Here is a 52,479-nt window from a genome sequence, read left to right as displayed (position 1 = left end):
GCAGTGATGTGGTCAGGCCCCGTTGGCTTTGACCGCTATCCCAAAATCGTCGATCCGGCATCAGGCTTTGTCCAGAACGCCAATAATACGCCATTTCTGGCTGCCGGACCGGGATCGGAAATGGATCCGGCGGATTACTCGCCTTATCTCGGCATTGAATTGGGAATGACCAACCGCGGACTGCGCGCCACCGAGCTTCTGGCCGCCGATACATCCATCACGCCGGAAGAGCTGCTCGCGATCAAGATGGACATGATTTACAGCAAGCAAGGCTGGGTCGGCCCGTGGATGGCGTCCTTTGCAGCACTTGATCTCAAAGACGCGCCCCAGCTGGCCGCAGCGCAAAAGCTTTTGGCCGGCTGGGACTGGTCAAGTGATGGCAAGGGAAGCGCCGACGCTTTGGCCGAACGCATCATCCGTTTTGGCGCGCGGCCGCACTGGCGCGGGGACAAAATGCCTGATGCGCGCAACACGCTTCAGGAGGCGGTGACCGAGTTCAAAAAACGCTTTGGACGAATCGACCCACCGCTTGCCGACATTCAGCGTCTGCGCCGCGGGAAGGTTGATTTGCCAATGCTCGGCGGCACCGACACATTGCGCGCGACGACGATGTGGGATGCCGATCAGGCCGATGGCAAGATGCGCGTCCGGCATGGCGACAGTTTCATCATGCTGATGCGGTGGGACAAGGCCGGGAATGTCATATCGGAATCGATCCAGCCTTATGGCGCGGCGACTACCCGTCCCGAATCGCCACATTATACCGACCAGATGAAGCTGTTTGTGGCGGGTAAATATAAGCCCGTTTATTTCGAATGGGCAGATGCCGTGAAGCACGCAAAACGCCGTTATCGGCCCTGAACGGCGTTCGTCGAAAATATCATTTCACCAGATTGTGTTTACTGTGACGGCCGTTACCGGTGATGGCCATGATTTTTAGCTTTGGGAGCAGAATATGATCCGTAAATTGACCCTCGCGCTGCTTGGCGCAACGATGCTTGTGTCGCCAGCGCTCGCGGCTGACCCCGCGCCAGTCCCGGCGTTGGCCTTGGTCAAGGAAATCAACATCCCGCATCAGCAGTTCACGTTGAAAAATGGATTGCGCGTGATTGTCCATACCGACCGCAAGGCCCCAATAGTCGCTGTGTCGATCTGGTATGACATCGGTTCGAAACATGAACCCAAAGGAAAGACGGGCTTTGCCCATCTGTTCGAGCATTTGATGTTCAACGGGTCGGAAAACGCAGCTGGCGATTTCTTCCAGCCGCTGCAGAATATGGGTGCGACTGACTATAACGGCACTACATGGTTTGACCGTACCAATTATTTCCAGACTGTGCCTACAAGCGCACTCGACCGTATGCTGTATCTTGAATCTGACCGTATGGGCTTTCTGCTCGGCGCAGTTACGCAGGAAAATCTGACCAACCAGATCGGCGTTGTCCAGAATGAAAAACGGCAGGGCGATACGCAGCCTTTTGGCCTGGTTGAATATGCTCAGATCAAGGGGATGGTCCCTGAAAATCATCCATATGGCCATTCGACAATCGGCTCGATGGCCGATCTTGATAGCGCCAGCATGGAAGATGTCCGCGCCTGGTTCCGTCAACATTATGGCCCGAACAATGCGGTTCTGGTGCTGGCAGGCGATATCGACGTGCCGACCGCAAAAAAGCTGGTCGAGAAGAATTTCGGTGCAATCAAGGCTGGCCCGAAGCAAAAGCCGCTGAAGGTCGAAGTGCCGACGCTGGCCGCGCCCAAATCAGAAGTGATGAAGGACAAAGTCGCGACCACACGCATTTACCGCAACTGGACGGTTCCCGGTATCGACAGCGCTGACTCAGTGCCGCTCGAGGTTGGTGCATCCGTGCTTGGTGGCCTTGCCAGTTCGCGGCTTGACAACATTCTAGTTCGTCAGGAAAAGCTCGCGGTTAACGTATCTGCCGGATATCAGGGCTTTGCCCAACTGGGTGGCATCGAAATAACTGCGGACGTGAAGCCTGGCGTTGATCCGGCCGTCGTTGCCAAGCGACTCGACGAAATCATCGCTGACTTTGTCAAAACCGGCCCTACGGCTGACGAGGTACAGCGCGTGCAGATGCGCACGGTTTCGAGCCGGCTTGCCGGGCTGGAACAGGTCGGCGGTTTTGGGGGCAAAGCAGTGGCTTTGGCCGAGGGTGCACTTTACCGGGGCGACAGCAATTTCTACAAAAAGCAGCTTGATGAACTCGCTACGGTAACGCCCGCGCGCGTGACATCGGCGATGGGCCGCTGGCTTAACCGTCCTGTGTATGCGCTTACGGTCGAACCCGGTGAGCGCGCAGCTTATGAAGAAGCCAAGGCACCTGCGGCGCCGAAGGCCGCTGCACCGATTACCACGGTCAAGCGTTCGCCTGCGCCAGAGCTTGGCGTGATATCCGATCTCGCCTTTCCAAAGGTGGAACGCACCAAGCTGTCGAACGGCATCGAGATAGTCTACGCGCAGCGCAATGCAGTGCCTTTGACTCAGGTTTCACTCAGCTTCAATGCGGGCAACACTGCCGATCCGCGCGACAGGTCGGGGACTCAGTCATTGATGCTCGCTTTGCTTGACGAAGGCGCGGCGGGGATGACATCCACGCAGATCGCCGAGGCGCAAGAACGGCTGGGCGCAAGCATCGGCAGCAGCGCAAGCATGGACCGGACCAATGTCAGCGTGACATCATTGTCCGCCAATCTAGCCCCGTCGCTGAAACTGTTTTCGGACATCGTCCTTCGGCCCGATTTCGTGCCTGCGGAAGTGGAGCGGCTTCGTGGCCAGCAACTGGCACGTATCCAGTCCGAACTGACAAGCCCGCAAGGCGTCGCCTTCCGGACGCTGCCGCCAATCTTGTTCGGCAAGGATCACCCTTATGGCATTTCGTTCACCGGAACCGGCGATGTTGCAACGGTAAGCAAAGTGTCGCGCAGTGAAATACTCGATTTCCACCAGAAATGGTTCCGTCCGGAAAAGGCGACTTTCTTCGTCGTCAGCGACAAGCCACTCGCAGAAATCAAGAGCGCACTTGAAAGCAGTTTCGGCAGTTGGACGGCGACCGGTCCTGCCGGTGTCAAGGATATGTCAGCGACGCCTGCTTCAGCCAATCCGCGGATCATCTTGATCAACCGTCCGGGCTCGCCGCAATCGCTTATTCTGGGCGGGCAAGTGCTCGCGACAAAGGGCACGGCCGATCTTGAGACCGCGATCACCGCCAATGAAGCGTTAGGGGCAGGATTTCTGTCACGTATCAACATGGATCTGCGTGAAACCAAGGGTTGGTCCTATGGCGTACGTGGCAGCATCAACCGCGTCGAAGGCGATGTGCCCTATCTCATCTCCGCCCCCGTACAAGCGGACAAGACCGGTGAATCGATTGCTGCCTTGATCAGCAATTATAAGGCGTTTTTATCTGATAAGGGTATTACCAAGGAAGAACGTGACCGGATCGTCGGCGGTAATATCCGCGAGTTGCCCGGCAGTTTCGAAACTTCGGGCGATGTCCTGTCTGCAATGCAACGCAATGTCTTGTTCCAGCGGCCCGACGATTTTTACGCCACGGTGGCGAGCGAATATCGCGGCATGACACAGGAAAAGCTCGACGGCGCGGTACGTGTTCTGGTCAATCCCGACAAGTTTATGTGGGTAGTCGTAGGCGATGCTGCGAAGGTGAAGCCGCAACTGGAAGCACTTGGATTGCCAATTGAAATGGTAACGGATACTGCTAACACCAGTGCAAACAACACAGCGAAATAAGGAGCAGGATATGGCAGCAGTTGATGGCGACTGGGACGTAACAATCAAAAGCCCGATGGGGGACCAGAAAGCAGTGCTTACCGTCAATAGCGACGGCAGCAGCTTTTCGGGTCAAATGTCAGGTGGTCTTGGGTCAATGGATATCTCCAACGGCACCGTCGATGGCGACACGTTGAGCTGGGGCATGGACATTACCGTTCCGATGCCCATGCACCTTGACGCGACCGCTACAGTCGCTGGTGACGCCATGACCGGCGAAGTGAAGGCCGGCGCCTTTGGTTCGATGGGTCTGTCGGGCACACGCAAGTAAGAACGGCAATATCGGCACGGATTGTGCCCGATAACGAGACAAAAGGCCGTCTATCCAATCGGGTGGGCGGCCTTGTTCTATTATATGCGCATGCTAATATCTCAGGCGACCGCTTTTCTTTCCGAATCGCGCAGACCGTGTCCGGAGCCCACGCATGAACCAGCTTGCATCGCCATCGCAGTTGCGCATGTCCCTAGTGCGTTGGGCGTTGTTCGTTATTCCTGTCATTATGTTTCTTGGCTTCTTCTCAGGCACCGTTTCCGGTTCGACTGAGGAGAATATCTGGTACCAGACGCTGATCAAGCCCGACGCGCAACCGCCGGGCTGGGTGTTCGGCGTCGTGTGGCCAACGCTATATTTCCTCATTGGACTTGCTTTTGCGATGGTGCTTCACGCGCGCGGTGCACGACATCGCAATAGGGCAATTGGCCTCTTTTTGGCGCAGTTCATGATTAACCTGACATGGTCGCCGACATTTTTTGGCGCGCACAAAGTGACCACCGCATTTTTTATTATCCTTGCCATGCTTGGTGTCGCGATTGCCACGACCTTCGCATTTGCGCAGGTTCGCAAGGCTGCAGCATGGCTCATGGTGCCGTATCTGGTCTGGATCAGCTTCGCATCGATACTGAATTTTCAGATCGACCGAATGAATCCCGATGCGGAAAGCCTTTACGTTCCGGCTGCGACTTCCCAGATAGGCAGTGGCGGTTAATCCCCCGACCGCATTGGAGTGACTGACATGCAAAGCGAAAAGCACATTTTTGATGATTTGGCGAAAGTCTTGAACGGCGTGGCCGGGACCGTTGCCGGTATGGGCCGTGAGGCCGAAGCGAGCATGCGCGAACGCGCGCGCGAATGGGCAGGTGGCCTCGATCTTGTGTCACGCGAAGAGTTTGATGCGGTCAAAACGCTGGCTGCCAATGCCCGCGCCGAAGCAGATGCGCTCGGTAAGCGTGTCGCGGTGCTTGAAGCCGCCATGCAGGCAAAAATTAGCGCCACGCCAGCCAAGGCCAAGCCGGCGATCAAGCCGGCAGACGGCCCAGTCTGAACTTTTCCACAGTCGGCCCACAGGCTTGTGCTGCGCATTAGCGTAAGCCCCTTGCGTGCGAGTCACTCAAGGGGCAGGCTCGTTAAATCATTACAGGCGCTTTGAAATGCACGACGCAGACGAACAATATGAGCAATTTGAACGCGATGAATCCGCGCCAATGGACATGCTCGCGGCATTGTTCGAAGCGCGGGGTTGGTCGTTTGAGCTGGATGGTGAAGACGAAATCACCGCTGAGTATAAAGGCAGCTGGGCCAGCTATCAGATCCGCGCGATCTGGCGTGAGGAAGACAATGCGCTTCAACTGATTATTTTGCCCGACATCACAGTCCCAAGCGACAAGCGCGCGAGCGTCTACACCGCCTTGGGATTAATCAATGAACAATTGTGGCTTGGCCATTTCGACATGTGGTCCGCCAATGGTATATTGTTGTTCCGCCACGGCAGCCTGATGGCGTCCAACGGGTTGTTGGGTGTTGATCAGGCCCAGACAATCATTGATGTCGCCATTGACGAATGTGAGCGTTTCTATCCCGTGTTCCAGTTCATCATCTGGGGCGACAAAACACCCGAGGAAGCCATCGCCAGCGCCCTTATCGAAACGCATGGCGAGGCTTAAGCCACCTTTTTCGGCCTAATCAGATAATGCATATAACCCATGGCGATGGGTTTATCGCGGTCTTCCTGCCATGCGCGGGCCTCGACATTTGCCATCGTACGGCCGAGCCGGGTGACTTCACCCACGGCATAGGTCATTTGGCTGACGCCGCCGCGCATGAAATCGACGGTAACATTGACCTGCTTGATCGCAGAATCGCTGCCCTTGGCGCGTAAAGCGCGGTGAATGGCCGCAATGGCCGCAATCTCCAGTAATCCGGAAATGGCCCCGCCATGCAAAAAGCCGGGACGGCCCTGCACGCGGTCGGCAAAGGGCATCCCGATGACGGGCGCGCCGTCCAGTTCGTCAACGATCGCCATGTCGAGCGCACGGGCATAAGGGGGAAGTGTGGCGAGCCGCTCGGTCATGATATGCGGTCCCCGATACGGATGAATGTCCCGCTTGCATGCGCCAAAGGCTCATCTGGATTGCCATTATGGGCAAAGCCGCGGACAAAGCCGATGCTGTTGGTCAAATGGTAGCAAATACCGCGCCCGTAAACACGTTCGCCAGATGGAGAGGGCCGCAGATAGTCAATCCGCAGGTCCATTGTCACTTGTGGCCGGAATTCGCCGAGCTTGGTCCAGATCGACATGCTGGTGGCGTTATCCATGAGGCTGATGATGACCGCGGAGGCCAATATGCCCGTGTCGGGGTCAGCGACAAGATCCTCGCGCCAGTCAATGGCGAGTTCGACCCAGTCGTCGCCATGGCCGACATATTCCATATCGAGGAACCCGCCATGGCCGAATTTGCCCATCAACTTGTTGACCAACGCTGGGTCAAAGCTCGCGCCTTTGGGCACGATGCTGCCGAGATCAGGTTTGCCGAACGCCATTTATTTGTTTTCCAATGAAGCGGCGAATTTGGGCGCCACCCGCGCTTTTGAAAGCTGCTCATACGCATAGCCGGCCTTCAGAACATTGTGGTCATGCCATTTCGGCCCGATGAAGCTGAGGCCGACGGGCAGGCCCGAAGACAGGCCCATCGGCACCGTCAAATGGGGAAAGCCGGCGACGGCAGGCAATTGGCTGGCGCTTGGCCCTGAAAACGCATCGCCCTTGCCAAGCGTTGACAGCCACGCCGGGCCATTGGTCTGGGCAATGATGACGTCTACCTTGTTGTTGGCAAACATCTGGTTCAGCGCGTTGGAGGCAAGCCCGCGTGATGTTGCCAGCGCCTCAAGATAGGCAGGATCATCCAATCCCTTTTCCTTGTCGGCCATCTCGAATGTGTCCTGCCCGAAATGCTGCAGTTCCTTGTCGGCATTGGCTTTGTTGAAAGCGACGATATCGGCGAGCGTTTTGTGCGGTACAAGGCCCTGTGGCAGGCCTTGCAGATATCCTGCGAGATCAGCTTTTAGCTCTGCCAGTAGAACCTTGAATTCGCCTTGTCCGATTTTTTGACGGTCGATCTTGCTGGCATCAAGGATGACGATTTCGGCGCCTCCTGCGGTCAGCTTGGCGATGGCCGCATCGAAAAGTGCCGCGTCCGCCGTTGGCGCGCGGATGACACCAATGCGCATGCCTTTCAACGCGTCTAGCGCAAGGCCAGATGTATAATCGCCGCGCCAGTTGTCTGCCTCGGTGGTCGCTGCGTCTTGCGGGTCGCTTCCGGCCATCGCAGTCAGCATGATGGCTGCATCGCGCACTGATCGGGTCATGGGCCCAGCAGTGTCCTGACTGTGGCTGATCGGGACGACATAACGTCGCGACACCAAACCGACGGTTGGTTTGAAACCGACAACGCCATTTACGCCAGCAGGGCAGGTGATCGAACCATCGGTTTCTGTGCCAATGGTCCCTGCGGCAAGGCCCGCTGCTGCGGCCGAACCGCTGCCGCTGGACGAGCCACAAGCGTTGCGGTCAAGCGCATGCGGGTTTTTGGTCAAGCCGCCAACTGCGCTCCAACCGCTGGTTGAGTTGTCTGAACGGATGTTGGCCCATTCGCTCAGGTTTGTTTTGCCCAGGATAATTGCGCCCGCTTCGCGCAATCGTGCGATCAATGGCGCGTCGCGGTTCGTGATATTGCCTGCGAGTGCCAGTGATCCAGCCGTCGTTGGAATGGGCCCTGCAACCTCGACATTGTCCTTCACCAAAATGGGTATGCCGTGCATTGGCCCGCGAAATTTACCGGCGCGCAATTCGGCGTCCATCGCACGCGCTTGTTCGAGGGCATCAGGAAAAGTCGCAATGACGGCGCTAAGTGTTGGTCCACTGTCATCGACAGCGGCGATCCGGGCAAGGTAAGCGGCGGTTATGGCTTCACTGTTAAAGATGCCATCCTTTACGCCGTCGGCGAGCTCGGAGAGGTCAAAATTCTCAATCGGACCCGTTTTGGCTAGGTTGGCACTGGCTTGCTCGACCGAAGGCGGAGTTGCCGCCCACGCGGAAACTGGCTGCGCCAATGCACATGTTAAGGCGAGTGCGATCTTCAATTTCAATTTTCTTCTCCTGTTGCCAATTCTGTCCCACGGTCACGCGCGGCGCGCAATGTTTGCCCAATCAATGCATTCAAAGCGTCGTTTGAATCAAGCACGGCCAAGCCCGCTGCCGTGGTGCCCCCCGGGCTTGTGACGAGCGCTGCCAGCGCGTGCGGCGATTGCGCGGATGACGCCGCAAGCAAAGCTGCGCCTTCGGTCATTGAAATCGCCAACTGCGCGGCAATTTCGCGCGGCAATCCTGCGGCCTCACCGCCGCTGATCAATGCATCAACGAAGCGATACACAAAAGCCGGCCCTGATCCGGCAAGCGCCGTGACTGCGTCCATCTGGTCTTCGTCGTCGATCCAGATGACCGATCCCAAGGGGGCCAGAAAATCAGCTATTGCTGTGCGCGCTTCTTCGCCTGCATGCGGCGCGAAGACTGCGAGTGGCGACTTGCCAATCGCGGCTGCCAAATTGGGCATCAGCCGGATCACGCGCGCGGAGGGGAAGGCAGCGCAAAGCGTTTCGAATGTCGTGCCCGCGAGGATCGAAATTACCAATGCGTCGGGTGCCAGCAGTTGCGCAATGTGGGACGCCAGCGAAGCCAGCATTTGCGGCTTGATGCCAAGGACAACAATATCGAAGCGCCGCGCGACCTCCTGCGGCGAGCGGTAGACCGATACGCCCGCTGGCAGATTTTCGGCGACGGGATCAACAATGTGGAAATGTTCAGGCGAAATGCCATGCGCAAGCCAACCGCGCAACATTGCGCTGCCCATATTGCCGCAGCCATAGAAACATATTTCAGGTGGGAAAGCGGACAAAATACTACCCTGCGACTGTTGATGACCCAGTCATGCCCTATCCGTGCGACAACGGCAACCGCAGGAAAAGCGACAGCCCGCCGGGCGCAGGCAAAGGCGGCGCGCCTTCATGGCGGATCGCATCTGCGCGGGCGCGATTGAGGATGGCAGCGGGCACATCGGCATCGTGGAATATATGGTCAGCCTCGCCCAACAACCGCGCGGTGAGCAACGTGAGGTCGTCGGGATTTGCAGAAAGAAGCGCAATTTCGATTAGCCGGTCGCCGTTCGGTTCTTCGGCACGTTCAAGCCAGTTGGCGACAGTATCTGGCGTGTGCCTGCCAAAGGGGTCCAAATGCCCACCCGCGGCAAAGCCCTGATCCAGTGCCCGGCGGCGTTCGGCCCCCTCGGGCCAGCGTTCGCGAATGCGCGCGCGTGCGGCAGATATGGCGGTGGCAAGCGGCCCCAATGTTTCGGGCAACAATGTCTCAATCCGCTGGCGAATGGCCTTTGCCATCCCTGCCGACGCGCCGCCTGTGCCCACCGCAACCAGAACCGGCGTCCGGTCGACAATGGCTGGCGTGGTGAAGTCGCAGATTTCAGGACGGTCGACGACATTGACGAGCAACCCGCGCGCCTTCAAATCGTTGGCCGAGGACCGCGCTTCATCTTCGTCAGCGATTGCCACAAAAGCGATGCGTGCGTCGTGATTTCCGGCGTCCACACAGATCCCGCCAGCGCGTTCAATCAGCCGCCTTTTGGCATCCGCCATTTCACCATCGCCGACCAAAATGACATTTCGGCCTTTCAGGTTCACGAAGATGGGCAACTGATCCAAGATTAGTTCCTATTTCAGCCAGTCGGGGACATGTTCGGCGGCCAGTATGGTTTCCGGCGAAATGCGTTCGGCGACGACTGCGAACTTATCACCATCGACCAGCACTTCGGGGACGAGGCCTCGGCTGTTATACGTACTCGCCATCGTCGCGCCATATGCGCCTGCGGTGCGGAATATCGCCAAGTCGTTCGCCTGAACCGGGTCGATTTCGCGACCCATGGCAAATGTGTCACCCGTTTCGCATACTGGCCCGACGATATTCGCCAGCATCTTCTGCCCGTTCGGCGCGACGGCTTCAAAATCATGCCAGGCGTCGTACAAGGCAGGGCGTGCCAGATCATTCATCGCGGCATCGACAATCACAAAGGGCGCGTTTCCTGATCCCGGTTTGACGCGGATCACGCGCGTCAGCAATATGCCCGCATTGCCCGCAATCACGCGGCCCGGTTCGAACATCAACCGCACGCCCCAATCCTTGGTGACGCGCGCGACCATATCGCCATATTCGGCTGGCTCTGGCGGATTGTCATCGGCGCGATAGCGCACACCCAAGCCGCCGCCCAAGTCCACATGGGTAATGATATGTCCTTGGTCGCGTAACGCCTGCACCAAAACACCAACCTTATTGAATGCCGTTTCAAGCGGCTCAAGGCTGGTCAACTGGCTACCGATATGCAGGGCGACGCCGCGCATGTGCAGGTTCGGCAGCGCACTTAACCGCGCGTAGATTTCCGGTGCGCGGTCAATGCCCACGCCGAATTTATTGTCCGCCTTGCCGGTCGATATCTTGCCATGGGTGCCAGCATCGACATCGGGATTGATCCGCAACACGGCATAAGCCGTAAGACCAAGCGAGCCTGCAAGCATCGCCAATTCAGCGCCTTCTTCTTCGGATTCGATGTTAAACTGACCAATGCCAGCCTTCAGTGCGCGCAATATTTCTTCCGCCGTTTTGCCGACACCCGAAAAGACGATGTCCTGTGCGGCCATGCCCGCGGCAAGCGCGCGGTCCATCTCGCCACCCGACACAACGTCTGCGCCATAGCCTTGCTTTGCCAGCACTTTCAGCACCGCAAGATTGGGGTTCGACTTGACCGCAAAGGCCAGATGCGGGTTATCAAGCCCGGACAAGGCATTGCGGAACACCTGCGCATGGCGTTCAAGCGTTGCCCGCGAATAGACATAGACAGGGGTGCCAACGGCCGCGGCAATATCAGGCAAAGCCACGTCTTCGGCGTGCAAGACGCCATTGATGAGATCAAAATGGTTCATGAGGGTTTACTTATTTCGGGGCGCTTGTGGCGGGCTGTGGCGACTTTTCGGGGTTCAACGGTTTGGGCTCTTCACCTGGCGGTATGTCAAAAGGGTCGTCTTCACGCCGTTCGGAGCGTTTGAGCACTTCGTCGGTTCGGCCTGGACGCGCTTGCACCGAAGGCGTGGTTAAAACCTGCGCTGTTTGCTCGATGCTTTGGCCGTAGGCCTTGGGCGGCAGACTGTTGCCTGCGCGCGGCTCAAGATCGCCGACCTTGCCGCAAGCCGATGCAGCTAAGGTGGCACCAATGATGAACAAAGCGCGTTTCAACTTCATGCCTCAAGCTCCTTTTTCGCCGTAGCGATTGCTTCCCGTACGCGCTGCGGCGCCGTACCGCCAAAGCTTGTCCGGCTTGCCACTGACCCATGAACCGAAAGGTCAGGGAGGGTACAGCCCGCGAGGGTCGGGTTGATGGCCGCAAGGTCGTCTGGCGTGATCCCGGAAAGCCCGATCCCGCGCGCTTCGCACATCTTCACGACACTTCCCGTAACATGATGCGCCTCGCGAAAGGGCATGGCAAACGTGCGGACAAGCCAATCTGCCAGATCGGTCGCGGTCGAAAATCCGGTGGCGGCGACCTCTCGCATGCGTGGTGCGTTGAAAGTCACATTGGCCACCATGCCCGTCATGGCCGCAATCGACAAAGTCAGCAGGTCATAGGCTTCAAAGACGGGCGGTTTGTCGTCCTGCATGTCTTTTGAATATGCCAGCGGAAGCCCTTTCATGGTGATCATCAGGCTGTTCATGCAGCCAATGATGCGTCCGCTATGGCCGCGCACCAGCTCGGCGGCATCGGGATTTCGCTTTTGCGGCATGATTGAACTGCCAGTGGACCATGCATCGGGCAGATTGATGAAACCATAAGGCTGCGAAGCCCAGATGATCATCTCTTCAGCGAGTCGCGACAGATGCAAAGCGGTCTGCGCCGCTGCCGTCAGAAATTCGAGCGCGAAATCGCGGTCTGACACGGCATCAAGGCTGTTGGCCATCGGTCCGTCGAAACCAAGCGCAGATGCGGTTGCCGCACGGTCGATTGGAAAGCCTGTGCCAGCCAATGCAGCCGCTCCTAATGGCGACTGGTTAAGGCGCCTTCGGCAGTCGGCAAAGCGGCTGCGGTCGCGCTTCGCCATTTCATAATAAGCAAGCAAATGATGGCCGAGCGTGACGGGCTGTGCGACCTGCAAATGGGTGAACCCTGGCATGATGCTGTCGGCATGTTCGTCCGCGCGCGCAACAAGCGCAGTCTGAAAAGCGCGGAGGCCCGCGTCGATTTCATGCGTGGCCCTGCGCACCCAAAGACGAAAATCGGTCGCGACCTGATCATTGCGTGACCGGGCAGTATGCAGACGGGCAGCGGGCTCGCCAATCAATGCGCGCAGCCGCGTTTCGGTGACCATGTGAATGTCTTCAAGCGCGATGTCTTCGGGGACCCCATTGGCTTCATATTCGGCGGTGATGGAATCAAGGCCATTTTGAATTGCGACATTGTCAGCGTGTGAAATAATGTCTGCTGCGGCCAACATGTCAGCATGGGCTTTGCTCCCAGCAATATCTTCCTGCCAAAGTCGCTTGTCGAATGGGATGGAGGCATTTATCGCGCGCATGATATCGCCAGGGCCTTCGGCAAACCGTCCGCCCCACATGCTATTGGAATTCGACATGCGTTCTGTAATTGCCCTAATCCTTCTGGTCTTGGCCGGATGCGATAAAGAAAGCCAACCCAAGGGGCAAGCGCAACCCGCATCAACCGCAAAGTCGGGGGCCAGTCAAACAAGCGACATCAACCTTGAAAGCCCTAATGGGATGCGCGCAACGCTCAGCTACAAATTTGCAGGGCAAAAGGCACCGACAGCTGTTTTTGCAGATGCCGACGGTCAGGACGTTCGTCTGGCCGATTTTGCAGGAAAGCCTTTATTGTTGAATGTCTGGGCGACGTGGTGTGCGCCTTGCAAAGCCGAAATGCCGACGCTTGATGCGCTGGCCAAGCTTGAAAAGGACCGGATGAACGTCATTGTGGTGTCGCAAGACCTTGAAGGTCGGGCCCCTGTGCTTGCCTTTTTCGAAGAGACAGGTGTCAAAAATCTTGAACCTTTTACCGACGCCGACAATGCAATTTTGGCGGCATTCAATAATGCCATCGCACTGCCTACGACGATTTTATATAACAAAGACGGGCAGGAGGTCTGGCGAATCGCAGGTGGTGTCGAATGGGATGACGCCGAGTTAGCCAAGTTGCTGCGCAAGGCAGACTAGACGATCCATTACATCAGAATACGGCGCACTTTGAGTTTTTCGGATTTTCGAATCGGCAGTGATTCGGTCAATGGACGCACCACGACATGACGATGTTTTGGATCAACGCAGTTAGCCGATTCCGCTGGCTCTGTTTCACGTGCCATGGCGATATCGGGAAACGCGGCGCCGCCCAAGGCGAATAGGCCAAAGCTTAAAGTGACGAAACTTCCCCGCATGCCGCCAACCTGCCTTCCAAAGCCTGTCTCTACGATGAACGAAGCGCCCTTCAAACCTATTTTTTGCCCAGTTGTAAAATCACGGTCAAAAATGGTGGGCGCTAACGGGCTCGAACCGCTGACCCTCTCGGTGTAAACGAGATGCTCTACCAACTGAGCTAAGCGCCCCTCTCGGGAAGCGCGCCTTTGCCAAAGCCTTTTGCGTTTGGCAAGTGTTATCAGATAATCGGGGCAGAGCGGGCGGCCGCAGCGACAAAATAACCGTCCAGCTTTGCCGACGTCTCTGGCGAAAGTTCAATAAACACGCGGCGGGCATCGGCTGGGTCCTGACGTCGCATAAGCATGCCGCTGTCGGTCATGGCGGTAATCCAACGCAACGCCGTAGTGGGTGGCACGGCAGCGGCAATGCACAGGCTTGATACCGACACTTGCTGTCCTTCCTGCGCGGCTGCCTTTAAATCGAGCAGGATATCCCATGCGGGGTCCGCAAATAAGTCGGGCGGGAAAAATCTGTCGCGCAACCGGCGTAGCTTGATGAGTTCGCGCAAATTCAAGGGCCCAGCGCGCGCGCTGGTCTTTGGCGTGCTTAAGGGAAAGCCTTGAAAGCCCTCCATCGGCGCAGGGCGAAATGAAACCGGGCTGTCCGAGACCTTATCCTCGCGGTCGGGTTCGGCCATGCGCGCCAGCGTGCGAGCAAATTCGGCAAGCTCGTCGCTGATCCGGTGAAGCGATCCAAATTCCACATCACGGTCTTTGTCATGCAGTCGGTCCATGCTGCCCCGTCCATATGCTCCCGCCAAAATAGGCACTGCTGCGACGTCATCCGCATTGACCAGAAAATGGCATTGGCCGTGCGGAAGTGCCGCGTAAACTTCTTCGAGCGACTCCATCGTGGACCAGATTAATGCAGTGCTTCTATATCTTTGGAGATAGTGGGTAATGCGCGATAGGGTATCAGTGAGTCTCTCCGTTTCGGAGCAAAGATCCACCAGCAGATAGTCGGCATGCCGTTCATCATCCATCATGATCGCCGTGCAACCACTTAGTGTTGCGAGTTTGGTGAGCTGGGTATCCCGCTGCGTCGACCCGCCCGCGACCATGGCAAATCGTTCATTTCGGGATGCGACGGGCGAAATAAGGTAATCTGCCATATTGAACCTAGCAACTGTCTGATTATGTTATGCTTTCATAAGACCAGCAAATGACCTGCCAGTCCACCGGCAAAATTACGGTCCATATTGGAGGAAACAGTTTCGCCAGTCGGACTGTTTGCATAAGCCATCCGACGCGCTAACCCCATGTTCATGGATAACCGGCCAAGGTTCTGTACGACACAGAGGAGCAGATTTAGGTGAGAAGTCATAAAGTCATGTTGAGCGCAGCGGCGCTTTTATTATCAGGAGTTGCGATGACTGCGGTTGCACAAGCGAAAGAAATGAAATCCGGCCAATTGGCAAGCGAGCCAGCGATGCTGCAGGAATGGACTGGGCCCTATGATGGTGTTCCGCCCTGGGATAAGGTCGAAGTGAAGCAGTTTCCATCTGCATTTCAGGCCGCAATGCATGCGTCCGAGGCCGAGTTTGAAGCGATGCTAGAAAAGCCCGAGGCCATCACCTTTGAAAACACCATCACGGCAAACGAGCTTTCGGGCGAGAAAATTGGTCGGCTGTTTTCGATTTGGGGTGTGCATTCGTCCAACCTGTCGAGCCCCGAAGTGCGCAAGATTCAGGCGGAATGGGAGCCAAAAATCAGCGCGTTTTTCTCCGAACAGTCTTTGGATGCCCGGTATTTCCAGCGGGTGAAATATCTTTACGACCAACGCATGACTCTTGCCCTCGATGCCAAGCAAATGCGTCTGTTGGAGCGGACCTATGATGGCCTGGTGCGCAATGGAGCGCTGCTTGACGCGGCCAAGAAAGCACAGGTCATCGCCATCGAGACCGATCTGTCCAAGAAATTTTCAGCGTTCTCGGAAAAAGTCCTCGCGGATGAGGAAACCTATATTCTGTTTAGTCAGGAAACCGATCTGGCTGGATTGCCCGAAAGCTATGTCGCGTCGCTCCAAGCTGCGGCAAAAGCGAAAGGCAAAAGCGGATGGGCGGTCGTCAACACCCGCTCTGCTGTGCAGCCATTCCTTGAAAACTCCACGCGGCGCGACCTGCGCGAAAAGGTCTGGCAGGCGTTTACCCAACGCGGCGACAATAAAAACGTTAATGACACCAATGCGACCATCGCTGAGATCCTGAAATTGCGTCAGCAGCGCGCCGAAATACTGGGTTTCCCGACCCATGCCCATTACCGAATGGCCGACACCATGGCGAAGGACCCTGACAAGGCGATGGACCTGATGATGAAGGTCTGGCCAGCAGCGGTTGCGCGCGTCAAAGAAGAAGTTGCGGACATGCAGGCCATTGCCAACGCGGACAAGACCACCATCGAGCCGTGGGACTATCGTTTCTACGCCGAAAAGGTGCGCAAGGCGAAATATGACCTCGATCAAGAGGCGATCAAGCCCTATTTCCAACTGGATAATATGGTCGCCGCAATGTTCGATGCAGCTGGCAAGCTTTATGGCATGAGCTTTACGGAAAACACCGGCACGGTTCCTGTGTTCGAGCCAAAGGTGCGGACGTTTGAAGTCAAGCGCGATGGGCAGGTCATTGGTCTGTTCTATCTCGACAACTTCGCCCGTGCCGGCAAGCGTTCCGGCGCTTGGATGACCACCTATCGCAGCCAGCACAAGCTGGGCGGCAAGAATGACATCGTGCTCGCATCGAACAATAACAATTTCGTGCCCGGAGCCGACGGCGTGCCAACGTTGATCAGCATCGATGACGCCACGACATTATTCCATGAATTCGGTCATGCCATTCATTATCTCAACTATGACATTACCTGGCCCGGCCTTGGCGGAACGCCGCGCGATTTTGTGGAATATCCAAGCCAAGTAAACGAAAACTGGCTGCTGACGCCCTATATCCTCAACACCTACGCCAAGCATTATAAAACCGGCGAACCAATTCCCGCCGCTCTGGTGCAGAAAATCGAGGCGAGCGATACCTTTAACCAAGGCTTCTCCACGGTCGAATATTTGTCGAGTGCGATTCTCGATATGAAGCTGCACAACCGAAGCACACCCGTCGCCGACCCTGCTGCCTTCGAACGCGAAACCCTCGCGGAAATTGGCATGCCTAAGGAAATGGTGATGCGGCACCGCTTGCCGCAGTTCAATCACCTGTTTTCAAGCGATAGCTACTCGGCAGGCTATTATAGCTATCTATGGTCCGAAACGATGGATGCAGACACGTGGGCGGCGTTTACCGAAACTGGCGATGTGTGGGACAAGACCACCGCCGAGCGTTTCCGTTCGATGTTGCTGGCGACAGGCAATGAAACCGACCGGCTCGAAGCCTATCGCGCCTTCCGTGGCCGTGACCCGGACGTGAAATATATCATGAAAAAGCGCGGATTTCCGACGGGGGAATAAAGCGACCGCTAAATCAATTCAGGGGCTGTGCAGGCGACAATCTGCGCAGCCCCTTTTTTATTGACCTTCCCTAAAAACGATATAAATATGATATCATAATTTCAGGGGAAATCGTGATGACTGACGAATCGAGTAATACACTGACCGCAAGTCGCGAAATTGCCGCCAGCAGCTTCAACGGCTATCTTATGCTTTTTATCATGCTCGCGAGCATGGCCGGGTTCGCTTGGGCATTGTTAGACGCGATCGGCGGTGGTTCTGCCGGAAACGTCATCGGTATAGGTTTCACGACCGCGTTATTCCTCTTTGTGTCTATCGGATTTTATATGCTTCAGCCAAACCAAGGCACGGCTTTGACCCTGTTCGGAGCCTATAAGGGCACAGACCGCAACGAGGGCCTGCGCTGGACGTGGCCATGGATGGGCAAGTCAAAGATATCGCTGCGCGCCAACAACCTCATTTCGGAAAAGATCAAGGTCAACGACCTGCGCGGCAACCCGATTGAAATGGCAGCTCAAGTCGTATGGCGCGTCACCGATACCGCGCAGGCGTTGTTCGATATCGACGATTATAAGGCATTTGTGCTTGCACAAATCGAGGCCGCGGTTCGTACCATCGGCGCGCGCTACCCTTATGATGATTTCACGCATCAGGAAGTCACCTTGCGCGGCAATCATGATCAGGTCGGCGGCGAATTGCGCCTCGAGTTGATGGAACGCTTGCGTGTCGCTGGTATCACTGTCGACGAATGCGGCTTTACCCATTTGGCCTATGCGCAGGAAATCGCTGGGGCCATGTTGCGCCGTCAGCAAGCCGAGGCCGTTGTTGCCGCGCGCAAGACCTTAGTCGAGGGCGCGGTCGGCATGGTTGAAATGGCGCTTGAAATGTTGTCTGCCAAAAATGTCGTCGAACTGGACGACGAGCGCCGCGCCGCGATGGTGTCAAACCTCATGGTCGTCCTGTGCGGTGAACGCGATACCCAGCCGGTCGTGAATACTGGTTCGCTTTACTAGACGACCGCTATGTCGCTGCCTTCCAAAAAAGCTTTCCCGCTCCGTCTCGATCCGGCATTATTCGCCTGCATCGAACGGTGCGCGGCTGCCGATTTCCGAAGCGCTAATGCCCAAATCGAAGTTTTGTTACGCGAGGCATTGGCAAAGCGCGGAGTGAAGGTGGCGGTGACTGACAAGCCAAGGCGCGGGCGACCACCAAAGGAGAGCTGAGATGTCAGAAAGAGAAAAGCCATTTGTGTATTATAGGTCGGGATCAGGCGTTAATATAGTACCGCGCAACGCTGCGGGCTGGCTGGCATTTAGCGTTTGGATAGTTGCCCTGCTCTGCGCGTCAGGCGTCTTCGTTTGGGCGAGCGTAGTTGCTGATGAAGCTGGATGGGACGACCGCAAAATCCTGCTATTTTTGTTGCTGCCATTTCTAGTTGTTACCCTCGTGTGGGGGCTCGCTATGTTTCGTTATATGAAGGCACGCAGTGAGATTATCGACGTAGATAATCTGTTGCAAATCAAGCGTGATATTGAACGCGCCGCTAAGCAGAAGCGGCGTTGAAGACGGAAGAGTTTAATATGTTGCACCGGTTTTTGGAAAAAGGGCCTTGGTTTCGCGCGAAACGCTTCGGCTATGGTGCAGGATTGCCCTTCAAATGGCAGGGTTGGGCGGTTTTGGCAGTGTATGTTCTGGCCATGGTTGGCTTGCGCCTGTTCGCAGACGGCAATAGCGCAATGCCCAAGATTGCAACTGTCGCGCTCATGCTCATTATCACCGCAATTTTCGTCGTCATCGTGCGCAACCGCACTGAGGGCGGCTGGAAATGGCGCGGCGATTTCGGCGCTTAGGTTAAAGCCTCGTCCAGCAATCGCGCCAGCCGAATACCACCGCGTTCGACTTGCTGGCGCAACGCAGCGCGTGATGCGGCAACATCCGCCTCGTCAATGATGACTGGCATCGTCGGTTTGGCACCGCATGGGTCGCCGTCCAATGCACGCGGATAAGCGACGTTCTTTGATATCGCCCAATTCTCCTCGCTCCAGCTTTGCGCATTGCCTTGTTCGACAGCCGCTTTCTCCGCCGGAGAAAAGGCACGGACGATAGAAGGCGCAGCGGAAATTGCGCGGTCTGCCAAAAGCCCGTCCCACACCGAATGCAGATTATATCCAGGCATTATGCCATAAGTGGTTTTCAGGTCGTTGCCGCCGCGGTCTGACCGGTCACCAGCGTGCAATGGCTGATGAATGTCGCCGACAAAATGCACAAGAAACGCCAACGCTTCCAAGCGGACATGCGCGGGCAGGGCCTTGTTCGCCAACAATGCAAAGTTGCGGTCAATTTGTGCCGAAACGCAATTGCCATCGGCGCAAGCGCTTTTCAGATCGAACGGCTTGCAGATGTCGACATTCTGGTAATGCCAGCTGTTGGTATAGCCCCAGCGCACGCGATCGCGCTTGATGCAGTCTGCCCACACGCTGACATCGCCGATATTCTGCATCGGGCATGTTGGCGTGCCCAAATTGGGCGCGGCACGGAGCAATCGTTGCATATGCGCACGCGCCATGGGTGACATGTTGGCTTGGGCAATTTGAGCCACGGTTTCGTGACCATATTCCCAATAGGCTTGCGCTGGCAAAACCGGGGCAAGGCATAAGACGAATGCGAGGAGAAAGCGATTCATGAACGCCGCCATAGGTGGCTTTCATGGCAAAATATATCGTCGTGTTAGCCGCATGTAAAATAACGGCGAGCGCAGGTGTGCGCCCGCCGCTATGGCTCATTTGAAATTCAATTGGCGGAGCATGAATGACCCCATGAGTGTCCGGTACTTCGCACGGTCACCTGAAGCCGCATCCATCTGAGCATCGCTTTGCTTCATAAAATCGCGATAGGCTGCGTTACGCTTTTCCTCTTCTGCCGCATCGGGCAGGCTGGTAAAACTCGTGACGAGATAAAGGTCCGGTTCACCCGGGCGGGGGTGGACATTGGCCAAAACCTGATAGCCGGTAATCCAGCCTTTGGATTTGGCAAATTCCTGATTCTTTTTCCACGTGGTTGCAAGAAAAGTGGCATATTCATAACCACCGCCGTCGCTGACATCGATCATGCCAACCTCTTCATAATCACCTGACGTCATTGGGTAATTTTGCGCCATTGCGGGCGCAGAAAGGGCAACCACAAATGGCACGGCCAACATGGCCGCCAGCATCGTTTTCTTCATGACTTTTTCCTCCGTTGGTTCCCGGCTTGGCCTAATGGCCATCCGTCTAACCCTGCCGCTCATTATGGCGACCCTCAAGCTGAGGCGAACAGGTAACGGGAAGGTGCGCCTGAATAGAAACAGAGTCAAAATATAAATAAATAACAGATAGTTATATGACTTTCGCCATATGGCTTTGGTACCAGACCAAATCACTCATCGCCATAAATGGCGATATATTGATCGCCTCCATGGGTGGCTCTCCCACGATACATTCCGGGGGTGTTGAAGCTGAATATCGCGCTACCGTCAGGCGCTGCAACTATCACGCCGCCCGTGCCGCCCAATTCCCCCAACTCGGCAATGACGTGGTTGGCGGCGGCCTCCGCATTCTCGTCCAACATGCGGATTCGCGCGCAGATTTCGTGCGCCACCCCGATGCGAATGAAATACTCGCCCGCGCCGGTTGCAGATACAGCGGCCGCGCGGTTGTCGGCGTAGTTGCCAGCGCCGATGATAGGCGAATCGCCAATCCGGCCCCATCGTTTGCCCGTGAGGCCGCCTGTCGACGTCGCCGCCGCGACATTGCCGTCGCCATCCACTGCAACCGCGCCAACGGTGCCATATTTCATATCGATATCGAAATAATCGAGCTTATTGGCCTTCAGCTCTTCCAACTGGCGCCAGCGTTCGGGCGTTGCGAAATAGCCAGGATGGACTTGTTCAATTCCCTGTTCGCGACTGAATGCGTCGGCACCTTCGCGTGACAACATGACATGCGGGCTATGTTCCATCACCGCCCGGGCGAGCAGAACCGGATTGCGTGTATGGCGCACGCCGGTGACCGCGCCGGCGCGCCGCATTGCACCCTCCATAATTGATGCGTCGAGCTCGATGATGCCGTCAAAGGTAAACACCGCGCCATGCCCGGCGTTGAAATGGGCATCATCCTCAAGCTTTATGACAGCAGCGGACACCGCGTCCATTGCACTTCCGCTATTGGCAAGAACCTCCGAGCCTGCATTCAAAGCATGGCCTAACCCGGCGCGCGCCCCTGCATCCTGCTCGGGCGATAGCTTGCCACGCACCATGCTACCTGCGCCACCGTGGACGAGCAGCGTCCATTTGGGTTCGACCATGTCTGTGTCCTTCAATGACCCGGCGCGCATCATTGCACGACGGAAGAAGCGTTGCCGATAATATCAAACGCAACCAGATGACATGGCGAAAATGCTTATCCCTCAAAGATACTCAAAAGCGCATCGCGACGCTGACTCCAGCGCTTTTGCTGTCACCCCAAGGCAGAACCAACGCTTGTCGTTCGCTGCGCTTGTTGGTGATCAGAAACCCTGATGCGGTGCCAATGCCAGCGCCGACGACAACATCATACCAATAATGCTTGTCGGCCTGAACACGGGCCAATCCAACAAAGCTCGCCGCGATCATGGCGGGCAGACCAATATCTGCGCCTTGACGATTGTACAATGTTGCGGCGGCGGCAAATGCCGTGCTGGTATGACCCGACGGGAAGCTTCTTCGGTCGCTGCCATCGGGGCGCAGTTCGGGGAATGTGTATTTTAGGCCCGTGGTGACCAAGGCAGACGCGCCAAGTGATCCTGCTGCCTGAAAAGCGCCTTGTTTGTCGCCTTGCACAACGGGCAGACCAATCGCAGCAATGCTGAGTGCAGCAACGCCAACATCGCTTGCCGTGGCCCATGCCTTTTCGTTTTTCGCCTGCGCCTGCATTGGCGCTGACACCAGAAATACAGCGCACGAGGCCCGAATAATATGATTTTTCATAAATTGTCCTTTTGAAGACTCAAGTCGTCCCGATGGGTGCCTTAGGCGCGTGTGGACCAACCGCCCATACCACATAAAGGTTATGTCCATGCAGGCGGACACGATGATGATTGCGGGAAAATGCCAAGCCGCCTATATCGCGAAAATGTCTTCTATTCGTCCATGGCGCGATATTGCGCGCCGTCCGTCCCGCCAGATCATGGTTGGTAATGTCCCTGTCGGCGGCAATGCGCCGATTTCGGTGCAAACGATGACGAACACGCTGACCAGCGATGCTGCCGCAACCATTGACCAGATCCGCCGCTGCGAAGATGCAGGCGTCGATATCATTCGGGTGTCCTGCCCCGATGTGGAGAGCACTGCCGCGCTGAAACAGATTGTCCGCGCCGCCAATGTGCCCATCGTTGCGGATATCCATTTCCATTACAAACGCGCGCTTGAGGCAGCAGACGCAGGCGCAGCCTGTCTGCGGATCAACCCCGGCAATATTGGCTCGTCCGAGCGCGTAAAAGAAGTCGTCAACGCCGCCAAGGCAAATGGATGTGCGATCCGCATCGGTGTAAATGCCGGAAGTCTCGAAAAAGACCTGCTGGAAAAATACGGCGAGCCTTGCCCCGAGGCGCTGATTGAAAGCGCACTGGACCATATCAAGCTGCTGCAGGACCATGATTTCCATGAATTCAAGGTTGCGGTAAAGGCATCAGACGTATTCCTCGCGGTTGCCGCCTATATGGGGTTGGCCGACGCGGTCGACTGCCCGTTGCATCTTGGCATTACCGAGGCTGGCGGGCTTATTGGCGGAACAGTCAAATCGTCGATTGGCATGGGCAACCTGCTGTGGGCTGGCATCGGCGACACCATCCGCGTCAGCCTGTCTGCTGAGCCTGAAGAAGAAGTGCGCGTCGGCTATGAAATCCTTAAAGCCTTGGGCCTGCGCACCCGCGGTGTGCGCGTTGTAAGCTGCCCAAGCTGCGCGCGGCAGGGGTTCGATGTCATCCGCACTGTGCAAAAGCTTGAGGAAGCACTTGGCCATATCAAGACGCCGATGTCGCTTTCGGTCCTTGGCTGCGTCGTCAACGGACCGGGCGAAGCCCGCGAAACCGACATTGGCATCACTGGTGGCGGCAATGGCAAGCACATGGTCTATCTGTCGGGCGTCACCGATCACCATGTCGAAAATGACGATATGGTAAGCCACATCGTGCGCTTGGTTGAAGCCAAAGCTGCCGAGATCGACGCAGGCTCAAGTGTCAGCATGGACACCCTGCACGGGAAAGCGGCTTGAGCCTCACGATTCGGTTCGCAACCGCAGCCGACATTTCACTTATCGGCCAGTTTATCCGCGACCTGGCGGAATATGAAAAGCTGGCGCATGCGGTGCGTTTCGATGAGGCCGTGATGGCGCAAAAGCTGTTTGGCACGCGGCCTTTTGCCGAGGTGCTGATTGGCGAGATTGATGGCGAGCCGCAGGGCTTCGCCTTGTTCTTTCACAACTTCTCCACTTTTGAGGGGCGCCCGGGCATCTATCTCGAAGATTTGTTCGTCCGTCCCGACGCGCGCGGGTCGGGGCTTGGCAAGGCGTTGCTTGGCAAACTTGCGGCGCTTGCGGTGGAGCGCGATTGTGCCCGTCTCGAATGGTCGGTTCTGGACTGGAACACGCCAGCGATTGATTTTTACAAGGCATTGGGCGCAACACCCATGGATGAATGGACAATTTTCCGCGTCGATGGCATGGCGCTGTCCAGTCTTGCGGCCAAAAATATCTGAAGATGGCTGAACTTCACCCGCGTCCGTTTGTCCCGTTCATGGTTGCCGCGGCTGGCATCGGTACTTTCTCCTTAATGGATGCAGCGATGAAGGACCTCGCTTTATCGCTTGGTGCCTATAACGCCGTTATGTGGCGTAACAGCCTCGGGGCTTTGTTCATGGGGCTGTTGTTTGTTGGCACGCGGCAGAAATGGCCGCCCGCACATATCTTGAAGATCCATCTCTGGCGCAGCATAATCGTGTCCGTCATGGCGGTCAGCTTCTTCTGGTCGCTGACCAAATTACCCTTGGCAGAAGCGATTGGCCTCAGTTTTATCGCGCCTGTCATCGCACTCTATCTTGCTGCTGTGATGTTGGACGAAACGATAGGCCGTGAGGCCATCTGGGCATCGATGGCGGGGCTTGGCGGCGTGGTCATCATCATGGCTGGCCGGTTGAGCGGTCATTACACCAGCGGGCATCTGTGGGGCGCAGCGGCAGTTCTGTTTTCAGCGGTGGTATTTGCGTATAATTTGATCCTGGCGCGGAAACAGGCGCAAGTGGCTGGCCCAATCGAAATCGCTTTTTTCCAGAATTTGTTCGTCGCCGCAACACTGAGCCTTGTTGCGCCCTGGTTTTTGAAGCCAATTGGGGTGACGGATGCGCCCATGATCGGGGGCGCCGCGGCCTTGGCAATTATTTCGTTGCTGTTGCTCAGCTGGGCCTATGCGCGGGCGGAGGCGCAGATATTGATCCCGGTTGAGTATACCGCCTTTGTCTGGGCCGCGTTTTTCGGCTGGCTGTTCTTTGCTGAGCCAGTGACGTTGCCAGTGCTTGCGGGTACGGCCTTGATTGTCTGCGGAAGCCTGATTGCCGCGCGCGCCAAGCCCGAGCCTGTAAGTCAGGTGGAGATTGCGACGGTTTAGGTTGCAGGTCGCTAACTCGATACCGTCACCCTGAATCAGCCATCGTCATCCTGAACTTGTTTCAGGATAACGAACCGCCGCTTATTATCCTGAAACAAGTTCAGGATGACGAACGGATAAGGGGCAGGGGCGGTTTCAGCAAAGCTTGTGCCTATCCTACTTACGCCGCCAGTGCCGAATAGATCATCGTCTTGATTTCGCGCCGCACGGGGTAGGTGCTGGACGGCATCAGCTGAGTCATGAAAATCATGATGATGTCCTCGACCGGATCGACGAAAAAGGCCGTCGAATACATGCCGCCCCAATAGAAATCACCGGTTGAACACGGCGTAAGCGTCGCTGCGCTGTCGATGGTGGTGGCAAAGCCAAGGCCGAAGCCAATGCCAGCCATCTCGGCTTCGCTGAACAATGATTTGGACATTTGTGTAAGGTCTTGTCCGCCCGGAATATGGTTCGCGGTCATCAGTTCAATTGTCTTGGGGCTCAGGATCTGAACGCCATCCAGCGCGCCGCCGTTCAGCAGCATCCGGCAAAATCGGTGGTAGTCCGCGACACTTGACGCAAGACCGCCACCGCCCGAATTAAATGACCAGCCCTTCGTCCAGGCGCTCTCAGCGCCAGCCTTGTCAAAAAGCTTCATCTTATTTGCAGGATCAAAGGCGAAGCCTTCGGGGATGCGCGGGGCTTTGTCGGCTGGCACAGTGAAGAATGTGTCGGTCATGCCCAATGGCGCGAAGATATGCGTCTGGAAATAATCAGGCAAAGACTGGCCGCTGATCCGTTCCACCAATATCCCGACGATGTCGGTGGCCACTGAATAATTCCACTGCGTGCCGGGGTCGAACTCCAACGGGATTTGCGCCAGCGTATCGATGAAGCTTTGCGACGTGCTTTTGCTCCAGCTTTCGACATCGGTCTTGCGGTAGGCCGCGTCGATATTGCCGCGTTCCTGAAAGCTGTAGGTGAAACCCGCGGTGTGGCGCATAAGGTCGACGACGCGCATCGGCGTTGTCGGTGGTCGTGAGACAAAGGGTACATTGCCACCTCCAGCGACAAAAACGCCAAGCTGTGCAAATTCAGGAATATATTTCGCAACCGGATCGGTGAGTGCGACCTTGCCCTGCTCAACCAATTGCATGAACGCGACCGAAGTGATTGGCTTGGTCATGGATGCAATGCGGAAGATTGCATCTTCGGCGACGCCTGAATTCCACTGCAAGGCAATATCGTCACCGCGCCCGATGAGGAGCGAGGCAAACGGCAACTTGCCATTATCGATATAGTTCGCCTGAATAAACGCCGGGATCCGGGCGAGCCGGTCGGAAATAAAACCTAGTTCTTCGGCGCTCATACTGCGGTTTGTCCTGTCAATTGCCGGGTTACGGGGTGCGAGCTTGATAGCCCGCCGTCGACGGCGATGGCCTGGCCGTTGACATAAGAGGATTGATCGCTTGCAAGGAACAACGCGACATTGGCAAGCTCATCTGGCTGGGCACCACGGCGCAGCGGATTGAGCCGTCCAATTTTCTCGGTCACGCCCTTTTCGCGGGCATAATCAAATGTCGGCTTGGTCATGCCGGTTTCGGTCAGGCCCGGGCAAATCGCGTTGCAGCGCACGTTCGTGCCCGACAATTGCTGCGCGCTGACTTGCGCCAGATTGATAACGCCAGCTTTGGACGCCGAATAAGGCGGGCCGCCCGCGCCCGAACGAATGCCAGCGACGCTCGCGGTCAGGATGATGGAACCGCCATTGCCTGCGTCGGCCATGACCTTGCCCGCATGTTTGACCATCAACCATGGACCAATAAGGTTGACGCGCAGGACGCTGGTGAAGTTTTCCACCGTATTGTCGAATATGCCTTCCATCCCGCCGGAGATCCCGGCGTTGGCAAAGGCAATGTCGAGATGGCCGTGCAGCGCGAGCGCCTTTGCGACAGTCGCGGCGACATCGGCTTCATCGCCCGCATCCATTTGAATGGCTGTTGCGGCATCGCCGATTAATGCGGCGGTTTCATGGACTGAGGCCGCCATGTCGCCCAAGACGACCTTTGCCCCTTCGGCCGCAAAGCGGATGGCCGAAGCGCGGCCAATGCCTGAACCAGCGCCCGTAATAATGGCAACTTTGCCCACTAAAGCTCCGGTCATACGACGACGCCTCCATCAACCACTATTGTCTGCCCCGTCATGAACGTTGAAGCGTCAGAGCCGAGAAACACCGCAGCCCCGGCAATTTCGCGTGGTTCGCCAATACGGCCCAATGCCGCGCCTGATGTCGATGCCTTCAGATTTTCCGGGTTCTCCCACAACGCCTTGGCAAAATCGGTTTTTACAAGGCCCGGCGCGATGGAATTTATCCGCACATTATGCGGTCCATATTCGCGCGCCAGATTCTTGGTCATCTGGATATCCGCTGCTTTGGTGATGGCATAAGCGCCCAGTATCGGTGATCCTCGCAAACCACCGATGGACGAGACAATGATGATCGAACCTGATTTACGGGCAATCATTTCAGGCGCGACCATCTGGATCAACCAATGTTGCGACACGATATTGTGGTCGAGCGTCTTGCGCAATTGTTCGTCAGTGATTGTCGCCATTGGCCCGTAATGCGGGTTGGAAGCCGCGTTGCACACCAGCACATCGACCTGGCCGAATGCCTTGCGCGTTTCATCGACAAGGTTTTGCAAACTGTCTTTGGATGACAGGCTGGAGGCGACTGCAATGGCCGATCCGGGATGCTTTGCATTGATTCCGGCGGCAACCTTTTCACAATCCTCGATATTCCGGCTGGAGATCGCAACTTTTGCGCCTTGCCCCGCCATTTCCTCAGCAATCGCCTGCCCGATGCCACGCGACGAACCTGTGATGATGGCAACCTTGCCGGTCATATCGAATAAAGACATTTTTTCTCTCCAGTTTCCTCCCCGCTTGCGGGGAGGGGGACCATCCGAAGGATGGGGGAGGGGGTTCTCCACTCTAAGGTAATGCTGTCGGAGAACCCCCTCCGTCAGCCCTGCGGTCTGCCACCTCCCCACAAGCGGGGAGGAGTTGATAACTACGCCCCGGCTTTCTCGGCAAATCGCCAGGCGGACTCCGCCAGCGGGAATACCCGTTCGGCCATGGCCTGCGCGTGTGACGAGCTTGCAGTGCCGTCGATCACGCGTTTTTTGATGCCTTGAATGATTCCGGCAAGCCGGAAGAAATTATAGGCAAAATACCAGTTCATGTCAGGCACACCGTCGCGGCCTGTAGCGGCGCAATAAAGTTCGACCATCTCGTCCAATTCGGGAATGCCTAAGGCGGCACGATCCAGATCCATAACGCCCGAACGGCCTTCATTTTGCGTGACCCATGCCATCGCGACATAGGTGAAATCGGCCAGCGGGTCGCCCAATGTGGACAATTCCCAGTCAAGGACAGCTACGACCTTGGCCTCTTTGGCATCGAAAATCATGTTGTCGATGCGGTAGTCACCATGAACAACGCTTGTGCGCGTCTGCTCGGGCAAGGTCTTGGGCAACCATTCAATTAGGCGTTCCATTTCCGGCATCGTTTCGGTCTCGGCCAACCGGTATTGCCGCGTCCAGCGTTCAACCTGCCGCCCGAAATAATTGCCCGGCTTGCCAAAGTCCGAAAGACCAGCGCCTTCGACATCAACATTGTGCAGCGCCGCCAGCGTGTCGATCATCGCTTCATAGGTGGCATGGCGCTCGGCTGGGTTTGACGCCGGCATGGAGCCGTCCCAAATCGTCCGGCCTTCGACCATATCCATGATGTAAAACATCGACCCGGCAATACTGTCGTCGGTGCACAGGCCAAAAGGTTTCGCGACAGGAAAGCCCGTGGGGTAAAGGCCAGCGATCACCTTATATTCGCGGTCAACAGCATGGGCGCTTGGCAACAAGACGCCAAACGGTTTGCGGCGGAGCACATAAGAGCCGCTTTTGGCATTCAGCCGGTAGGTTGGGTTGGACTGTCCACCTGCGAACTTGAGAACCTCGACCGGACCTTCAAAGCCCTCGACATTTTCGGTCATCCATTGCGCCAGCTTGCCTGCATCCAGAACGTCTGTTCCGGTCGGCGCGACGGTTCCGGTAAATGCCGTTTGCGCATCAATCGGGGTTGGCGGCGTAATCATTTGTCAAAAACGATCACCGAACGCGCCGAATCGCCACGCTTCATTTGCTCAAATCCCTCGTTGATCCTTTCCAATGGAATAGTTTCCGAAATGATAGTGTCGAGATCAAGCAGACCGCGCATGTAGAAATCGACCAGCCGCGGTATATCAACGGGGAAGCGGTTGCCGCCCATGATCGCACCCTGCAGTTTCTTGCCTGACAGAAGATCCATTGCCGACAGCCCGACTGAATGCTGCAACGGCATCATGCCAAGGATAGTTGCCGTCCCACCGCGCTTGAGCGATTTGACCGCAAGCGTGCCCGACGCAGGGCGTCCAACGGCTTCAATGGCGTGGTCAACGCCACCCTTGGTCAATTCCTGAATTTGCGCAGCGGCATCATCGGCCAAGGCATCGACCACATCAGTCGCGCCAAGCTTCAATGCCATTGCCCTTTTTTCGGGCATTGGGTCAGCGGCAATTATCCGGCCGGCCCCCGCAATTTTTGCGGCGTTGATCGTGGCAAGACCAACCCCGCCGCAGCCAATAACGGCAACGGTTTCGCCGGGGGTAACCTTGCACGCGTTGAATATGGTGCCCGCACCCGTGGTAACAGCGCAGCCGATGACCGAGGCTTGCGGCAAGGGCATGTCGGGATGGATTGCCACGCAGGCATGTTCATGCACCAGCATCATTTCGGCATAAGCCGACAGGTTGAGCATCTGGTTGACGATGCTGCCGTCTGGGCGCGAAAGGCGCGGCGCCTCACCGGGCTTACGACGGGTTTCGCCGCCAAGGCACAGCGACATGCGCCCCGTGACGCAATATTCGCAATGGCCACAAAAGGCAGACAGACAGGTGACCACCGCGTCGCCGACCTTTACCGTGCGCACTTCGCTGCCCACAGCTTCGACAATACCCGCTGCCTCATGTCCCGGGATCGCGGGTAGGGGGTGTGGATAGGTGCCCTCAATAAAATGCAGGTCGCTGTGGCACAATCCGCAGGCCGCAGTGCGGATCAGCACTTCATGCGGCCCGGGATTGGCAATGTTGATCTGCTCAATCTGAAGCGGTTTGCCCGCCTCGATCAGGACGGCTGCCTTCACCGTGTTGCCCCCATGTCGCCACTGGACATGCCTTCTTTGCCCCTGCCGCCATGCTTGCCAAGCTCCATACGGGCGATGGCCCGCGCATGCACTTCGTCGGGACCATCGGCCAGACGCAGGGTACGCTGATGTGCCCAAGCCGAAGCAAGACCGAAATCGTCGGACACGCCGCCGCCGCCATGTGCCTGAATGGCGTTGTCGATGATGCTTAGCGCCATATTGGGTGCCTGCACCTTGATCATCGCGATTTCCGCAGCTGCTGCCTTATTGCCGACCTTGTCCATCATATCCGCCGCCTTCAGGCAAAGCAGACGCGTCATTTCAATGTCGATACGGGCGCGCGCGATGCGTTCTTCCCACACGCTGTGTTCGGCAACGGTCTTGCCAAAGGCCACGCGCGTTTGAAGCCGCTTGCACATTTTCTCCAGCGCTTCTTCAGCCACGCCAATCGTGCGCATGCAGTGGTGGATGCGGCCTGGTCCAAGGCGCCCTTGCGCGATCTCGAACCCGCGACCTTCGCCAAGCAGCATGTTAGATGCCGGAATGCGGACATCTTTCAGCTCGATTTCCATGTGACCGTGGGGCGCGTCATCATAGCCGAACACGGGCAGATGGCGCAGGATGTTCACGCCGGGGGCGTCGAGTTCCATCAGCACCATGGACTGTTGCGCGTGACGCTTGGCCTCAAAATCGGTTTTGCCCATGACAATCGCGATTTTGCAGCGTGGATCGCCCGCACCCGAGGACCACCACTTGACGCCGTTGAGGACATATTCGTCACCTTCGCGGCGGATGGATGTTTCAATGTTGGTTGCGTCAGACGATGCCACGGCTGGCTCGGTCATCAAAAACGCTGAACGGATTTCGCCCTGCATCAACGGGATCATCCACTTTTGCTTCTGCTCGGCGGTCCCGTAGCGCAGGAATACCTCCATATTGCCGGTGTCCGGTGCGGAGCAGTTGTAGATTTCCGATGCCATGCCGATGCGGCCCATTTCTTCGGCGCACAAAGCATATTCCATATTGGTGAGGCCCGGGCCGTCGAAATTTACGCTATCGTCAACATGGACGCGCCCCGACGTTGGCGGCATGAACAGGTTCCAAAGCCCGGCCGCTTTCGCCCGTGCCTTTTCCTCTTCGACGACCTGAAGCACTTTCCAGCGGTCGCCTGTGGCCTGTTCGGCATAATAATCGGCGACGCGCGGACGCAGGAAGCGTTCGTTATGGTCGCGGATTCGGTCCCGCCAGTAAGTTTGCTTGTCGGTGAGATCGAAATCCATGACTCATTCCTCTTTCAGATTTAATTGGTCGGTTAACTGGCAGACTCTGCCGATGTGTTCAAGACACGCAAGCGTTCATTGTGACTTTCACGCGAAATCGGGAAATGCCGCAAGATCAGGATACCGATTATTCCCAAAATAAGAACCGTGCCCATATTATAAAGCGCAAGGCCATCGAGGACGGCGACATCGACTTTACCCGGTGCCGCATTTTTAGGGAAATTGGCGAAAGTCAGGATCATGCCGGCTGCAAATGTGCCAATGCCTACGGCGCATTTCTGCATGAAGAAATAGCCGGCGAAAAATAAACCCTCCGAACGGCGTCCGGTTTCCTGCTGTGATGCCTCTACCACATCGGCCATCATGGACGATGTCAGCATCATCATACTCACGGCCGCGCTGTTGGCGATTGTCATCATTGCAAACATAAACAGGATTGACGGGTCCGATGGCGCACCGGGTATGAGGTCAAGCAGCCAGCTGCTATACAACGCGGCGGTGAAGGCCAGCGATACGACTGCGAACAGGATGGCAGCATTTTTCTTGCCTAAACGCCCCGATACGGGCGGGACAATGATAAAGGCAATGATGACGGTCGAAAACAGGATCAGCGCATAATAGAGCATCTCCATCTGCTGAAGTTGCCACAAAAAGGCCAACTGGTAATTGGTCAGCGCAAAGGTCATGCCTTGATTGATCAGCCCGAACAAAGCCGCAGAAACGAGCCAAAGAAAGGCGCGGTTGGACAAGGTTGCCTTCATTTCGGCAAAGGCGTGACTAATTCCAGCGCCGCGGGGTGCAGGCGGTGATTGCTTTGCGACATGGCGATGCTGGCCAAGCGCTGAGATCAGCACTGCGCCGCTCATCATCAACGCGCCCCACACCGAATAGGCGTCGTAGCCTGCCGGATCGCTCACGCCCTTTTCGCCGGTAAAGAAAATGCCATAGGCAAAGACCAGCATCAGCAATCCGCCCGCCCAGCCGAAAAGGAAACGATAGCGCATCAACCGCGTACGTTCATCATAATCGCCCGTCAGTTCCGGAACGAGGGCGATCGACGGCACTTCGCACATCGCGACAAGGGTGCGCGCCAGTACTGCTGTGCAGAACAGCCAGATGATTGTTCCGGTCTGCCCTATTTCGGGGGGGTGCCAAAGCAGCAGCCAGATTATACCCAGCGGAATCGCAGCCGCGTAAAGCCATGGCAGACGCCTGCCCCATTTGCTTTGCGTGCGGTCGGATAGCTCGCCGATAATCGGATCGGCAAACGCATCGAAAATCAGCGCAGCCATGATGACGGTGCCAACGATGCCCGCATCAATTCCAAGCACTTGATTGTAGAAAATCAGCAGGAAAACCGAAAAGCCATTGTCCTTGACGCCATAGGCAACCGAGCCAAGGCCGTGCATGACTTTTAACGATCGGGGGAGCGCAACGACAGGTGCCATAGGCTGTTAAAACACAACGCGCGAAAAGGCGTGTTTTCCGGCGAATCGCACGATGTTTCTCTCCTTGGTCCTGCCCTTATGCTAGGCATGCTTCCCTGCCTGTCAATCGCGATGCAAATGACGTTACGGCATGCATTGTTCACCGATAAGCACTTGCGTTTACGTGCGAGACAGCCCAAAAATTCATCAAGCAATTAAACAGGAGAGCGTCATGTCCGACCTTGAAACATTCCGTGCCGAGGCCCGCGCCTGGCTGGAAGAAAATTGCCCTGCCGAAATGCGCAAGCCCGCAAAGGGTGACGAAGATGTCTGCTGGGGCGGCCGCAAATTTGTATTCCAGTCCGAAGCGCAAAAATCATGGCTCGAAGCATGTGTTGCCAAGGGCTACACCGTGCCCGATTGGCCCAAAGCTTATGGCGGCGCTGGCCTCAGCCCACAGGAAACCAAAGTTCTGCGGCAGGAAATGGCGAAGCTCGGCTGCCGCTCGCCGCTCAACAGCTTCGGCATCTGGATGCTTGGCCCCGCCTTGCTGAAATTCGGCACCGAGGAGCAAAAGGTCCATTATATGGGCCAGATCGCGCGCGGCGAAATCCGCTGGTGCCAAGGCTATTCCGAGCCAGGTTCAGGCAGCGATTTGGTATCGATGCAGACCTTTGGCGAAGAAGTCATTGATCCGGTGGGGGGCGACCATTGGGTCGTTAATGGCCAGAAAATCTGGACCTCATATGCCGACAAGGCCGACTGGATTTTCTGCCTTGTCCGGACCGACAAGACCAACAAATATCAGGGTATCAGCTTCCTGTTGTTCGATATGGAGACACCGGGCGTCTCGACCAAGCCCATCAAGCTCATCTCCGGCAATTCGCCTTTCTGCGAAACTTTCTTCGACAATGTAGTGGTTCCCAAGGATCAGGTCGTCGGCGAAGTGAATCGCGGTTGGGATGTCGCAAAATATCTGCTTGGCCATGAACGCGAAATGATTTCGGGCATGGGTGGCGATGGCGGCGTAACCTCCATCGGTGCGGCGATGAAAGCGACCTTGTCAGAAGAACCCGTGCTGCGCGCTCAAATGGCTTTGTTTGATGTCGATAACCTCACCTTCCGCGCCCATGGCGAACGGTTCATGGATGAATGGAAAACCGGCAAGGCGCACCCCGCATATTCCAACCTGATGAAATATGTCGGGACCGAATTGAACAAGAAACGCAACGAGCTGGTAATGTCGATTGGCGGCAGCCAGGCGCTTGAGTGGGAAAGCGAACGCTCCAATGGTGGTTCCAAGGCGCGCAATTGGCTGCGGACGAAAGCCAACTCGATCGAGGGTGGCACCAGCGAGGTGATGCTGAACGTCGTGTCCAAGCGCATATTGGAGATGCCGGGCGGATAATTACACAGAACGTCGCTCCAGCGTAGGCTGGAGACTATCACGCGAGTCCGTCGTGATCGAGAGACGACATGGGCCCCAGCCTTCGCTGGGGCGACGAATTGCATAAAGGCTTTTTAACATGGCAATGACCTTGAACGACGACCAGAACATGTTGCGTGACAGCGCGCGTGACTTCATGGCGAGCGAAGCCCCCGTCACCCATTTTCGTAAATATCGCGACATGGAATGCAAGGATGGGTTCAGCCACGGCCTGTGGAAGCAATTTGCCGAAATGGGTTTTACCGGAATCCTCATTCCTGAAGCCGATGGCGGCATGGGCATGGGACATATTGAAGCGGGCATCGTGCTTGAGGAAATCGGGCGCAACCTGTCACCGTCGCCGTTTCTGACCACATCCGTTGCTGCAGTCGAGGCGCTCAAGCATGCCGACAAGGCGATGCGCGACCGCTGGTTCCCCGGTATATTGGCTGGTGAAACAGTCATCGGGATCGCAATCGAAGAGGGCGTCAAGCACCGGCCCGAGAAGATTGCCTGTGTTGCAGAACGCAGTGGCAATGGATTCAAGCTGACAGGGCAAAAGCAATTTGTCGTGCAGGGCGCATCGTCCGACCTGCTGATTGTCGCCGCGCGCACTGCTGGCGCATCTGGCGAAACCGATGGCCTCACCTTGTTCGCGGTCGACAAGGATGCGGCCGGTCTGTCGATGCAGGCCGCGCGTCTGGTAGATTCTGCGATGGCGGCGCATGTAACGCTCGAAGGTGTTCAGGTGGACGCCGATGCTGTCATTGGCGATGTTGATGGCGGCTGGAGCGTCTTGTCCAAAATGCTCGACGCTGGCCGTGTTGGCGCCGCTGCTGAAATGGTCGGTGTTGGCACTGGTGCCATGGACATGACGTTCGATTATTTAAAAACCCGCAAGCAATTCGACCGCGTGATTGGCGAATTTCAGGCGCTTCAGCACCGCGCGGCGCATCTCTATGGCGAAATGGAAGGCGCGCGTTCGATTGTGCTGAAGGCGCAGTCCCTGATGGATGAGGGACATGCCAAGGCGGAGCTCTATGTCGCGGCGGCCAAGGCGAAGGCCGGTCTTGCGTGCAACCTTTCTGTGCGTGAAGGCGTGCAGATGCATGGCGGCATCGGCATGACCGACGAATATGACATCGGCCTGTATATGAAGCGCGACCGGAGCCTGAACGAGTTTTTCGGCGATGCGTATTATCACGCGGACCGCGTGGCGACGATGAGCGGATATTGAATACTTCTCCCCTCCCGCAGGCGGGAGGGGTCGGGGGAGGGCCTGTGCCTTCTTCCAGGTAAGATTGCTCGCCTGTGGCGAGCCCCACCCCTAACCCCTCCCGCGTGCGGGAGGGGAACTGTCAGGAGAGACTTATGGACATTCAAACCTTATTCAACCTCAATGGCCGCGTGGCTCTGGTCACGGGTGGATCGCGCGGGATCGGCAAGATGATTGTCGAAGGCTATCTGAAGGCCGGCGCGGCGCGCGTCTATATCAGCGCGCGCAAGGTCGACCAGATCGAGGAAACCGTCGCCGAATTCGGCGATCAGGTCATTGGCTTGCCATGTGATCTTTCGACCGTTGATGGCTGCCTTTCGCTTGCCGCCCAAATTGCGGAGCGCGAGGAAAAAGTCGACATTCTGGTCAACAATGCTGGCGCAGCCTGGGGCGCAGATTTCGGCCAGTTCCCCGAAGCTGGCTGGGACCGCGTGATGGACCTGAACGTCAAATCACTGTTCTTCCTTACGCAAGCGCTTCACCCGCAACTGAAGGCTGCGGCGACATTCGACCGGCCAGGTAAGGTCATCAACATCGCGTCGATCGATGGATTGCGTATCAATCCTTGGCAGACCTACAGCTATCAGGCGTCAAAGGCTGCCGTCATCCATTTGACACGCCGTCTCGCGGCCGAGCTGGTAAAGGATAACATCCTTGTGTCAGGGATTGCGCCCGGCGCGTTCCAGTCGGACATGAACAAGGCAGCGCGCGATCATGCGGATGCCGTTGGCAAGAATATCCCATTTCCACGAATCGGTACGCCCGAAGATATGGCCGGCCTCGCGATTTTCCTCGCGGCGCGTGCTGGCGATTACATCGTGGGTGAGACGATTGCGTGCGACGGCGGTATCGTCAACGCATCGCTGCCCGGTAATGGAATCGCGCCATAATCCCGAATCTATGTATAATTAAATGTCGCTATTGACGCATTTATAGGCTTTATCTGGCTAGTTGCAAAATACGCAACTAGCCCCATTCTTTTCGCAATTGCAGCATAAACGGTGGGTGGCTATTTGGGTTTCAACGGCAAGCGATTGCCGAAACGCAAATTGACCGGGCGGCACCCTCCTCCTCTCTCCCCCCGCCCCCGGACAATTCTTACGGCCTCCATGCACTGCGTGGGGGCCGTATCTTTTTCTCCCCGATAGTTGTTCTCCATTTTGTCCACCGCGAACTACGCTGCCTGTGGATAAGTCCGCACATTGCGCTTTGCGCGACTCACAAAGCATGACACCTTTAGGTCATCAGGCAGGAACGCTACGATGCAAAGCCGGACCGGAAACGGGAAAGTGGAGCGGAACAGAGTGAATGCAGGATCACCTGAACGGTAGGCAATCTGTCGCAAGACAGAAGATGAGACCGGAATGGTGGGTACAAAGAAAACGAATATCAAGTGCGGCGGCACGCAAGTGACGCAACGCCGGATAGGATACCCAAAGTACCAAGGCGAACCAAGGAAGCCTCCGGGTGAAATTGGGGAACCGGACGTCAGACAGAGGAGATTATGGTCCTTGTGGCCATGAAATCCAAACTCAGACGCAGTGGGCGCTGGTAGCAATACCAGCGCCCATTTATTTTGCGGGGTTACAGTTTTCACTGCTAGCAAGGGCGCGCGAACCTATCCGTATGTGTCGAGCGCAGTCGAGACACCGCGCGGGCACTCGCGACCAATTGGCCTCTCGACTTTGCTCGAGGCGAACGGATTTTCGGAACAGCAATTTTTTACCCGTTCGTGTCGAGAATCGTCGAGACACCGTGACGGCATCCGCGACCAATTGGCAACTCGGCTGCGCTCGATGCGATCGGATTAGGTATGTTCAGAAATTCCACACGCGACGATTCCGCCCCACCCAAAAACCAAACAGGCTGGATAAATACAGGCGGCCTCGCTAAGGCCGTGTCATGTCTGAAATCACGCCCCAAATCGTCGCGGACCATGGTCTGAATGAAGAAGAATATGCGCGCATTTTGCACGCGATGGGTCGCGAACCCAATTTGGTTGAGCTTGGCATATTTTCGGTAATGTGGTCCGAGCATTGCTCGTACAAATCGTCGCGCATCCATTTGAAGAAATTGCCGACCGAGGCGCCGTGGGTGATTTGTGGGCCAGGCGAGAATGCAGGCGTCATCGACATTGGCGAAGGTCCGAACGACACCAAGCTCGCCGCGATTTTCAAAATGGAATCGCACAACCACCCGTCCTACATTGAACCCTATCAGGGTGCAGCAACCGGCGTCGGTGGCATCTTGCGCGATGTTTTCACCATGGGCGCGCGGCCAGTGGCCAATATGAATGCGCTGCGCTTCGGACGGCCTGACCATCCGAAGATGAAGCATTTGGTGCAAGGCGTCGTTGCCGGCATTGGCGGCTATGGCAATTGCGTTGGCGTGCCGACCGTGGGCGGCGAAACCAATTTTCATCCCGCTTATGATGGCAACATCCTTGTAAACGCGATGACCGTTGGCGTCGCCGACCAGGACAAGATTTTTTATTCGGCGGCAACTGGCTTGGGTAACCCCATCGTCTACGTCGGCTCCAAAACCGGCCGCGACGGCATTCACGGCGCGACCATGGCGTCCGCAGACTTTGGCGCCGACATTGAGGAAAAACGACCCACGGTTCAGGTCGGTGATCCGTTCACTGAAAAGCTGCTGATCGAGGCATGCCTTGAACTGATGGAGTCGGACGCGATTGTCGCAATTCAGGATATGGGCGCTGCTGGCCTCACAAGCTCAAGCGTTGAAATGGCCACCAACGGCAAAGCAGGCATCATCCTTGATATGGACAAGGTTCCCTGCCGCGAAGAGGGCATGACTCCCTATGAAATGATGCTGTCCGAAAGCCAGGAGCGCATGCTTATGGTTTTGAAACCGGGCCGTGAGGAATTTGCCAAGGCGATTTTCGACAAATGGGAACTCGACTTTGCGGTTATCGGCGAAGTCACTGATACAGGGCACATGGTCCTGACGTGGAAGGGCGAGGTTGTTTGCGATATCCCGCTTGGCCCATTGGCCGAAGACGCGCCTCTGTACGACCGGCCAGCCGCATCACGTGAAGAATATAAGGCTTGGGCCAATGTTCCGCCGCTCGGAAAACTGCCGACAAACGCAGATATCGGCGGCGATTTGCTGAAGTTGATGGCAAGCCCCAACCTCGCATCACGCGCCTGGATCTGGCAGCAATATGACAGCCAGGTCGGCGGAGATACCGCGCAGCTTTCGGGCGGCGACGCGGCCGTGGTCCGAATTCACGGCACCAACCGCGCGCTGGCGATGAGCACCGACTGCACGCCGCGTTATTGCTATGCTGACCCGTATGAGGGCGGCAAGCAGGCGGTCGCTGAAACTTATCGCAACATCAGTGCAGTGGGCGCAACGCCGCTGGCGATTACCAACTGCCTGAACTTTGCCAACCCGCAGCGTCCCGAAATCATGGCGCAGATTATCGGCTGTTTGGAGGGCATGGGCGATGCCTGCCGTGCGCTCGATTACCCGATCGTCTCCGGTAATGTGTCGCTATATAATGAAAGCAAGGCCACCGGCGGCGGCAGCGCGATTTTGCCAACGCCAGCGATTGGCGGTGTCGGTGTGCTTGAAGATGTCAGCAAGATGGCGACGATCGGATTCAAGGACGGCGCGCACAAAATACTGCTGATTGGCGCAGACTCGCGCGCAATTCCGGAAATGGGGCAATCCATATGGCTGGACGTGTGTCATGGCCGGCAAGCTGGACCGCCACCCAAGGTTGATCTCGCCGCCGAACGTCGCCATGGCGAATTCGTTCGCCGGCTGATAGCGGACGGGTTGGTGACTGCGGTCCACGATGTGTCCGACGGCGGCATTTTGGTGGCGCTGACAGAAATGGCGCTGGCGGGAAATATTGGCGCATTGCTTGAAATTTCAGCGTTCGAAAACTTGGTCGACCGGGAAAAAACGCAGCATGCCTGGTCATTATATGCGGAAAACCAGTCGCGATATATCGTTACCGAGCGCTATGATTCCCACGCAATTGAGAAGCTGGCGTCCGACAGCGGCGTTGGCTGTTGTTTCATCGGTTGGACCGGCGGCGACACCATTTCCATCTGCCGCGGGCGACAGCCATTGTATCCAGAAACGCCGCTTGCCGACCTTCGCGCGGCGCATGAGAGCTTTTTCAAGGACTGGATGGAAAGCTAGTAGCCTCTCGTTCAAGCCCGGGATTAGTGGGAGGGCCTGCACCAGTTCGCCTCATTCCTGTTCGTCGCCCTGAACTTGGTTCAGGGTCCATCGCGCAACGAACCCAGAGCTGGGAAGAATAAATGGACCCTGAACCAAGTTCAGGGTGACAACATGTATACTTTTCCCGTCCCCGTTCGTGTCGAGCCCTTCGGCAGGCTCAGGATCGAGACACCATTGGGGCATGCGCGAACGATAGGCATCTCGACTTCGCTCGATGCGAACGGAAAGGGGAGGTTACGTAAGCGTTCTCGCTTCGCAACGATGCTCGATGCGAACGGTTCCCGAGCCCGAAGGCTTAAGCAGCAGCAGCCAGCAAATTATACGGGTCAATGCCGTCCGACCGCATCGCTTCATGCGCGGTGTGATAAGCAGTCGGTGTTGGAATGCCCAGACGCGCGCGCGCATCGGCCAAAGGCTCGCGCAAAAGGGCAATGATGTCCTCATGCACCAGATTCTTGGCGGCCTTGCCAATGCGGTAGCCTTCATGCACCGCAGCGAGGATCGGCGCGGACGGGGCCACGCGGCGTTTCAACTCGATGCCGCCTGCATAAGCGATAAAGCCGACGCCCAAATTGCGGTGCTGCGCATAAGTGAAAGCAAGCACGCATTGTTCGCCAAGCGCGTCGCGGCCATATCCGGTCAATATGTGATGCAAGTCATGCGTATCACGCAGACGGTCGCCATAACGGTCAATGCCATCTTCAAACCGCATGCCGGCAGTTGTGAATTTCGCATATTCAGCCTCAAGCCCGGCCGCAGACAGGCCTTCGCGTTCCATGAAGTCGACATAGGCGCGGCCAACGGTTCCAGCCGGAAGCTGCTTCAGCGTGTCATGGTCGTCAAGAACATCAATCAACCGCTCATTGGTCGTCAGCAGCCTTTGGCCCTTATCACTGCTCCAGAAGCGGTTGGCAATCGTCCGGAATTTACGACCACGCAGCGCGGCAATGATATGAAAAACCTGCTCTGTATCTTCTTTGTCAGCCATTAACTGCTTGAAGTGCTGCCACGCTTTAAGCGGACGAAACTCGCTGCCCGGGCGGTCGGGATGATGGAAGGGAATGTCGGCATTCAGCGCGGCCATGAGAGAACTCCAGCGAATCTACGTGTTAATGAATTATGGCTTACCTACAGTGGTGTCAATAACAAAAACTTAATGCTCTGGACCAACGGCAAAAGCCATTGTAGTTATTGGAAAATTGAGGGAATTATGCAGTCGGACAGCAGATACATCACGCTCGACGCTATGCGCGGCTTTGCGGTCATGGGCATATTGGCGATGAATATCATCGGCTTTGCAATGCCCGAATGGGCCTATATTACGCCAGCCGCTTATGGCGGTGACAGCTTTGCCGACCGGGCTGCCTGGGCCTTCTCCTTCGTCCTGATTGACGGCAAAATGCGCGGGCTGTTCTCGCTTCTGTTCGGGGCAAGCATGATGCTGGTAATCGAACGCGCCACGATTAACGGACAAAGCGCCACCCGGGTGCACTATAGCCGCATGGCGTGGTTAGCTGTATTTGGCCTGTTGCACTATTTCTTCATCTGGTCCGGCGACATATTGTTTCTTTATGCCACGATCGGGATGATCGCCTTTCGCTTCCGCGATTGGCATACGGAGCGCCTCTTCAAATGGGCGCTTATCATCTTTGCTGTCGGGCTGGCGATTTGGGGCCTGCAATTTGGCGGGCTTCAATACTTGCAGTTCATCGCTACTCAGCCGGACGCAAGCGCAGATTTGGCCCGACAATATCGCGATATGATGGATAGCACCGACTTCGCTTTCAATATTGCGCCCGACCTTGCGATTCACCGGGGTAGCTATGCCCAGATAGTGCAAGATAGGCTCAGCGATTGGGGCGCGCCGTTCGGCTTGGTGTTACAGTCGGTGGGCGAGACATTGCCGTTGATGATGATCGGTATGGCGATGCACAAAAGCGGGTTCATGACCGGTGATTGGGATGCCGCCGTTTACCGCCGCTGGACGATGCGGCTTGTGCCTTTGGGCCTGCTCCTCACTGTGGCATTGGCCATATGGATGGCAGCGGCGCAGTTTGACCGCGTGACGGCGCTTGCCATCTTTTTCTTCTGGGGGGCGATCCCGCGTCTGATGCTTACGGTGGGCTATGCAGCCGGGCTCATCCTCGTCATCGGGCACTTGCGCGACCATCCGATGATTGCCCGTATCGCGGCAACCGGACAGGCGGCCTTCAGCAACTATCTCGGCACCAGTATCATTATGACGACGATCTTCTACGGCTATGGCCTTGGCTTGTTCGGCCACGTCAACCGCGCGGGATTATGGGGCTTTGTCGTCGCAACGTGGGCAATCATGCTTCTTTGGTCAAAGCCATGGCTGATGAAATTCCGTTATGGCCCGCTGGAATGGCTGTGGCGCAGTCTGGCGCGCGTAAAATTGCAACCGATGCTACGTTAATGCTATTGCAATCAGTTCGCAATAACGATAAGGCGATTCCATAGGAGATAATCCATGGTCGTTTGCGTGTGTAATGCCATCAGGGAAAAGGACCTTCGCGCTGCGGTGCGTTGCTGTTCGGAAAAGCCGAATGATGTCTATGCGCGCTTGGGGCGTAAGCCCAAATGCGGGCAGTGCCTGTCGTTCGCGCGAAACATTATCAGCGCGGGACCTGCAACCGCGTAGCAATAGCGTATTGAAACTGGCTGCTTTTCATCCATTTTTCTGCCTTCACGCCCTTCGTCTTTGTCGCTATTATCAACGCAGATCTCATAAAGGATACGGCCATGAAGGGTGATGCAAAAGTCATCGAATTTTTGAACGAGGCGCTTAAGAACGAGCTAACCGCGGTCAATCAATATTGGTTGCATTACCGCATGCTCGACAATTGGGGCGTGTCGCGTCTGGCGCATTTTGAACGTCATGAATCAATCGACGAGATGAAGCATGCTGACAAACTTTCGGAGCGCATCCTGTTTCTCGATGGCCTGCCCAATTTCCAAATGCTTGGTCGCCTGCGGATTGGCGAGACGGTTGAGGAAATATTGAAGGCAGACCTTGAGCTGGAATATGAGGCACTGCCTCTGCTTAAGGACGCCATCGCATATAGCGAAAGCGTGCGTGACTATGTCAGCCGCGACCTGTTCGCGTACATCCTGGAAAGCGAAGAAGAGCATGTCGATGTGCTTGAAAAGCAGTTTGATATGATCGCCCGCATGGGGATCGAAAATTATATCCAGCTTCAGTCAAAACCAGTCGAAGACTAAGACCACAAGCTATTAGCGTCGCTTCTTAGCCGTAGCTCATCCCACCTAATGCATTGCGCTGACCAAAGCTGCTTGGCTTGCGCTCGACCAAAGGGCTCGCCTCTGCCTCAAGCGCCGCCAGCGTTGCTTCAAAGGTTGGGCGCAACTGTGCCACTTTTTCCACCAATTCGGATGGATCTATGTGTATTTCGACATAATGACGGGCTGCAACCTCGATTTCCTCGGCGAGAAGCGCAAGTCCATGGGCGCCAAACTGCCACGCTTCACCCTTTAAAGTGTGCGCTGGCATTACCAACTTGACCGGATCCTTTAGATGGAACGCCTCTTCGATGGCGGCGACAGACTTGATGCCATCATCGCGAAAATAGCCTAAAATCCGCACAAAACCGGCACCTAGCAGGTTGCGTGTTTCGGCAAAGGCTTTCCAGTCAATCAGATTTTCCGGCAATTCGGTCAAGATGTCACTCCAAGAACATATAATATTATATGCTGTCGGCAGACATTACATGGAGATAGGTAAACAGAGCGTTGACGTCTCGCGATGGGTGCGCGCGATTAGCTGTTGTCGGCGAACGGATTTTTCGATGACCGGAAGTTGATACGAACCGGAACCGCACCAAAATCAAGGTCGCGTCTTATGCCATTGAGCAAATAGCGCGCATAGCTTGCGGGCAGCTCGTCGGTGCGGTTGCCGAAAATGACGAACGTCGGCGGCCGGTTGCGCGCTTGAGTCATATAACGCAGCTTGATCCGCTTTCCGCCGGGGGCAGGCGGCGGATTGGCCGAAATCGCCGCCTCAAACCAACGGTTGAGTATACCCGTAGGTACACGCTTGTTCCAGGCTTCACGCGCGTCGAACGCTGCCGAAATCATTTGATCCAGACCTTTGCCGGTCAGACCGGAAACCGCGATCATTGGAACACCCTTCAACTGGGAAAGGCCTTCCTCAAGCGCTGCTCGGATGCCCTTGAACAGTCCGCTGCCATCAACCGCCACATCCCATTTGTTGATCCCGATGATCAACGCGCGACCTTCCTGAATGACATGGTCGGCAATTTTCAGGTCCTGCACCTCAAGACCCTTGGTTGCATCCAGCAAAAGCACCACGACCTCGGCAAAATCAATCGCGTGGCGCGCATCGGCAACCGACAGCTTTTCCAACTTATCCTGCACCTTGGCGCGTTTGCGCATACCTGCAGTATCGATCAGCCGCACGCGCCGCTCGGTCAGCATCGGAGGGATATTGCCCTCCTCATCGGGTTCGCGTTCTTTCGGGCTTGGATCGGTCCAGATCCAGTCAACCGAGATACTGTCGCGGGTAATCCCGGCTTCCGGTCCGGTAATCAACCGGTTTTCACCAAGCAGTTTGTTAATAAGCGTCGATTTTCCGGCATTTGGCCGCCCCACAATTGCCAGCTTTAGTATAGCATCGGGCGCTTCGGGGTCGGGTACTTCAAACGCGCCGCCGTCAATATGGGGCAGCAACGACTGAAACAGATCAGCCATGCCTTCGCCATGTTCGCCGCTGATAGCGATGGGGTCGCCAAAGCCAAGCGCGTAGCTTTCAAGAATACCATTGTCGCCTTGCTTGCCTTCGGCCTTGTTGACCGCAAGGACCACAGGGGTCGCACTGCTGCGCAGCCAGCGCGCAATTTCTTCATCGAGCGGGGTAACACCAACGCGGCCATCAATCAGGAACAGGGCGACCTGCGCACCCGCAATCGCAGCCTCGGTCTGCATCCGCATTCTGCCGGGCAGCGTGTCGGGATCTTCATCCTCATAGCCAGCCGTATCGACAATCGTGAACTCAAGGTCGAACAGCCGGCCTTCGCCTTCGCGCCGGTCGCGGGTCACACCCGGCGTGTCATCGACAAGCGCGAGTTTCTTGCCAACCAACCGGTTGAACAAAGTGGACTTGCCGACATTGGGCCGACCGATAATGGCTACCGTCGGCAACATGCCGGCACTTCTCCTTTAGGGCCTATCCGCGAAATGCGGAAACGCGGCCGGAATCGTCAAGAATATACAGGATGTTGTTGGCGACGATGGGCGCAAGCGACACATCGCTTTCAAGATCAAAAATCTGGCTCGCAGTGCCTTCCTCGGGTGCAACAGCCCAGACCGAACCACGCGAGTTGGCGACGATCAACCGGCCGCCCGCCAGCACGGGGCCATACCAGCTGATTGGGCCCTTTTTCTTTTCTTCATTGTCATACCGCTGAAGCTTTGAAATCCAGCGGATCTTGCCGCTCGCCCGCGCGACACTCAACAACCGTGCCTGATCGGTCATCACAAATACCCAATCGCCCGCAGTCACCGGGGTGGAAACGCCTGCGATGTTGATTTCCCAAATGCGCTGTCCGCTCACCAGCTCGTACGATGCCATCCGGCCACCTTTGCCAAGTGCAAATACGCGGCCACGGTCGATGACCGGGTCTGCGTCAATGTCGGTGAGCGTCGATACCGATGTCGACATCGCGGTGCGCGACAAGGTGTCGCTCCACAGGCTTCGGCCATTTTCATACCGATAAGCGGCAAGTTCCCCGCTGGAATAGCCGGCAATAATCGTGCCTTGCGCAGCCGCTGGCGCACCTACGCCAAAGATGCCCGATGCCGCCACGGGGCCTGCCTCGTTCCATTGCGGCTCGCCATCGCTTTGGCGCAGCGCATAAATCTGGTTATCCTGCGTCATCACATAAACATTGCCGTTGGACAAAGTCGGTGCACCGCGCAAGGGGCCGGCAGGACGCTTTTTCCACACCAAAGCACCGGTATCTGCCGCAAGCGATGCGACGTCGCCCACGCCATTGGTGGCAAAGACATTGGTGCTGGTTGCGCTGACGCCGCCGCCATAACGCGACGCTTTTCCGTCATCTTCAACGTCAAAGGCATTGGACCAGATTTGTGCGCCGGTGTTCGCGTCAAACGCTGTCACACGCGCTGTCGTGTCGACAACATAGAGACGCCCGTCGCTCATTACCGGGCTTGCGGCGAGGCGCGCGCGTGGGTTTGCGCCGGTAACATTTGCCGACCAAATGCGCGTGAGGCCTTGGCCAAGCTCGACGTGCCCGGGGGATTTCGATGCATTGCCGCCGGGCTGCGCCCATGCTTCGTTGACGACCGGTGGTGGCAACACGACCGCAACACCCGCCAGGGACGCGTCGACCTCGGTATCGCGCTCGGTCCCCAATATGTCGACACGGTTGCCGACGGTTGGCGTATTATTCTTTTTACCGGCATCGCCGCGCACGCCATCAAGGACGGCGCAGCCGCCAAGCGTCGTTGTTGCTGCGAGAGCCAGAAGCAATTTGGATACGGTCTTCAATTTCACTCTCCCTTGGAGGCGGTTTCGTCCGCTTTTGTTGCCGCATTGCGCTTTGCGTCAACCTGAACAGTATCAATGCCAAGCGCACCCGCCATCTGCTGTGATCGGCTGCGCAGCGTCTGCGGCAGGTCATCCTGCTTGGCGATCTGGGCAAAAATGGGCCCAGCCATATTGTCCTTGCCCATCTTCACATAAGCCAATGCTGTCAATTCGCCGGCGCTGCCGAAATAGGGGTGTCCTGCGGTTGCAAGCGGCTTGAGCTTGGCAATCACCTGCTGCGGTGGGATCGAATCAAATTCGGCGCTCACTTGCCGGATGAGGGCAAGGTCACGAAAGGTCTGCGGCAGGCTTTCGTCACCCGCTACCTTGGCGTAGATTGCAATTGCCTTCTTCGTTTCGCCATCTTCGCCCAACAGATTGGCCTCAACCATTTGCGCCATGGCGCGATATCCGGGTTGGTCGGCCTTGGCGAGCATCGCCAATTTGGCGCGCGCCTCTTTTTCCTGACCGGCACGCAATTTGTCCATCGCATCGACAAAGGCTTCGCTTTGCAAGTCGGCTGCGGCCTGCTGCTGGTTTTTATAGACGATCCAGCCACCAAAGGCGAGAAGGCCAGCCACAACCGCGGCCAGCAACCAACGGCCATAACGCGTCCAGAAACCCGTCAGGTCGCTAGCCCGGACGGCATCGTCCACTTCGCGCAAGAACGCCTCGTCGCTGCCGCTCCTGTCTTTGCCAGGTGCCTTTTCAGTCGGTGTCAAAGCCAAAAGGGCCTCCGAATAGGTTTAGTCATGATAGGTCGGTGCCGTCCTTAGCCCGACTCGTCCCGATAGGCCAGCCTGCTTTATGCAGGCTGATAGAGCTGGTCTGGGCCAGGGAAGCTTCGGTCACGCACGCCGGCGGCATATTCGCGCACAGCTTCTTCGACGCTTGCGCCCATATTGCCGAATTTCTTGACGAATTTGGGCACGCGGTCGAACAGGCCCAACATGTCTTCGGCAACCAGCACTTGCCCGTCGCATTGCGCAGACGCACCAATGCCAATCGTTGGGCAAGCAATTTTCTGCGTGATTTCAATGGCGATGGGTTCAAGTACACCTTCGATGACCATCGCGAAGGCGCCCGCGTCGGACATCGCAACCGCGTCTTCGACAATCGATTTGGCTTCTTCGGGGCTTTTGCCGCGCACGCCATATCCGCCGAGGATATTCACCGCCTGTGGGGTCAATCCAACATGCGCCATCACCGGGATACCGCGCGAGGTCAGGAATTCAACGGTCGGGGCCAAAACCCTGCCGCCTTCCAGCTTGACGGCTGCGGCCCCGGTTTCCTTGAGCAGGCGCGCGGCATTGCTGAATGCCTGCTCGGGCGACGCCTCGTACGATCCAAAAGGCATATCGACGATGACGGCGGCGTGATAGCTGCCGCGCACGACCGCCGCGCCATGTGCCGCCATCATTTCCATCGTTACGGCCACGGTATGCGGCAGGCCGTAAATAACCTGACCCAGCGAATCGCCGACCAGAAGCATATCGCAATGCGGGTCCATCAACTGCGCCATCCGCACGGTGTAAGCGGTCAGCATCACCAACGGCTCCTTGCCCTTTTGCTGCCGGATACGCGGCACAGTCAGCCGCTTCATCGGCGAAGGCGTAGGGTTCGCACGGCTGGTGGATGTGTCGAAGGTGAGCGTTTTGGGGTTTGTGGACATAGCGGCAGGGCTTAGCCGCTAAACGCCGCACACGAAAGGACGAACGGGCGTTATGTTATATTTGTTTGACTCAATGTTAAAAATATCTAACATCAAGTACGAATCAGATAACATTGGAGGCGTTGATGTCGTTTCGAGAGAAAATTCACTGGGCTGCCTTTCTGGCCCTCCTATTTGCATTTGGCTGGTATTTCCTGACTTACCCGTGGGCGATAGTCGGGACTGATGCCGGCGTGTGGGCTGTTGCGGGGATGCTCGTGCCGGTTACTGTTGTTATACTGGGCGTCATGTCAATCACTGCGGCCTATTTCGCTATTCGCGCACCAAAGGAGGCCAATCTGAAGGAGGACGAGCGTGAACGCACAATCCATATCCGCGGAACGCACCTTGCTTATTATCCCTTAGTCTTGGGTGTTTGGGCAAATATGATTGCAATGTTTTACCGCCTGAGTGTGGGTGAGCATCTCAACTTGCTCATTGCAACGGTCGTTATCGCCGAGTTGGTCCGCGTCGGATCACAGCTCTATTTCTATCGTCGGGGTTATTGATCCATGGCGCAGGCACCCTTTACCAATGACATCAGAACTTTGCGTTTTTTGGCAGGGGAAATGACTCAGGGCGATCTCGGCGACAAGGTCGGCGTCACGCGTCAGACGATCGCCGCCATCGAGCAGGGCAAATATTCGCCGTCGCTTGAGGTCGCGTTTCGCATCGCGCATGTCTTTGGCAAGCCATTGGAAGAGGTGTTCCAATGGCAACAGGGCTGATACATTTGCTTTTTGGCTATTGAGATTTGGCAGCAACTGCCTCGGCGACATTGTCGCTGAAAATGCCGTCGATGCCAGTGGCCAGAAAGGCCTTCATCTCTGCCTTAACGTCCCCAATGCCACGCGGATCAATGCCTGATTTCTGCGCCAACGGCAGGAAGTAATTTTCGCGGCGGAATGTCCATGGGTGCACCGCGAGGCCCAAACTGTGCGCGTCGGCAACAAGGGTGGTCGGCTCGCCCAGATTGCCCATCAATGTGCGCGGGATCACCAGCGCTTTGTTTGGGCCAATGCCGTCGGCATAGGTTGCAACGGTTTTCAAGCCTTCTGCTGTTGCCATGGCGGGGTAGGTCAAATCGCTTTGGTCGGCGGGACTGCCTTTTTCGTCCATTAACTGGATTAGCCGCAATTTGGTTTTCCCGCGCAGCACTCTCAGGTTTTCGACTTCGAACGACTGGATAAAAACCGGCGCGCTCTTGTCGACATGGCCGTATTTCGTCAGCATCGCCAATAACGGCCCCTCATGCGGCAGGCCAATCGCGGTGAAATAGCTTGGATGCTTGGTTTCGGGATAGACGCCAATTGTGCGCCCGGTCGCGGCGCTCTCCGCCTTCGCCAACGCGAGGATCTCGTCAAAGGTCGGCACCTCAAACTGCCCGTCATAGGCCATATTGGCCTTGCGCAATTGCGGCAGGCGCTCCTTGGCGCGTAGGGTTTTCAGCTCGGCGAGCGTGAAATCCTCGGTAAACCAGCCAGTCATTTTCTGACCATCAATGGTTTTGGTGGTTTTGCGGTCGGCAAATTTGGCCTTGTCCGCGACATCGGTGGTTTCCGAAATCTCGTTCTCGTGCCGCGCGACCAACACGCCATCTTTCGTCAGTACGAGGTCCGGCTCAATATAATCCGCGCCCTGTTCAATCGCGAGCTTATAGCTGCCAAGCGTATGCTCCGGCCGTTCGCCACTCGCGCCGCGATGCGCGATGACAAGGACTTGGCCGTCGAGCGGTTTTTCCATGGCTTGGCTTTCAAATGGCGAACATGCGCTCAATAAAGCAGCGAAGACGAGCAGGCTGTGTTTCATTCGGCTGCCATCGCGCAAGCCTGTGTCACTGCGATGACAGCCGCCTGATTTCAACTGACCTCGACGCCCTTCCAAAATGCGATGCGGTCGGTGATTTCGCGCGCTGCGTCTTTGGGCTCTGGATAATACCACGCCGCGTCGGAGTTGGTTTTGCCATCGACGATCAGCGAATGGTAATGCGCTGTACCCTTCCATCCACAGACCGAAGTCTTGTCGCTGCCTTGCAGAAAGTCGACATTGACCGCGTCGCGCGGGAAATAATGATTGCCCTCGACCACGACTATATCATCCGATTGGGCGATGACGGTCCCGTTCCAACGTGCGCTTACCATGTGCGTTTCCTTATGTTACGACAATTCGGCATCATAGACCGCCGGGGCAAAGCCCACCAGCAAAGTCTTGCCGCCCTCGACAACTGGCCGCTTGATCATCGACGGGTTGGCGACCATCAAGGCGATGGCCTTGGCCTCGTCGATGTTGGCCTTGTCGGCATCGGGCAGTTTCTTGAAGGTGGTCCCGGCCTTGTTGAGCAACTTTTCCCAGCCAACCGACTTGCTCCAGCGTTCCAAATCCGCCGCCGTCACGCCGGCCTTTTTATAATCATGGAATTGATAATCGAGGCCCCGCCCATCAAGATAAGTCCGCGCCTTCTTGACGGTGTCGCAATTGGGGATGCCGTAGAGGATTAGGTGAGACATCGATTTCCTTAAATTTTTCTGTTGAAACGGCATAACGCACTGCTGTGTAAACGCTATCCGCTTCAAATGTCAGCTTTTCTTACCATAATCACAAAAGCAGACTGTCAACTCACGACAACATTGCGGACATTTCGCTGGCGTGCGATCAGAATCGCAGTCTTACGGATCGAACGGGTAGGTAAACGAGCTGCAGCACAATATAAAGCATTTAGCCGGTATTTCTTGTATCAATATGGGACGAAAATAAAGGTTGTGTTAAGTATATTTAAAATGCAGCCTCACTCCAAGGATAACTATCCACGAGTCGCACATATTTGTATGAACTTGAGGGGGTTAGCATGAATATTAAAACGGGATTTAAATCGGCGGCCTTTTCGGCTTTGATGCTGGCTGCAATAAGTCCAGCAAGCGCTGCTGTTGTCGTTGACCAGTCAAATATCGCGGTTGCACCAAACGGTGGGTCGATTATCTACCAAGTGTTCGGTTCGCCCATCAACGGAAATCCGTCTGGACAAGCCGCAGGCAACTTTTATCAAGCAACTGGAGTCCAGTTTGTTACTGCAGGCCTGTCAGGATTGCTTGCGGCGATTGACCTGCAATTGACTAAATTTGGTCCGGCTAACAACGGTGGAAATTTTGAACTGATCATCGGCAACAATGTGACCTTTGATACCAATGGCTTTTTGTCGGGAGCCAACATACTTGGCACTATTTCTGGCAATGTTTCCAGCCTTTCGGCCACCGGTGGAGTTTTCAATTTTGACACGAGTGGCTTAGGCCTCTCATTCAATGCGGGTGATCAGTTCGTTCTTGCGCTCAATGCTCCCGATGGGGGCTCTGGAGTATTCGGATGGGCAGCAGGCACCTCGACCGATGCCCCTGGAGTTCCTTTCAATGGAGCCAACTTCATATCCAACAATTATGCAGGCGGTAATGCGTTTCGACGCATCACGCCAGTGAATGGAGCTGATGGACCATTCCAGTCCCATCCGGACTTCGGTTTCCGAACCTTTGTTGGCTCGGTTCCGGAACCCACCACCTGGACAATGATGATTGTGGGCATCGCAGGTGTTGGGTTCTCGATGCGTCGCAAGGGCAAGCAGACTTTGCGCGTTCTATACACTTAAATCCTTCAGCCCATTTTAAACAGAGCCGTCGGTTGAAAGATCGACGGCTTTCTTATGTCCGCTTTCTACACAATATCAGACGTTCCCTGCATAATTTGCGAAGCGTCAAAGCTGCCGCTGCGACATGCGCCGCGCCTTGGTTTCTCGGTCCGCAGACTCGCCCAATTACCCGCAACTGGGACACCCTATAAGGTCATGTTTCGGGTCCGTAACTGAGCTTGATCTTGTCCGCAGCAGCCACCGCAATGGCGCGCGCTGCGTCCGTGTCGCCGTTCGTTACGCGCGCCAGCGTCACTGCCATGCGGCGATAGGGGCGGGTGATGGGATTTTGCCGAAAACTCGCGCCTTCTTGACGGTGTCGCAATTGGGGATGCCGTAGACTATTAGGTGAGACATTGATTTACCTGTATTTTTGTTGATGTGGCATAATGCACTGCTGTGTAAACGCTATCCGCTTCAAATGTCGCCTTTTCTTGCCATCATGCAAACAGCGGACTTTCGTGAAATGACCAAAAGCGGACGGTCGCCTAACGACCCAATTGCGGACATGCCGCTAACGACCCAATTTTCTGTCAGTGCTAAGGTTTGGGATGTCCTATAAAAGCTGTCATGCGACTAGCATATTTTGCCACGCACTGTCCTGACAAGCCTCTTTACGTGGCGAGCGAACATACAAACGCCGCCGGTCCGGAGACCGACAGCGTAATGCGAGCTTATTCCTCAATTCAGGCGTAAGTTACAGAAGCATTCGACTTGCGCGTTTTTGAGCGCATCGCACCGCCTACGCCAAAAAAGCCAAGGAGGAAAAGTGCCCATGTGGTCGGCTCTGGAACGGCAGCGACACTATCAACAACATCGTGGTTGATAGTGTCGCTG

Annotated in this window: 57 protein-coding genes and 1 tRNA gene; 25 read left to right on the top strand and 33 right to left on the bottom strand. The window is 56.4% G+C overall.

All coding sequences use genetic code 11. The features are described 5' to 3' along the window. The 6 genes from ACLL9E_RS10010 to ACLL9E_RS09985 form a co-directional block, all read left to right on the top strand. Positions 1–861, top strand: an 861-nt coding sequence (locus ACLL9E_RS10010) for a penicillin acylase family protein (RefSeq protein ID WP_411291590.1), incomplete at its 5' end; no start/stop codon positions are given. A 94-nt stretch (positions 862–955) separates the two neighbouring features. Next, positions 956–3,772 carry a M16 family metallopeptidase gene (locus tag ACLL9E_RS10005; protein ID WP_411291589.1) on the top strand — a complete coding sequence of 939 codons (2,817 nt, stop codon included), beginning with the start codon at positions 956–958 and terminating at the stop codon, positions 3,770–3,772. A 10-nt stretch (positions 3,773–3,782) separates the two neighbouring features. Continuing rightward, positions 3,783–4,082 (top strand): hypothetical protein, encoded by a 300-nt coding sequence (locus ACLL9E_RS10000; RefSeq protein ID WP_411291588.1) that lies wholly within the window; start codon positions 3,783–3,785, stop codon positions 4,080–4,082. Positions 4,083–4,236: 154 nt separating this feature from the next. Then, on the top strand, positions 4,237–4,797 hold the full coding sequence (locus tag ACLL9E_RS09995) for a TspO/MBR family protein (RefSeq protein WP_411291587.1): 561 nt from the start codon (positions 4,237–4,239) through the stop codon (positions 4,795–4,797). Between the two features lie 27 nt (positions 4,798–4,824). Further along, positions 4,825–5,133 carry an accessory factor UbiK family protein gene (locus ACLL9E_RS09990; RefSeq protein ID WP_411291586.1) on the top strand — a complete coding sequence of 103 codons (309 nt, stop codon included), beginning with the start codon at positions 4,825–4,827 and terminating at the stop codon, positions 5,131–5,133. A gap of 106 nt (positions 5,134–5,239) precedes the next feature. Beyond that, entirely contained in the window at positions 5,240–5,752 is a 513-nt protein-coding gene (locus tag ACLL9E_RS09985; RefSeq protein ID WP_411291585.1) for a YbjN domain-containing protein, read from the top strand. On the opposite strand, the gene ACLL9E_RS09980 is transcribed toward ACLL9E_RS09985, so the two are convergent. Genes ACLL9E_RS09980 through argH form a run of 8 tightly spaced genes read right to left on the bottom strand, consistent with a single transcriptional unit; the run spans position 5,749 to position 12,812 of the window. After that, positions 5,749–6,159, bottom strand: coding sequence for a PaaI family thioesterase (locus tag ACLL9E_RS09980; RefSeq protein ID WP_411291584.1), 411 nt, complete (start codon positions 6,157–6,159; stop codon positions 5,749–5,751). The two genes, ACLL9E_RS09985 and ACLL9E_RS09980, sit on opposite strands and share 4 nt — an antisense overlap. Then, a complete protein-coding gene (locus ACLL9E_RS09975) occupies positions 6,156–6,629 on the bottom strand; it encodes a PaaI family thioesterase (RefSeq protein ID WP_411291583.1) in 474 nt (157 codons plus the stop codon). The genes ACLL9E_RS09980 and ACLL9E_RS09975 overlap by 4 nt, the downstream gene beginning before the upstream one ends. After that, positions 6,630–8,234: an amidase gene (locus ACLL9E_RS09970; RefSeq protein ID WP_411291582.1), complete on the bottom strand. Its 1,605-nt coding sequence runs from the start codon at positions 8,232–8,234 to the stop codon at positions 6,630–6,632. Beyond that, positions 8,231–9,040: a pyrroline-5-carboxylate reductase gene (gene proC, locus ACLL9E_RS09965; protein ID WP_411291581.1), complete on the bottom strand. Its 810-nt coding sequence runs from the start codon at positions 9,038–9,040 to the stop codon at positions 8,231–8,233. The genes ACLL9E_RS09970 and proC overlap by 4 nt, the downstream gene beginning before the upstream one ends. 37 nt (positions 9,041–9,077) lie before the next feature. Further along, positions 9,078–9,857: an NAD(P)-dependent oxidoreductase gene (locus ACLL9E_RS09960; RefSeq protein WP_411291580.1), complete on the bottom strand. Its 780-nt coding sequence runs from the start codon at positions 9,855–9,857 to the stop codon at positions 9,078–9,080. Between the two features lie 9 nt (positions 9,858–9,866). Then, positions 9,867–11,129 (bottom strand): diaminopimelate decarboxylase, encoded by a 1,263-nt coding sequence (gene lysA, locus ACLL9E_RS09955; protein WP_411291579.1) that lies wholly within the window; start codon positions 11,127–11,129, stop codon positions 9,867–9,869. Between the two features lie 10 nt (positions 11,130–11,139). Then, a complete protein-coding gene (locus ACLL9E_RS09950) occupies positions 11,140–11,445 on the bottom strand; it encodes a hypothetical protein (RefSeq protein WP_411291578.1) in 306 nt (101 codons plus the stop codon). Beyond that, positions 11,442–12,812 (bottom strand): argininosuccinate lyase, encoded by a 1,371-nt coding sequence (gene argH, locus ACLL9E_RS09945; protein WP_411291595.1) that lies wholly within the window; start codon positions 12,810–12,812, stop codon positions 11,442–11,444. Before argH ends, ACLL9E_RS09950 begins: the two co-directional genes overlap by 4 nt. A gap of 16 nt (positions 12,813–12,828) precedes the next feature. On the opposite strand from argH, the gene ACLL9E_RS09940 reads away from it, so the two are divergent. Continuing rightward, positions 12,829–13,422, top strand: a complete 594-nt coding sequence (locus tag ACLL9E_RS09940) for a TlpA family protein disulfide reductase (protein WP_411291577.1) — start codon at positions 12,829–12,831, stop codon at positions 13,420–13,422. 8 nt (positions 13,423–13,430) lie between these two features. On the opposite strand, the gene ACLL9E_RS09935 is transcribed toward ACLL9E_RS09940, so the two are convergent. The 3 genes from ACLL9E_RS09935 to ACLL9E_RS09925 all read right to left on the bottom strand — a co-directional run bounded on the left by ACLL9E_RS09935 (position 13,431) and on the right by ACLL9E_RS09925 (position 14,791). Further along, a complete protein-coding gene (locus ACLL9E_RS09935; RefSeq protein WP_411291576.1) occupies positions 13,431–13,640 on the bottom strand; it encodes a hypothetical protein in 210 nt (69 codons plus the stop codon). A gap of 92 nt (positions 13,641–13,732) precedes the next feature. Continuing rightward, a tRNA-Val gene (locus ACLL9E_RS09930) sits at positions 13,733–13,808 on the bottom strand. Between the two features lie 50 nt (positions 13,809–13,858). After that, positions 13,859–14,791, bottom strand: a complete 933-nt coding sequence (locus tag ACLL9E_RS09925; protein WP_411291575.1) for a hypothetical protein — start codon at positions 14,789–14,791, stop codon at positions 13,859–13,861. Between the two features lie 257 nt (positions 14,792–15,048). Here ACLL9E_RS09925 and ACLL9E_RS09920 point away from each other — a divergent pair, with 257 nt between their 5' ends. From ACLL9E_RS09920 to ACLL9E_RS09900, 5 genes are all read left to right on the top strand, one after another. Continuing rightward, positions 15,049–17,127 carry a M3 family metallopeptidase gene (locus ACLL9E_RS09920; RefSeq protein ID WP_411291574.1) on the top strand — a complete coding sequence of 693 codons (2,079 nt, stop codon included), beginning with the start codon at positions 15,049–15,051 and terminating at the stop codon, positions 17,125–17,127. Between the two features lie 116 nt (positions 17,128–17,243). Further along, complete coding sequence (locus ACLL9E_RS09915) at positions 17,244–18,140, top strand: SPFH domain-containing protein (RefSeq protein WP_411291573.1); 897 nt, start codon at positions 17,244–17,246, stop codon at positions 18,138–18,140. Positions 18,141–18,149: 9 nt separating this feature from the next. Beyond that, entirely contained in the window at positions 18,150–18,350 is a 201-nt protein-coding gene (locus tag ACLL9E_RS09910) for a toxin-antitoxin system HicB family antitoxin (protein ID WP_411291572.1), read from the top strand. 1 nt (position 18,351) lies between these two features. Further along, the gene (locus ACLL9E_RS09905) at positions 18,352–18,690 is read left to right on the top strand and encodes a hypothetical protein (RefSeq protein ID WP_411291571.1); all 339 of its coding nucleotides are present in this window, start codon (positions 18,352–18,354) and stop codon (positions 18,688–18,690) included. Between the two features lie 17 nt (positions 18,691–18,707). Next, the gene (locus tag ACLL9E_RS09900) at positions 18,708–18,977 is read left to right on the top strand and encodes a hypothetical protein (protein ID WP_411291570.1); all 270 of its coding nucleotides are present in this window, start codon (positions 18,708–18,710) and stop codon (positions 18,975–18,977) included. On the opposite strand, the gene ACLL9E_RS09895 is transcribed toward ACLL9E_RS09900, so the two are convergent. From ACLL9E_RS09895 to ACLL9E_RS09880, 4 genes are all read right to left on the bottom strand, one after another. Further along, positions 18,974–19,810 (bottom strand): S1/P1 nuclease, encoded by an 837-nt coding sequence (locus ACLL9E_RS09895; RefSeq protein ID WP_411291569.1) that lies wholly within the window; start codon positions 19,808–19,810, stop codon positions 18,974–18,976. The genes ACLL9E_RS09900 and ACLL9E_RS09895 overlap by 4 nt on opposite strands. A gap of 96 nt (positions 19,811–19,906) precedes the next feature. Further along, positions 19,907–20,350 carry a hypothetical protein gene (locus ACLL9E_RS09890; protein WP_411291568.1) on the bottom strand — a complete coding sequence of 148 codons (444 nt, stop codon included), beginning with the start codon at positions 20,348–20,350 and terminating at the stop codon, positions 19,907–19,909. A gap of 191 nt (positions 20,351–20,541) precedes the next feature. Then, on the bottom strand, positions 20,542–21,468 hold the full coding sequence (locus tag ACLL9E_RS09885) for an isoaspartyl peptidase/L-asparaginase family protein (RefSeq protein ID WP_411291567.1): 927 nt from the start codon (positions 21,466–21,468) through the stop codon (positions 20,542–20,544). Positions 21,469–21,580: 112 nt separating this feature from the next. Then, positions 21,581–22,129: a phosphatase PAP2 family protein gene (locus ACLL9E_RS09880; protein WP_411291566.1), complete on the bottom strand. Its 549-nt coding sequence runs from the start codon at positions 22,127–22,129 to the stop codon at positions 21,581–21,583. A gap of 145 nt (positions 22,130–22,274) precedes the next feature. Between ACLL9E_RS09880 and ispG the strand changes: the two genes are divergently transcribed. The 3 genes from ispG to ACLL9E_RS09865 are packed head-to-tail and all read left to right on the top strand — an operon-like array spanning position 22,275 to position 24,801. Then, entirely contained in the window at positions 22,275–23,414 is a 1,140-nt protein-coding gene (gene ispG, locus ACLL9E_RS09875) for a flavodoxin-dependent (E)-4-hydroxy-3-methylbut-2-enyl-diphosphate synthase (protein WP_411291594.1), read from the top strand. Further along, complete coding sequence (locus ACLL9E_RS09870) at positions 23,411–23,896, top strand: GNAT family N-acetyltransferase (RefSeq protein ID WP_411291565.1); 486 nt, start codon at positions 23,411–23,413, stop codon at positions 23,894–23,896. The genes ispG and ACLL9E_RS09870 overlap by 4 nt, the downstream gene beginning before the upstream one ends. A 2-nt stretch (positions 23,897–23,898) precedes the next feature. Beyond that, entirely contained in the window at positions 23,899–24,801 is a 903-nt protein-coding gene (locus ACLL9E_RS09865) for a DMT family transporter (RefSeq protein ID WP_411291564.1), read from the top strand. Positions 24,802–24,961: 160 nt separating this feature from the next. Here ACLL9E_RS09865 and ACLL9E_RS09860 read toward each other — a convergent pair whose 3' ends face one another. The 7 genes from ACLL9E_RS09860 to ACLL9E_RS09830 all read right to left on the bottom strand — a co-directional run bounded on the left by ACLL9E_RS09860 (position 24,962) and on the right by ACLL9E_RS09830 (position 32,752). Then, complete coding sequence (locus tag ACLL9E_RS09860) at positions 24,962–26,152, bottom strand: serine hydrolase domain-containing protein (protein ID WP_411291563.1); 1,191 nt, start codon at positions 26,150–26,152, stop codon at positions 24,962–24,964. Further along, the gene (locus ACLL9E_RS09855) at positions 26,149–26,946 is read right to left on the bottom strand and encodes an SDR family NAD(P)-dependent oxidoreductase (RefSeq protein WP_411291562.1); all 798 of its coding nucleotides are present in this window, start codon (positions 26,944–26,946) and stop codon (positions 26,149–26,151) included. Before ACLL9E_RS09855 ends, ACLL9E_RS09860 begins: the two co-directional genes overlap by 4 nt. Continuing rightward, positions 26,943–27,704: an SDR family NAD(P)-dependent oxidoreductase gene (locus tag ACLL9E_RS09850; protein ID WP_411291561.1), complete on the bottom strand. Its 762-nt coding sequence runs from the start codon at positions 27,702–27,704 to the stop codon at positions 26,943–26,945. The genes ACLL9E_RS09855 and ACLL9E_RS09850 overlap by 4 nt, the downstream gene beginning before the upstream one ends. Before the next feature lie 152 nt (positions 27,705–27,856). After that, complete coding sequence (locus tag ACLL9E_RS09845) at positions 27,857–28,939, bottom strand: phosphotransferase family protein (protein WP_411291560.1); 1,083 nt, start codon at positions 28,937–28,939, stop codon at positions 27,857–27,859. Then, positions 28,936–30,024 carry a Zn-dependent alcohol dehydrogenase gene (locus ACLL9E_RS09840; RefSeq protein WP_411291559.1) on the bottom strand — a complete coding sequence of 363 codons (1,089 nt, stop codon included), beginning with the start codon at positions 30,022–30,024 and terminating at the stop codon, positions 28,936–28,938. Before ACLL9E_RS09840 ends, ACLL9E_RS09845 begins: the two co-directional genes overlap by 4 nt. Beyond that, complete coding sequence (locus ACLL9E_RS09835; RefSeq protein WP_411291558.1) at positions 30,021–31,304, bottom strand: acyl-CoA dehydrogenase family protein; 1,284 nt, start codon at positions 31,302–31,304, stop codon at positions 30,021–30,023. Before ACLL9E_RS09835 ends, ACLL9E_RS09840 begins: the two co-directional genes overlap by 4 nt. A 32-nt stretch (positions 31,305–31,336) precedes the next feature. Further along, positions 31,337–32,752: an MFS transporter gene (locus tag ACLL9E_RS09830; RefSeq protein WP_411291557.1), complete on the bottom strand. Its 1,416-nt coding sequence runs from the start codon at positions 32,750–32,752 to the stop codon at positions 31,337–31,339. Positions 32,753–32,963: 211 nt separating this feature from the next. Here ACLL9E_RS09830 and ACLL9E_RS09825 point away from each other — a divergent pair, with 211 nt between their 5' ends. The 4 genes from ACLL9E_RS09825 to purL all read left to right on the top strand — a co-directional run bounded on the left by ACLL9E_RS09825 (position 32,964) and on the right by purL (position 39,609). Beyond that, positions 32,964–34,139: an acyl-CoA dehydrogenase family protein gene (locus ACLL9E_RS09825; protein WP_411291556.1), complete on the top strand. Its 1,176-nt coding sequence runs from the start codon at positions 32,964–32,966 to the stop codon at positions 34,137–34,139. Between the two features lie 118 nt (positions 34,140–34,257). After that, a complete protein-coding gene (locus tag ACLL9E_RS09820; RefSeq protein ID WP_411291555.1) occupies positions 34,258–35,394 on the top strand; it encodes an acyl-CoA dehydrogenase family protein in 1,137 nt (378 codons plus the stop codon). 134 nt (positions 35,395–35,528) lie between these two features. Continuing rightward, positions 35,529–36,323: an SDR family NAD(P)-dependent oxidoreductase gene (locus ACLL9E_RS09815; RefSeq protein ID WP_411291554.1), complete on the top strand. Its 795-nt coding sequence runs from the start codon at positions 35,529–35,531 to the stop codon at positions 36,321–36,323. Positions 36,324–37,335: 1,012 nt separating this feature from the next. After that, positions 37,336–39,609 carry a phosphoribosylformylglycinamidine synthase subunit PurL gene (gene purL, locus ACLL9E_RS09810; protein ID WP_411291553.1) on the top strand — a complete coding sequence of 758 codons (2,274 nt, stop codon included), beginning with the start codon at positions 37,336–37,338 and terminating at the stop codon, positions 39,607–39,609. A 337-nt stretch (positions 39,610–39,946) separates the two neighbouring features. Here the strand turns inward: purL and ACLL9E_RS09805 are convergent, their stop codons facing one another. Beyond that, positions 39,947–40,735 carry a Coq4 family protein gene (locus ACLL9E_RS09805; RefSeq protein WP_411291552.1) on the bottom strand — a complete coding sequence of 263 codons (789 nt, stop codon included), beginning with the start codon at positions 40,733–40,735 and terminating at the stop codon, positions 39,947–39,949. Positions 40,736–40,861: 126 nt separating this feature from the next. Here ACLL9E_RS09805 and ACLL9E_RS09800 point away from each other — a divergent pair, with 126 nt between their 5' ends. The 3 genes from ACLL9E_RS09800 to bfr all read left to right on the top strand — a co-directional run bounded on the left by ACLL9E_RS09800 (position 40,862) and on the right by bfr (position 42,894). Continuing rightward, a complete protein-coding gene (locus tag ACLL9E_RS09800) occupies positions 40,862–42,088 on the top strand; it encodes a DUF418 domain-containing protein (RefSeq protein WP_411291551.1) in 1,227 nt (408 codons plus the stop codon). Between the two features lie 54 nt (positions 42,089–42,142). Next, entirely contained in the window at positions 42,143–42,313 is a 171-nt protein-coding gene (locus ACLL9E_RS09795) for a bacterioferritin-associated ferredoxin (protein ID WP_411291550.1), read from the top strand. 101 nt (positions 42,314–42,414) lie between these two features. Then, positions 42,415–42,894, top strand: a complete 480-nt coding sequence (bfr, locus tag ACLL9E_RS09790; RefSeq protein WP_411291549.1) for a bacterioferritin — start codon at positions 42,415–42,417, stop codon at positions 42,892–42,894. 25 nt (positions 42,895–42,919) lie between these two features. On the opposite strand, the gene ACLL9E_RS09785 is transcribed toward bfr, so the two are convergent. The 5 genes from ACLL9E_RS09785 to panB form a co-directional block, all read right to left on the bottom strand. Further along, positions 42,920–43,342: an Hpt domain-containing protein gene (locus ACLL9E_RS09785; RefSeq protein WP_411291593.1), complete on the bottom strand. Its 423-nt coding sequence runs from the start codon at positions 43,340–43,342 to the stop codon at positions 42,920–42,922. A gap of 107 nt (positions 43,343–43,449) precedes the next feature. Further along, positions 43,450–44,853: a ribosome biogenesis GTPase Der gene (gene der / locus ACLL9E_RS09780; RefSeq protein WP_411291548.1), complete on the bottom strand. Its 1,404-nt coding sequence runs from the start codon at positions 44,851–44,853 to the stop codon at positions 43,450–43,452. 22 nt (positions 44,854–44,875) lie between these two features. Then, the gene (locus ACLL9E_RS09775; protein ID WP_411291592.1) at positions 44,876–46,219 is read right to left on the bottom strand and encodes a PQQ-binding-like beta-propeller repeat protein; all 1,344 of its coding nucleotides are present in this window, start codon (positions 46,217–46,219) and stop codon (positions 44,876–44,878) included. Between the two features lie 2 nt (positions 46,220–46,221). Further along, positions 46,222–46,986, bottom strand: coding sequence for a tetratricopeptide repeat protein (locus tag ACLL9E_RS09770; RefSeq protein ID WP_411291547.1), 765 nt, complete (start codon positions 46,984–46,986; stop codon positions 46,222–46,224). Positions 46,987–47,063: 77 nt separating this feature from the next. Continuing rightward, a complete protein-coding gene (gene panB, locus ACLL9E_RS09765; RefSeq protein WP_411291546.1) occupies positions 47,064–47,930 on the bottom strand; it encodes a 3-methyl-2-oxobutanoate hydroxymethyltransferase in 867 nt (288 codons plus the stop codon). A 125-nt stretch (positions 47,931–48,055) separates the two neighbouring features. Here panB and ACLL9E_RS09760 point away from each other — a divergent pair, with 125 nt between their 5' ends. Both ACLL9E_RS09760 and ACLL9E_RS09755 read left to right on the top strand, forming a co-directional pair. After that, positions 48,056–48,478 carry a hypothetical protein gene (locus ACLL9E_RS09760; RefSeq protein ID WP_411291545.1) on the top strand — a complete coding sequence of 141 codons (423 nt, stop codon included), beginning with the start codon at positions 48,056–48,058 and terminating at the stop codon, positions 48,476–48,478. A gap of 3 nt (positions 48,479–48,481) precedes the next feature. Next, positions 48,482–48,697 (top strand): helix-turn-helix transcriptional regulator, encoded by a 216-nt coding sequence (locus tag ACLL9E_RS09755; protein ID WP_411291544.1) that lies wholly within the window; start codon positions 48,482–48,484, stop codon positions 48,695–48,697. Between the two features lie 16 nt (positions 48,698–48,713). Here ACLL9E_RS09755 and ACLL9E_RS09750 read toward each other — a convergent pair whose 3' ends face one another. Genes ACLL9E_RS09750 through ACLL9E_RS09740 form a run of 3 tightly spaced genes read right to left on the bottom strand, consistent with a single transcriptional unit; the run spans position 48,714 to position 50,476 of the window. Continuing rightward, positions 48,714–49,778 (bottom strand): glycerophosphodiester phosphodiesterase, encoded by a 1,065-nt coding sequence (locus ACLL9E_RS09750; RefSeq protein ID WP_411291543.1) that lies wholly within the window; start codon positions 49,776–49,778, stop codon positions 48,714–48,716. Positions 49,779–49,828: 50 nt separating this feature from the next. Further along, positions 49,829–50,110: a DUF427 domain-containing protein gene (locus ACLL9E_RS09745; protein ID WP_411291542.1), complete on the bottom strand. Its 282-nt coding sequence runs from the start codon at positions 50,108–50,110 to the stop codon at positions 49,829–49,831. 15 nt (positions 50,111–50,125) lie between these two features. Beyond that, on the bottom strand, positions 50,126–50,476 hold the full coding sequence (locus ACLL9E_RS09740; RefSeq protein WP_411291541.1) for an arsenate reductase: 351 nt from the start codon (positions 50,474–50,476) through the stop codon (positions 50,126–50,128). A 338-nt stretch (positions 50,477–50,814) separates the two neighbouring features. On the opposite strand from ACLL9E_RS09740, the gene ACLL9E_RS09735 reads away from it, so the two are divergent. After that, positions 50,815–51,603, top strand: a complete 789-nt coding sequence (locus ACLL9E_RS09735; protein ID WP_411291540.1) for a PEPxxWA-CTERM sorting domain-containing protein — start codon at positions 50,815–50,817, stop codon at positions 51,601–51,603. Positions 51,604–51,796: 193 nt separating this feature from the next. On the opposite strand, the gene ACLL9E_RS09730 is transcribed toward ACLL9E_RS09735, so the two are convergent. Together ACLL9E_RS09730 and ACLL9E_RS09725 are read right to left on the bottom strand one after the other, a co-directional pair. Beyond that, positions 51,797–51,967, bottom strand: coding sequence for a hypothetical protein (locus ACLL9E_RS09730; RefSeq protein WP_411291539.1), 171 nt, complete (start codon positions 51,965–51,967; stop codon positions 51,797–51,799). A gap of 361 nt (positions 51,968–52,328) precedes the next feature. Then, positions 52,329–52,469, bottom strand: coding sequence for a PEPxxWA-CTERM sorting domain-containing protein (locus tag ACLL9E_RS09725; RefSeq protein WP_411291591.1), 141 nt, complete (start codon positions 52,467–52,469; stop codon positions 52,329–52,331). Between the last annotated feature and the right edge of the window lie 10 nt (positions 52,470–52,479).

It is taken from the genome of Sphingorhabdus sp., from assembly GCF_046596595.1.
Taxonomy (GTDB): domain Bacteria; phylum Pseudomonadota; class Alphaproteobacteria; order Sphingomonadales; family Sphingomonadaceae; genus Sphingorhabdus_B.
This window is presented reverse-complemented; position numbering and strand designations above follow the sequence as displayed.

Bases quoted from the DNA above. Each gene is read 5' to 3' on its own strand.
- ACLL9E_RS09755 (WP_411291544.1), top strand. From the start codon at position 48,482: ATGGCGCAGGCACCCTTTACCAATGACATCAGAACTTTGCGTTTTTTG.
- panB (WP_411291546.1), bottom strand. From the start codon at position 47,930: ATGTCCACAAACCCCAAAACGCTCACCTTCGACACATCCACCAGCCGT.
- ACLL9E_RS09975 (WP_411291583.1), bottom strand. From the start codon at position 6,629: ATGGCGTTCGGCAAACCTGATCTCGGCAGCATCGTGCCCAAAGGCGCG.
- ACLL9E_RS09880 (WP_411291566.1), bottom strand. From the start codon at position 22,129: ATGAAAAATCATATTATTCGGGCCTCGTGCGCTGTATTTCTGGTGTCA.
- ACLL9E_RS09855 (WP_411291562.1), bottom strand. From the start codon at position 26,946: ATGACCGGAGCTTTAGTGGGCAAAGTTGCCATTATTACGGGCGCTGGT.
- ACLL9E_RS09800 (WP_411291551.1), top strand. From the start codon at position 40,862: ATGCAGTCGGACAGCAGATACATCACGCTCGACGCTATGCGCGGCTTT.
- ACLL9E_RS10000 (WP_411291588.1), top strand. From the start codon at position 3,783: ATGGCAGCAGTTGATGGCGACTGGGACGTAACAATCAAAAGCCCGATG.
- ACLL9E_RS09985 (WP_411291585.1), top strand. From the start codon at position 5,240: ATGCACGACGCAGACGAACAATATGAGCAATTTGAACGCGATGAATCC.
- ispG (WP_411291594.1), top strand. From the start codon at position 22,275: ATGTCTTCTATTCGTCCATGGCGCGATATTGCGCGCCGTCCGTCCCGC.
- ACLL9E_RS09820 (WP_411291555.1), top strand. From the start codon at position 34,258: ATGGCAATGACCTTGAACGACGACCAGAACATGTTGCGTGACAGCGCG.
- ACLL9E_RS09895 (WP_411291569.1), bottom strand. From the start codon at position 19,810: ATGAATCGCTTTCTCCTCGCATTCGTCTTATGCCTTGCCCCGGTTTTG.
- ACLL9E_RS09915 (WP_411291573.1), top strand. From the start codon at position 17,244: ATGACTGACGAATCGAGTAATACACTGACCGCAAGTCGCGAAATTGCC.
- ACLL9E_RS09950 (WP_411291578.1), bottom strand. From the start codon at position 11,445: ATGAAGTTGAAACGCGCTTTGTTCATCATTGGTGCCACCTTAGCTGCA.
- ACLL9E_RS09905 (WP_411291571.1), top strand. From the start codon at position 18,352: ATGTCAGAAAGAGAAAAGCCATTTGTGTATTATAGGTCGGGATCAGGC.
- ACLL9E_RS09815 (WP_411291554.1), top strand. From the start codon at position 35,529: ATGGACATTCAAACCTTATTCAACCTCAATGGCCGCGTGGCTCTGGTC.
- ACLL9E_RS09750 (WP_411291543.1), bottom strand. From the start codon at position 49,778: ATGAAACACAGCCTGCTCGTCTTCGCTGCTTTATTGAGCGCATGTTCG.
- ACLL9E_RS09830 (WP_411291557.1), bottom strand. From the start codon at position 32,752: ATGGCACCTGTCGTTGCGCTCCCCCGATCGTTAAAAGTCATGCACGGC.
- ACLL9E_RS09885 (WP_411291567.1), bottom strand. From the start codon at position 21,468: ATGGTCGAACCCAAATGGACGCTGCTCGTCCACGGTGGCGCAGGTAGC.
- ACLL9E_RS09890 (WP_411291568.1), bottom strand. From the start codon at position 20,350: ATGAAGAAAACGATGCTGGCGGCCATGTTGGCCGTGCCATTTGTGGTT.
- ACLL9E_RS09920 (WP_411291574.1), top strand. From the start codon at position 15,049: ATGACTGCGGTTGCACAAGCGAAAGAAATGAAATCCGGCCAATTGGCA.
- der (WP_411291548.1), bottom strand. From the start codon at position 44,853: ATGTTGCCGACGGTAGCCATTATCGGTCGGCCCAATGTCGGCAAGTCC.
- ACLL9E_RS09835 (WP_411291558.1), bottom strand. From the start codon at position 31,304: ATGGATTTCGATCTCACCGACAAGCAAACTTACTGGCGGGACCGAATC.
- bfr (WP_411291549.1), top strand. From the start codon at position 42,415: ATGAAGGGTGATGCAAAAGTCATCGAATTTTTGAACGAGGCGCTTAAG.
- ACLL9E_RS09995 (WP_411291587.1), top strand. From the start codon at position 4,237: ATGAACCAGCTTGCATCGCCATCGCAGTTGCGCATGTCCCTAGTGCGT.
- ACLL9E_RS09865 (WP_411291564.1), top strand. From the start codon at position 23,899: ATGGCTGAACTTCACCCGCGTCCGTTTGTCCCGTTCATGGTTGCCGCG.
- ACLL9E_RS09735 (WP_411291540.1), top strand. From the start codon at position 50,815: ATGAATATTAAAACGGGATTTAAATCGGCGGCCTTTTCGGCTTTGATG.
- ACLL9E_RS09745 (WP_411291542.1), bottom strand. From the start codon at position 50,110: ATGGTAAGCGCACGTTGGAACGGGACCGTCATCGCCCAATCGGATGAT.
- ACLL9E_RS09990 (WP_411291586.1), top strand. From the start codon at position 4,825: ATGCAAAGCGAAAAGCACATTTTTGATGATTTGGCGAAAGTCTTGAAC.
- ACLL9E_RS09935 (WP_411291576.1), bottom strand. From the start codon at position 13,640: ATGCGGGGAAGTTTCGTCACTTTAAGCTTTGGCCTATTCGCCTTGGGC.
- ACLL9E_RS09760 (WP_411291545.1), top strand. From the start codon at position 48,056: ATGTCGTTTCGAGAGAAAATTCACTGGGCTGCCTTTCTGGCCCTCCTA.
- ACLL9E_RS09860 (WP_411291563.1), bottom strand. From the start codon at position 26,152: ATGAGCGCCGAAGAACTAGGTTTTATTTCCGACCGGCTCGCCCGGATC.
- ACLL9E_RS09940 (WP_411291577.1), top strand. From the start codon at position 12,829: ATGCGTTCTGTAATTGCCCTAATCCTTCTGGTCTTGGCCGGATGCGAT.
- argH (WP_411291595.1), bottom strand. From the start codon at position 12,812: ATGTGGGGCGGACGGTTTGCCGAAGGCCCTGGCGATATCATGCGCGCG.
- ACLL9E_RS09910 (WP_411291572.1), top strand. From the start codon at position 18,150: ATGTCGCTGCCTTCCAAAAAAGCTTTCCCGCTCCGTCTCGATCCGGCA.
- purL (WP_411291553.1), top strand. From the start codon at position 37,336: ATGTCTGAAATCACGCCCCAAATCGTCGCGGACCATGGTCTGAATGAA.
- ACLL9E_RS09805 (WP_411291552.1), bottom strand. From the start codon at position 40,735: ATGGCCGCGCTGAATGCCGACATTCCCTTCCATCATCCCGACCGCCCG.
- ACLL9E_RS09740 (WP_411291541.1), bottom strand. From the start codon at position 50,476: ATGTCTCACCTAATCCTCTACGGCATCCCCAATTGCGACACCGTCAAG.
- lysA (WP_411291579.1), bottom strand. From the start codon at position 11,129: ATGAACCATTTTGATCTCATCAATGGCGTCTTGCACGCCGAAGACGTG.
- ACLL9E_RS09980 (WP_411291584.1), bottom strand. From the start codon at position 6,159: ATGACCGAGCGGCTCGCCACACTTCCCCCTTATGCCCGTGCGCTCGAC.
- ACLL9E_RS09850 (WP_411291561.1), bottom strand. From the start codon at position 27,704: ATGTCTTTATTCGATATGACCGGCAAGGTTGCCATCATCACAGGTTCG.
- ACLL9E_RS10005 (WP_411291589.1), top strand. From the start codon at position 956: ATGATCCGTAAATTGACCCTCGCGCTGCTTGGCGCAACGATGCTTGTG.
- ACLL9E_RS09900 (WP_411291570.1), top strand. From the start codon at position 18,708: ATGTTGCACCGGTTTTTGGAAAAAGGGCCTTGGTTTCGCGCGAAACGC.
- ACLL9E_RS09795 (WP_411291550.1), top strand. From the start codon at position 42,143: ATGGTCGTTTGCGTGTGTAATGCCATCAGGGAAAAGGACCTTCGCGCT.
- ACLL9E_RS09825 (WP_411291556.1), top strand. From the start codon at position 32,964: ATGTCCGACCTTGAAACATTCCGTGCCGAGGCCCGCGCCTGGCTGGAA.
- ACLL9E_RS09925 (WP_411291575.1), bottom strand. From the start codon at position 14,791: ATGGCAGATTACCTTATTTCGCCCGTCGCATCCCGAAATGAACGATTT.
- ACLL9E_RS09845 (WP_411291560.1), bottom strand. From the start codon at position 28,939: ATGATTACGCCGCCAACCCCGATTGATGCGCAAACGGCATTTACCGGA.